Raw genomic sequence first — 57,671 nt, forward strand, 5'->3', positions numbered from 1 at the left:
GAAGTCGCCGAGCGGCGTGCCATCGGCCGGAAGCGCGGTGTCGCCCGGTATCGGGAGGGTGTTGTACCAAAAGTCGAGCGCCGCGAATGCCATGCCGCCGCAGCGGCCGTAGGTAGTGATGTCGATGCCAAGCTCGGGAATCTTGACAACATGGTTGACGAAGCTGTTGACGAATTTGAAGCCGTGTTGCACCGGATGGAATGAAGTCATGCTCATTTTGCTCACCTTGGATATCTGGAATTCTTACAAGCCTATGGAAAATGTTATTGGACCGCTTGATTGTCTACGTCACTTCTCATCTCATCTCCTGTTTCCGCAATTCGCTATTGCTGCCGCATAAACATGCACCGGGCATTCTTTTGCTGTTCTCCCGATGAGCGAATCAGTGGAGTGTAGGCGGGCGGGTGGGCACCGGCTTTGAGTCGCCACAAGCAGTACAGCCTATTCGTTTTGGCAAGAATGCCCGGCGCAAGCGCTACGTTTCGGCATGCAAGGTGGCAAGGGAGGCGCCGCGCGACGGTTCCTCGCTCAGCCCGGAGGCCGGCCCGCCGGGGCGGCGGATGTGGCGCGCTGAAGGATCGATCCGATACCCATTTTGGTATCGCATCCATCAAAAAATTGATTGGATGGCTATGTGACTTTCTCATAAGATAGGGTAATAAAAGGAGTCCCGAATTCCACCCCTAAAAAACAGGAGACAACACATGAACACCACCCGCAGGGCCGTTCTGGCCACCGCATTGCTTGGCGCTTTCACCGCTTTCACCGCTTTTCCCGCTTTGGCCGCCAAACCGCTGACCATCGGCTTTTCCCAGGTCGGCGCCGAAAGCGAATGGCGCACCGCCAACACCATCTCGATCAAGGAGGCCGCCAAGAAGGAAGGCGTCAACCTCAAGTTCGCCGACGCCCAGCAGCGCCAGGAAAACCAGGTCAAGGCGATCCGCTCCTTCATCGCCCAGCGGGTTGACGTGATCGCGTTCTCGCCCGTGGTCGAATCCGGCTGGGAAACCGTGCTGCGCGAAGCCAAAGCCGCCAAGATTCCGGTCATCCTCACCGATCGTGCCGTCAACGTGACCGATACGTCGCTATATGCCGCTTTCATCGGCTCCGACTTCGTCGAAGAAGGCCGCCGCGCCGCCCGCTGGCTGGTCGAACGCGCCGCCAAAACCCCTGATCGCACGTTCAACATCGTCGAACTGCAGGGAACCGTCGGCTCCGCACCCGCCATCGACCGCAAGAACGGCTTTGCCGAAGTTATCGCCGGCAATCCCAAGCTGAAGATCACCCGTTCCCAGACCGGCGACTTTACCCGCGCCAAGGGCAAGGAAGTGATGGAAGCCTTCCTCAAGGCACAGGGCAAGGATATCCATGTGCTCTACGCACACAACGACGACATGGCCATCGGCGCCATCCAGGCCATCGAAGAAGCCGGACTGAAACCGGGCGTCGATATCCTGGTGATCTCGATTGACGGCGTCAAAGGCGCGTTCCAGGCCATGATCGCCGGCAAGATGAACGTCACGGTCGAGTGCAGCCCGCTGCTCGGGCCGCAGCTGATGTCGATCGCACGCGATGTCGTCGCCGGCAAGCCGGTGCCGAAGCGCATCACGACGGTCGAGGGCGTGTTCCCGGCTGAAGTGGCTGCCAAGGAACTGCCGAACCGCAAATACTAGGCCTTGCCATGATCAAGGCACCGAACGCCGCCGCTCCGGTGCTGGGGCTGCACGGCATCAGCAAGCAATTTCCCGGCGTGAAGGCGCTCAGCGATGTGGGCCTGGCACTGTACGCCGGGGAAGTCCACACCTTGATGGGCCAGAACGGCGCCGGCAAGTCCACCTTGATCAAGGTGCTGACCGGCGTGTACGCGCCCGACAGCGGCAGCATCGTCATGGAAGGGCGGGAAATCCGCCCCGGCTCGACCCAGGATGCGCAGCGCCTGGGCATCAGCACGGTGTATCAGGAAGTGAACCTGTGCCCGAACCTGTCGGTGGCCGAGAATATTTTCATCGGCCGCTATCCGCGCAAGTTCGGCATGGTCGACTGGCGCGGCATGCGCGCGCAGGCAAGCAAGCTGCTGGAACAGCTGGAAGTGCGCATCGACGTGCGCGCCCAGTTGTCCAGCTTTCCGCTGGCGATCCAGCAGATGGTGGCGATTTCGCGCGCGCTCAATATTTCGGCACGCGTGCTCATTCTGGACGAGCCGACCTCCAGCCTCGACGAGGCCGAAGTCCAGCTGCTGTTCCGCGTGCTGCGCAAACTGCGCGACCAGGGCATGGCGATCCTGTTCGTGACCCATTTCCTGGACCAGACCTACGCGATTTCGGACCGCATCACCGTCATGCGCAACGGCGAGCGCGAGGGCGAGTATGCCTGCGCCGAGCTGTCGCGCCTGGCGCTGGTGAACAAGATGGTCGGTGCGCCCGATGCCAGCGAGCATCCGGCCGACCTGGTGCATCCGGGCGCCGCGAGGGAAGCGCCAGCCGTCCTGCTGCAAGCGCGTGGCCTGGGACGCAAGGGCGCGCTGGCGCCGCTCGACCTCGACATCCGCGCCGGCGACATGCTGGGCCTGTGCGGACTGCTCGGATCGGGCCGCACCGAGCTGGCGCGCCTGCTGTTCGGGGCCGACAAGGCCGACAGCGGCACCTTGCGCATCGGCGAACGCAGCCACCCCTTCGGTTCGCCGCGCGACGCCATCGAGGCCGGTATAGGATTTTGCTCCGAAGACCGCAAGCACGAAGGCGCCATCCTCGAACTGTCGGTGCGCGAGAACATGATCCTGGCCTTGCAGGCACGCGCCGGCATGTTGCGCGCGATCCCCTTGCGCCAGCAGCAGGCGCTGGCGCAGGACTATGTAAAGTGGCTGGGCATCAAGACGGCCGATATCGAGACACCGATTGGTTCGCTGTCGGGCGGCAACCAGCAGAAAGTGCTGCTGGCGCGCTGGCTGGTGACCAAGCCGGCGATGCTGATCCTCGACGAACCAACGCGCGGCATCGACGTGCGCGCCAAACAGGAAATCATGGATTACGTTAGCGGACTTTGTCGTAAAGGGATGGCAATTCTGTTCATCTCCTCCGAACTCCCGGAAGTTCTGCGCTGTAGCGACCGGCTGGTCGTCATGCGCGACCGCAAGGCCTGCGGCGAATACCAGCGCGGCGAACTGGACGACACCTCGGTGCTGCAAGTGATCGCCGGAGAAGCGGCATGATGGCCTCGCCGGCCCGGGCCGCCGTGAAACAAGACGCCACGCCTTTGATGGGGGCGCTGGCGCGCCATCCGCTGTTCCGTCCGCTGGCAGCCCTGGCGGTGCTGCTGCTGATCGACCTGGTCGCCATTCCTGGCTTCTTCCACATTTCCATCAAGGACGGCCACCTGTACGGCAGCCTGATCGACATCATCAACCGCGCCGCCCCGCTGATGCTGGCCGCGCTCGGCATGACCCTGGTGATCGCCACGCGCGGCATCGATATTTCGGTCGGCGCGGTGGTGGCGCTGTCGGGCACGGTGGCGGCCATGCTGATCGGCGGTGGCCCGCAAGCGGAAACACCGCTGGTGTGGGCACTGGCGGCGGCCATGGGCGCCGCGCTTCTGTGCGGGCTGTGGAACGGGGTGCTGGTCTCAGCGCTGGGCTTGCAGCCGATCGTCGCCACCCTGATCCTGATGGTGGCGGGCAGGGGACTGGCGCAGTTGCTCACCGACGGACAGATCGTCACGGTCTACTACGAACCGTTCTTCTTCCTCGGCGGCGGCTACTTTGCCGGCCTGCCGTTTTCGCTCACGGTGGTGGCGCTGGTGTTCGCGGTCATCGCGCTGATGATGCGCAAAACCGCGCTCGGCCTGTTCATCCAGGCGGTCGGCATCAACCCGGTGGCGGCGCGCCTGGCGGGCCTGAAAACCGCCTCGCTGATCATTTTCGTGTACGTGTTCTGCGCCGCCTGCGCCGGCCTCGCCGGGCTGATGATCAGTTCCAACATCAAAAGCGCGGACGCCAACAACGCCGGCCTGCTGCTCGAACTCGACGCCATCCTGGCCGTGACCCTGGGCGGCACCTCGCTCGCCGGCGGCAAATTCAGCCTGGTCGGCAGCGTGATCGGCGCGCTCATCATCCAGACCCTGACCTACACCATCTACTCGCTCGGCGTGCCGCCGGAAGTGAACATGGTGGTCAAGTCGGTGGTCGTGTTCCTCGTCTGCCTGTCGCAATCGGCGGAATTCAAACAATTGTTTTCGCGTGCGAGGACTGCATGAAATCGCCTTACTTTACCCCGCTGGTCACGGTCGTCCTGCTGCTGGCCATGCTCGGCATCGGCGGGGCCGTGTATCCGGGCCTGCTGTCGGTGCAGGTGATCCTGAACTTGTTGATCGATAACGCCTTCCTGCTGGTGCTGGCGATCGGCATGAGTTTTGTGATTTTGTCCGGCGGCATCGACCTGTCGGTCGGCTCGGTGCTGGCGCTGGCCACCATGATCTCGGCCTGGCTGCTGCAGGTGGCGCACTGGCCGCCGCTGGCGGTGATCGCTGTCGTGCTGCTGCTGGGCGCGCTGTTCGGCGGCGGCATGGGCGCCATGATTCATTACTTCAAGCTGCAACCCTTCATCGTCACCCTGGCCGGCATGTTCCTGGCGCGCGGCCTGTGCTACCTGATCAGCATTAACTCGATCACCATCGAAGACCCGCTGTACCTGGCCATGTCGCAAACCCAGCTCGGCTTTCTGGGCGGCTTTGTGTCGCCCAGCGCGCTCATTGCACTGCTGATGCTGGGGCTGGCGATTTTCCTGGCCCACTTCACCGCCTTCGGGCGCGGCGTGTATGCCATCGGCGGCAACGAGCAGTCGGCCCTGATGATGGGCTTGCCGGTGGCGCGCACCAAGGTGCTGGTGTACGCCTTCAGCGGCTTTTGCGCGGCCCTGGCGGGGGTGCTGTTTTCGTTCTACATGCTGTCGGGCTACGGCCTGCATGCGCAGGGCACCGAGCTGGACGCCATTGCGGCGGTGGTGATCGGCGGCACCTTGCTTAGCGGCGGCTATGGCTATGTGGCTGGCGCGCTGTCCGGCGTGCTGGTGCTGGGCACGATCCAGACCCTGATCGCCTTCGACGGCACGCTCAGCTCGTGGTGGACCAGGATTGTCATCGGCGCCTTGCTGTTCATCTTCTGCGTGGTCCAGCGCCTGATGGCCATGGGCGCGGCACGGCGCGCTGCGGCCTGACGCGGCGCGGCCTGACGCGGCGCGGACTGACGCGGCCCGGCCTGACGCGGCCCGGCCTGACGCGGCCCGGCCTGATCTCATTCCAACTACAAGCAACAGGAGACAACAATGATCAAATACGCACTGGGCGCACTCGCGCTCGGCTTCGCCACGGGCATCGCTTGCGCCGCCAACCCCATCATCAGCAATATCTTCACGGCCGACCCGGCCGCGCTGGTCGACAAGGGCCGCGTGTACCTGTATGTCGGCCACGATGAGGCGAAACCGGACGGCAAGGATTACGTGATGAATGAATGGCGCGTGTATTCCTCGTGCGATATGAAAACCTGGAAAGAGCATGGCTCGCCGGTGCAGTTTTCCACCTTCAAATGGGCCGGGCGCGATGCCTGGGCGGCCGACATCACTGAGCGCGGCGGCAAATACTATTTCTATTCCACGGTCGAGCACAAGACGATTCCCGGCAAGGCCATTGGCGTGGCGGTGTCCGACAGCCCGACCGGCCCCTTCTTGGACGCGCGCGGCAGCGCCTTGGTCAGCAACGACATGACCCGTCACATCGATATTTTGTGGGACGACATCGACCCGGGCGTCTTCGTCGATACCGATGGCCAGGCCTGGCTGTACTGGGGCAACACGGTTCTCAAGTACGCCAAACTCAAGGCCAATATGACCGAACTGGACGGCCCGATCATGACGCACGCGATCGATTCGTTCACCGAAGCCCCGTACGTGCACAAGCGCGGCGCCACCTACTACATGTCGTATTCGCGTTACTTCCCCGAAGAGATGGTGTACGCCACCAGCGCCAGCCCGGCCGGCCCGTGGACCTTCAAGGGCGTGATCATGGACAAGAACGAGAAGGTCAAGACCATTCACCAGGCCATCATCGACTTCAACGGCAAGTCCTACGTGTTCTATCACAACGCCAAATTGCCGGGCGGCGGAGAATTCCGCCGTTCGGTGGCGGTCGAGGAATTGCATTACAAGCTCGATGGCAGCATCAAGTTCGTGCCGCAGACGGTCAGCGGGCCGGCCGCCAACCCGTCGCCGGGCTGCCAATGATATCCAGATCGGTATGTTGCAACGCGTACCGATATCAATCAGGGGTATGATTCCATGATGGAGACACTCAACCCCAACTGGTTTTTAAAGGCGCGCCTGAAAACGCGCCAGCTGCTGCTGCTGATCGCGCTCGACGACCACCGCAACATCCACCGCGCCGCCGAGGCGCTGCACATGACCCAGCCGGCGGCGTCGAAACAGATCAAGGATCTGGAAGAGATGCTCGACGTCAAGCTGTTCGAGCGCCTGCCGCGCGGCATGGAGCCGACCATGTTCGGCGAAACCATGGTGCGCCACGCCCGCATGGCGCTGACCAGCCTGGCGCTTGCGCACGACGATATCGTGGCCCTGAAAGCCGGGCTGGCGGGGCAGGTCGAGGTGGGCGTGATCATGACCCCCGCCATGGCGCTGCTGCCGCGCGCGATTGCGCGCATCAAGGAGCAGGCGCCGATGCTGCGGATCGGTGCGCATGTGGAGACGAGCAATATCCTGCTCGACAAGCTGCAGCACGGCATGCTCGACTTCATGATCGGGCGCATTCTCGAAAAGGAGAATTCCGCCGGTCTCATCTACGAAGAGTTGAACGAGGAACCGGCCTGCGCGGTGGTGCGGGTGGGCCATCCATTGCTGGAAGTCGAGCAGCTCGAACTGAAGCACATCGCCGGCCAGCCGTGGATCTTGCCGCCGCACGGCAGCATCTTGCGGCACCGCTTCGACATGATGTTCCGCCGCGCCGGGCTCGACATTCCCGTGAACGTGGTCGATACCACCGCGCTGCTGCTGATCACGGCGCTGCTGCAGCAGACCGATTCGCTGCATGTGATGCCGGTCGACGTGGCCAGGTATTACGCCTCGCTCAATGTGCTGAGCATCCTGCCGATCGAGTTGCCCTGCAAGATGGATGCCTTCGGTATCATTCGCCAGAAAGACCATTTGCTGTCGCCGGGCGCCGAACTGCTGTTGCAGGCGGTCCGCGTGACGGCGCAGGAAATGGTTTGATCCCCCCACTTTTGCGAGCATGTCGATGAGCAATGACACTACCCCCGCGCGTCCGCGCGAGATCACCCTGCGGTTCCTGGCCGAGCCGACCGACGTCAACTTCGGCGGCAAGGTCCACGGCGGCGCCGTGATGAAATGGATCGACCAGGCCGGCTACGCCTGCGCGGTCGGCTGGAGCGGCTATTACTGCGTCACCGTGTATATCGGCGGCATCCGCTTTTATAAACCCATCTTCATCGGCCAGATCGTCGAAGTGAAGGCGATGGTTGTCCATACAGGCAACTCCAGCATGCACATCGCCATCGATGTCTCGGCCACCGAACCGAAGACCGGCGCGCGCAAGCGCACCACGCGCTGCCTGATCGTGTTCGTGGCGGTCGACACTGCCGGCGACAGCGTCAAAGTGCCGTCCTGGATCCCGGTCGGCGAGGACGACAAGCGCTTCGAGCAGTACGCCGTCCACATGGCCGCGTTGCGCAAAGAGCAAGAAGAAGAGCTGCTCGCCACCGAGACATCGTCTTCTGTGTGACAATATCGCCACACTTTGTGGTTTTTCGGTGAAAATTATTCAGTTTCCAAACAGTTATGTTCGCTAACGAACCGAACGAGTGTTGTGGATAAGGAATAGTGGATACCGAGCTAAGCACAAAGGCATTAGCGAAAACGACAGCAGCGATAAACCAACGGGCAGGCCCAGTCTGCCCCAACACATAAACGAGAGAATACAACATGACCCTGACTAAGAAAATCGGTACTCTGAGCGCAATCGGCTTCGCCATGCTGGCAGCACAAGCATCGGCACAAGACCAATTCGTGAATCCAGAGTGGGCGAACAGCGCCACCTACATTGGTGCCGGTATCGGCCAGACGCGCAGCTACACCAAAGCGGCTCCGGTCATCAAAAACCTGAACGCCCAGGGCGGGTTTGTCAATTCGTGGAGTTCCGACGAAAAAGACATGGGTTACAAATTGTTCGTTGGTAAGCAACTGAGCCGCTACTTCGCTGTGGAAGCTGGTTTCTTTGATCTGGGCAACTTCAACGTCCATACCCGTAACAACCTGGGCGGCGTTGTGAACGCTGAACAGAAGTACAAAGGCGTGAACCTGGACCTGATCGCGCAAGTGCCGATGAGCGAGCGTTTCTCGGTCTACGGCCGTGCCGGTATGCACTACACCAAAGCAACGACCCAATTCTCGGGTAACCGCGCTGTTGGCCTGTTCGCTGGCGAATCGAGCGAGAAGAAGCTGAACCCGAAATTCGGCGTTGGCCTGGAATACAAATTCACCGAAGCGCTGGCTCTGCGCGCCGAAGCTGAAAACTATCGCATCGACGACGCACTGCGCAGCAACGGCAACACCAAGATGTACTCGCTGAACCTGGTCTACAAACTGGGTCGTCCGGCAGCATCGGCACCAATGCCGGCACCAGCCCCGGCGCCAATGCCGGAAGCGACGCCAGCACCGGCGCCGGCACCAATGCCAGCACCAGCACCGGCCCCAGTGCCAGTGTCGGAAAAAGTCTCGTTCGCTGCTGAAGCCCTGTTCGACTTCGACAAATCGGTTGTCAAGCCAGAAGGCAAAGCAGCTCTGGACGATCTGCTGAACAAGCTGCAAGGCATGAACACCGAAGTCATGGTCACCGTCGGCCACACCGATTCGGTGGGTTCCGATGCTTACAACCAGAAACTGTCGCTGCGCCGCGCTGAAGCTGTCAAAGCTTACATCGTGTCGAAAGGTGTTGAAACCTCGCGCGTCTACACCGAAGGCAAGGGCGAGACCCAGCCAGTTGCAGAAAACAACTCGGCAGAAGGCCGCGCTAAAAACCGTCGCGTGACGGTTGAAGTGGTCGGTACCCGTACTGCCAAGTAATCCTTCGCTTCACTAAAAAGCCGCCGCGCCCCTTGGGGCCGGCGGCTTTTTTGCATTTTCGGTCGAAAGTGTTGTTGGAGTAATGAAAATTCTCCATTTAAAAATTCTACGTACGGTTCCGCACGGAGTGGAGAGTGGCAACAGGCAATAGTGAAGGACGTTGCCGTTGTCCGGCCACAAGCTCACCCGAAGGAATCATAATGAATATCAGAAAACACGCGAACGTCCTCATGTGCGCCGCAGGATTGCTCGCCGTCTCCTTCCTCGCCGCTTGCGGCGGGGGCGGGGACCAGGGACGCGACCCGATTCTCGGCCAGCCGGCCGCCGCCCTGGTCAGCGTTGCCGTCACACCAGCGAGCGCCACCGTGCTGACCGCCGACACGCGCCAGTTCACCGCCACCGCCACCTATGCCGATGGTTCCTCGCGCGACGTGACGGCCGATGCGGCCTGGCTGTCCGCCTCGCCCGGCATTGCCGGCGTGACCCCGTCCAAAGGCCTGGCCACCGGCATCAGCGCCGGCAGCGCCGCCATCAGCGCCACCTTTTCCAGCAAAACCGGGGCCGCCACCCTGGTCGTGACGACGCCGCTGCCGCCACCGCCGCCCGTGGTCACCTTGACCTCGATCACCGTCACGCCGTCGAGCGCGACCATTGCGCCCGGCGCGACCCAGCAATTTATCGCTGTCGGCAATTACTCGGATAAATCGACCGCCATCATCACCAACTCAGTGACCTGGAGTTCGGGCACGACCGCCAACGGCACCATCCTGCCGTCCGGCATGGCGACCGGCGTCGCGGCCGGTATCACCACCATCAGCGCCAGCAGCGGCGGCCAGAGCGCCGGCGCCGTGCTCACCGTCAGCGTGCCGCCCGTGGTGCCGGTGATCCCGCCGGTTGTCGTACCGCCCGTTGTTCCACCGGTTGTGCCGCCAGTCGTGGTGCCACCTGTAACGCCGCCAGTCGTTCCGCCAGTCGTCGAGCCACCGGTCACGCCGCCAGTCGTTCCCCCAGTCGTTCCGCCAGTCGTTCCGCCAGCGGCCGACATCAGCCTTGGCCGTGCCGCCAGCTTCGCCGTCCTCGCCGGTACCTCGATCACCAATAATTCCGGTGGCACCACCCTGGTGACCGGCGACGTCGGCTCCCCATCGCAAACCACCGCGCCGGTCCAGTCCGCCGGTTACGCCAATTACAGCTCGGGCCAGATCCTGGCCGGCGCCCTGGCCGACTTGCAGGTTGCGGTGACCAGCGCCAATGCGCAAACCTGCACCGTCAATTCCGCCTCGGGCATCGATCTCGGCGGCCTGGTGCTCAAGCCGGGCGTGTACTGCTATGCCGGCGCCATCAGCATCACCGGCACCTTTACCATGGACGGCCCGGGCGTCTACATCTTCCGCACCGCGTCCACGCTCAACAGCACGGCCAACGCCGTGGTGGCGCTGACCGGCGGCGCTTCCGCTGGCAGCGTGTACTGGATTCCGGCCGGACCGACCACCCTGGGCGCGAACGGCGTCTTCAAGGGATCGATCCTGAGCCAGTCGGCCGCCATTACCGTCGGCGACAACACGACCCTGCAAAGCGGCCGTACGCTCAGCGGCGCCGCGGTCACCCTGCGCAATAACCAGATCAGCAAATAAGCCGGCCTTCCATTTTTCCGAAAGAACATCATGACATTAGCAAAACATATCGGCGCCCTGAGCGTCATCGGCTGCGCCCTGCTGGCGAGCCAGGCAGCCCGGGCCGACGAGCCTTTCGTCAATCCGGAGTGGGCCAACAGCGCGTGGTACATCGGCGCCGGCCTCGGCCAGTCGCGCGCCAATATCGACAATGAACGCCTGACGCGCAGCCTGACCGCCAACGGCGCCAGCCTGTCGTCCTTCAAGGTCGACGAGCGCGAGCTGGCCTATAAACTGTACGTCGGCAAGCAGCTGAACCGCTACTTCGCGCTCGAGGCCGGCTTTTTCGACCTCGGCAAGTTCGGCTTCGACGCCACCACCTCGCAAAATGGCCGGCTGGTGGGCGAAGCGGGTTTCCGCGGCGTCAACATGGACCTGGTCGGTCAGCTGCCGCTGTCCGAGCGCTTCTCGGTGCTGGGCCGGGTCGGCATGAATTACGCCAAGGCCAGCACCCATTTCAGCGGCAACCGCCTGTTCGCGGTGACCAATCCCAACCCGAGCGAGCGCAAGCTCAATGCCAAGGCCGGACTGGGACTGGAATACAAATTCAGCGAAGCGCTGGCGCTGCGCGCTGAAGTCGAGCGTTACCGCGTCAACGATGCCGTCGGCAATCGCGGCGATGTCGACCTGGCGTCGGTGAGCCTGGTGTACAAGCTCGGACGTCCCGCGGCGAGCCGCCCGGTACCCGTCACGCCGGTGGCGCCTGCCGCGCCAAGCGTGACGCCGGCGCCGGCCATTGTCCAGCCGGCCCCGGCCGCGCCGGTGCTTGTATCGGAAAAAGTATCGTTCGCCGCCGAAGCGCTGTTCGACTTCGACAAGTCGGTGGTCAAGCCGGCAGGCAAGGCTGCCCTCGACGATCTGCTGGGCAAGCTGCAAGGCATGAACACTGAAGTGATGGTTACCGTCGGCCACACCGACTCGGTCGGTTCGGACGCCTACAACCAGAAGCTGTCGATGCGCCGCGCCGAAGCGGTCAAAGCCTACATCGCGTCGAAAGGCGTCGACAGCGCGCGCATCTACACCGAAGGCAAGGGCGAATCGCAACCGGTGGCCGATAACAACAGCGCCGAAGGGCGCGCCAAAAACCGCCGCGTGACGGTGGAAGTGGTCGGCACCCGCAGCGTCAACAAGTAATCCACCCGCAACAATTGCTTGACCGGGGGCAGAGCCCGGCCTGACCCGCCTTGTCCATTCTTTCCCACGCAGGGCGGGAATGGCCGCAGCGGGACTTTTCCGTTGTAATTAAGTACAATGTTGCCAATCTTTAAGTCGTTATGTTCGCTATCGCACAGAATTGTGCGTTGCGGAAGACAATCATGTTGAATACATCTCGTAACGACGAGAAATTTTCATTCCCCAAGGAAGATTTAATGAACATCCAAAAACATACAAGAACTTTGCTCTGCGCAACCGGCTTGCTGGCTGCGGCGGTGCTCGCCGCGTGCGGCGGCAGCAGCGACAACGGCCGTGATCCGATCCTGGGCCTGCCGGCTGCGGAACTGGTCAGCGTCAGCGTTACCCCGGCCACGGCCACTGTCCTGGTTGGTGCCAGCCAGCAATTCATGGCCACCGCCAGCTATGCCGACGGCACCTCGCGCAACGTGACGGCCCTGTCGACCTGGGCCTCGGCCTCGCCGGCCATCGCCCGCGTCACCCCTGCGGGTGGCCTGGCAACCGGCCTGACCCCGGGCAGCGCAGCCATTACCGCCGCCTTCGGTGCTAAAACCGGCGCCGCCACGCTGCTGGTCAATGCCCAGACCCCAGTCACGCCACCGGTGGTGGTGAGCCTGACCGGCCTGTCGGTGACCCCGGCCAGCGCCACCGTCCGCGTCGGCGCCAGCCAGCAGTACACCGCGATCGCCACCTATTCCGACAGCTCGACCGCAGTCATCACCAACAACGTGAACTGGGTCTCGGGCAGCACCGCGATCGCCACCATCGCCCCATCGGGCAGCGCCACCGGCGTCGCCGCAGGCAATGCCGTGATCACGGCCAGCACCGGCGACAAGAGCGCCACCGCATCGCTGGCCGTCACGCCCGCGCTGATCACCGATCCGCCGCCGCCAGTGGTGGTGGTGCCGCCGGTTGTGGTTCCACCAGTCGTGGTGCCGCCAGTGGTCGTGCCGCCGGTCACCACGCCGTCGGAGCCGACGCCGCCCGTGATTGATTCCCCAAGCGATGGCAGCATCGGCCTGGGCAGCATGCGCGACTTTGCCGTGCTGGCAAGCACCACCATCACCAACAACGCCGGCGGCACGACGCTCGTGACCGGCAACGTTGGCGGTCCTGTGCAAAATGTCGAACCGCCGCAAGCGCCCGGCTACCGCAACATCAAATCGGGTTTCGACCTGAGCCGTCCTTTCGAGGACCTGCAAACCGCCGTTTTCAATGGTAACAACCGTCCTTGCACCGTCCTCTCGGACGTCGGCATCGAACTCGGCGGCCTGGTGCTCGAGCGTGGCGTGTATTGCTACTCGGGCGCCGTCACCCTGAACGGCAAGCTGACCTTGCGTGGCCCGGGCCCGTTCATCATCCGCGCCAAGTCGACCCTGACCACGGCACCGAACTCCATCATTGAACTGACCAATGGCGCCGATCACAACACCGTGTTCTGGATTCCGTTCGGCGAAACCAACCTCGGTGCCAAGAGCGCGTTCCAGGGCACCATCCTCGCCGGCGGCGAAGACATCAAGGTCGGCGATGGCGCGTCGGTGTTGAACGGTCGTTTGTTGAGCGGCAAGGCTGTCGTCCTGCTCAACAACAAGATCACCAAATAATAAAAAACTCGAGAGAATACAATGACATTCACTAAAAAAGCGGGCCTCATGGGCGCCATCGGCTGCGCCCTGGTGGCCGGGCAGGCGACGGCGGCGGACGACGTCTTCATCAATCCGGAATGGGCCAACAGCGCTTGGTACGTGGGCGGCAATGTCGGCCAGTCGCGCGCCAAGATCGACGATGTGCGCCTGATCCGCAGCCTGACCGCGAATGGCGCGTCCATGACCAACTTCACGGCCGATGAGAAAGATGTCGGCTACAAGTTGTACGTCGGTAAGCAGCTGAACCAGTACTTCGCGGTAGAAGCAGGCTTGTTCGATCTGGGCAAGTTCGGCTTCAAGTCGACCACCAACCAGAACGGTACGCTCAACGGCGAAGCCGGTTTCCGTGGCGCCAACCTGGACCTGGTAGCGCAAGTGCCGCTCTCGCAGCGTTTCTCGGTATTCGGCCGCGCTGGCATGAACTATGCCAAAGCGACCACGCGTTTTAACGGCAACCGCCTGTTCGCGGTGACCAATCCGAGCCCGAGCGAGCGCAAGCTCAACGCCAAGGCTGGTTTCGGCCTGGAATACAAGTTCAGCGAAGCGCTGGCCTTGCGCGGCGAAGTCGAGCGCTACCGCGTCAACGACGCCGTCGGCAACCGTGGCGAGGTCGACCTGTTCTCGGTCGGCCTGGTCTACAAGATTGGCCGTCCGGCCGCCAAGCCGGTCGCCGCGCCGGTCGAGCCGCCGCCGCCAGCGGTCGTGCCGACCGTCGCGCCAGCCGCCGCCCAGCCGCCGGTCGAGCCAGCCAAGCCGGTGCCAACGTCGGAAAAGACCACCTTCTCGGCTGAAGCCGTGTTCGCTTTCGACAGCGCCGTGCTGCGTCCAGCGGGCAAGGCATCGCTCGACGAGCTGCTGAGCAAGCTGCAAGGCATGGATACCGACGTCATGATCACGGTCGGCCACACCGACTCGATCGGCAGCGCCGCGTACAACGAGAAACTGTCGCTGCGCCGGGCCGCGTCGGTGAAGGCGTACCTGGTATCGAAAGGCATCGATGCATCGCGCGTCTACACCGAAGGCAAGGGCGAAACCCAGCCGGTTGCCGACAACAAAACCGCTGAAGGCCGCGCCAAGAACCGCCGCGTCACGGTGGAAGTGGTCGGCATGCGCCGCTAAGCCGATCCGGCTCGCAGTGCAAAAAAACCGCCCGGCCTCGCGCCCGGCGGTTTTTTTACATCCGCCCCGCGCCCACCACCACCGGTGTCAGGTCTGACAATCGGACACGTGCTCAGCACTAGCACATCACCCCCCATCGGTGTCAGGTCTGACAATCGGACACGTGCTCAGCAATAGCGCGCAGCCTGGTGTTGAGGTCGTGTCCGAATGTCAGACCTGACACCGGCGGGGGAGTTTTGGTGTGGGAACGTACGGTGGCGACAAGCGGACTGGGGTCTAATGGCGGCTGATCATTGATTGGCAGCTCCTCCATGCGCAAGAAAAACGACGACGCTCCCGCCATCGCACCGCTGGCCCGGCCCGGCTTCGTCCAGGTGCGCGGCGCGCGCGAGCATAACCTGAAGAACGTCGATGTCGATATTCCGCGCGATGCGCTGGTGGTGTTTACCGGCGTATCCGGCTCCGGCAAGTCATCGCTCGCTTTCGGTACCTTGTACGCCGAGGCCCAGCGGCGCTACCTCGAATCGGTCTCGCCGTATGCGCGCCGCCTGTTTCACCAGATGCCGGTGCCCGAGGTCGACGATATCGACGGCCTGCCGCCGGCCGTCGCCCTGCAGCAGCAGCGCGGCTCGCCCACCACCCGCTCGTCGGTCGGCAGCGTCAGCACCTTGTCCAATTCGCTGCGCATGCTGTATTCGCGCGCCGGCGATTATCCGGCGCGCCAGCCGCTCTTGTACGCCGAATCGTTTTCACCCAATACGCCGGAGGGCGCGTGCACGGAGTGCCATGGCCTGGGCCGCGTGTACCAGGTCACCGAACAGTCGATGGTGCCCGACGATAGCCTGACCATCCGCGAACGCGCCGTCGCCGCCTGGCCCACCGCCTGGCACGGCCAGAACCTGCGCGATATCCTCGTCACCCTCGGCTACGATGTGGATACGCCCTGGCGCGACCTGCCCAAGAAGGTGCGCAACTGGATCCTGTTCACCGACGAGACGCCGACGGTGCCGGTCTACGCCGGCTTCACGCCCGACCAAGTGCGCGCCGCGCTCAAGCGCAAGGAGACGCCCAGTTACCAGGGCACCTTTACCGGTGCGCGCCGCTACGTGCTGCAAACCTTCGCCACCACCGAAAGCGCGTCGATGAAAAAGCGCGTGGCTCGCTACATGGTCAGCGCCGAATGCCCGCTGTGCCGCGGCAAGCGCCTGCGCCAGGAGTCGCTCTCGGTCACCTTCGGCGGCATGGACATCGCCGACATCTCGCGCCTGCCGCTCGAACGCCTGTCGGCGCTGCTGCGTCCTTTCGCCGACGGCAGCGCCAAGCGCAACGCCAAGGCGGCAGCCGCGCATCCCGAAAAAATCATCGTCACGCGCCGCATCGCCGAAGATCTGATCGCGCGCCTCGACGTGCTGCTGGCGCTGGGCCTGGGCTACCTGTCGCTCGAGCGCAGCACGCCGACCCTGTCGCCGGGCGAGTTGCAGCGCCTGCGCCTGGCCACCCAGGTGCGCTCCAACCTGTTCGGCGTGGTGTATGTGCTCGACGAACCGTCGGCCGGCCTGCATCCGGCCGATACCGAAGCCTTGTTGACGGCGCTGGCCCAGCTCAAGGCGGCCGGCAATTCGCTGTTCGTGGTCGAACACGCGCTCGATGTGATCCGCCACGCCGACTGGATTGTCGATGTCGGCCCCGCAGCGGGGGAGCAGGGCGGCCAGCTCCTGTACAGCGGCCCGCCCGAGGGACTGCGCGATGTCGCGGCGTCGCACACGCGCCGCTACCTGTTCGCGGCCGATCCGCCGCCAGCCCGCACGCCGCGCGAACCTGCGGCCTGGCTGCGCCTGGAAGGCGTCACCCGGAATAACCTCGACCAGCTCGATATCGACCTGCCGCTCGGCGTCATGGCCAGCGTGACCGGCGTATCGGGCTCCGGCAAATCGAGCCTGGTCAGCCAGGTGCTGGTGGACCTGGTCGGCGCGGCGCTGGGCCAGCCGCAGGTGGCGCAGGCGGACGAAGGCGACGAGCCCGAACACGAAGAAGTCATCCCCACCGAAGGACGCATCGCGTCCGGCATGGAGCGCATCTTGCGCCTGGTGCGGGTCGACCAGAAGCCGATCGGACGCACGCCGCGCTCGAACCTGGCCACCTACACCGGCCTGTTCGACCATGTGCGCAAGCTCTTCGCCGCCACCAGGACGGCGCGCGCGCGGCATTATGACGCGGGCCGCTTTTCGTTCAACGTGGCCAAGGGCCGCTGCGGGCATTGCGAAGGCGAGGGCCAGGTGATGGTCGAACTGCTGTTCCTGCCCAGCGTGTACGCGCCATGCCCGACCTGCAACGGCGCGCGCTATAACGCGAAGACGTTGGAAGTGACCTGGAACGACAAGAACATCGCCGAGGTGCTGGGGATGACGGTCGATGCGGCCGCCGGTTTTTTTGCCGACGAAGCGCCGGTGGCGCGCTCGCTGGAGGTGCTGCGCGATGTCGGCCTGGGCTACCTGCGCCTCGGCCAGCCGGCCACCGAGCTCTCTGGCGGCGAAGCGCAGCGCATCAAGCTGGCCACGGAGCTGCAGCGCGCCGCGCGCGGCAATATGCTGTACATACTCGACGAACCGACCACCGGCCTGCATCCGTCGGATGTGGACAAGCTGCTGGTGCAGCTCGAACGCCTGGTCGATGCCGGTAACAGCGTGATCGCGGTCGAACACAATATGCGGGTGGTCGCGGCGAGCGACTGGGTGATCGATATCGGACCGGGCGCCGGCGACGCGGGCGGCAAGGTCGTCTATTCCGGGCCGCCGGCCATGCTGGCGCGTGAAAAACGCAGCCGCACGGCACCTTACCTCGGCAAGTTCCTGCAAGGAGGCTGACCGGTGCGTTTGTGGACGGGATGCGGGAAAAGCGGCAACGACGATGCGCTCGCGCGAGCGGCGCGACAAGAACGGCTACGCGGCGAACGCGTAGCCCCGGGCGTGCTCGCCAAGGCGGCGGCGGGGGTAGGGTACCGGCGACGCGTCAGCGCGCAAAACGCAAAACATCCGCTGCTTAATGGAAGAACAGCGCGGCGGCGTATTCGTTCAGCACATCGGTGGAGCACAACAGATACGTGGCGGCGCTAGCCAGGCCTACGTGCAGGGCAGCCCAAGTCAGTGGAAAAAAGCGCATCATGATGTCCTCCGGTCGTGCGTTAGGTAAATTGCTTCTGGTATGTGATCATCTTAACCAAGGTTCTCAGTAGTAACTATCGGCAAAACGTCCGACGACATGTAGGACGTTGGCTCGCCATCTCGGCTGTTGTCTTCCTCCTACGAAAAATGTAGGCGGCGTCCTATGGTGCACCGTTTGTGTGCGTCTTAAAGTTGTGTCATGACTACTCACAACCGACAACTGCTCAACAACGGCGCCCGCGCCGCCCGCCGCCATACCATCAAGAAACTGCTGCGCTCGATTTTCGGGGTGGAGAGTTTGCGGGATGGCCAGCAACAGGTGATCGACAGCGTCCTCGACGGCAAGGATACGCTGGCAATCATGCCGACCGGCAGCGGCAAATCGCTGTGCTACCAGATTCCGGCGCGCATCCTCGAAGGGACTACGATCGTGGTCTCGCCGCTGATCTCGCTGATGAAAGACCAGCTCGAAAAACTCGATGCGCTCGGCGTGCGCGCCGTGCAGGTCAACAGCAGCCTGACGCGCGAGGAGGAAGAGGCGGCAATGGACGGCATCCGCAGCGGCTTTCACGAGATCGTGTTCTGCACGCCGGAGCGCTTGTCGACGCCATCGTTCCTCGACACGCTCAAGGAAATCAAGATCGCCCTGGTGGTGATCGACGAAGCGCACTGCATCTCGCAGTGGGGCCACGATTTCCGTCCCGCCTACCTCGAAATGGCGGCCGCCATCGACGCCCTGAAACGCCCGCCGGTGCTGGCCCTCACGGCCACCGCAACCGAGGACGTCATGTCCGACATCGCGCGCCAGCTTGGGCGTGCGCGCATGAACGTCGTCAATACCGGCATCTATCGTCCAAACCTGCATTACCGCGTGGCGCAGGTCACCAACAACAGCGAGCGCCATGCGCGCGCGCTGGAATACGTGCAGGCGTCGACGGGTGTGGGCATCGTCTACGCGGCCACCGTCAAGGCGGCCGAAGAGATGCTCGACATCCTGGTGGGCGCCGGCGAAAGCGCCACGCTCTATCACGGCAAGCTGCCCGCAGCTGTTCGCAAGCGCAACCAGGATGACTTCATGTCCGGCGACAAGCGCGTCATGGTCGCCACCAACGCCTTCGGCATGGGCATCGACAAGCCGGACACGCGCTTCGTGCTGCACCTGCAGCTGCCGGCCAACCTCGAAGCCTACTACCAGGAGTCGGGCCGCGCCGGGCGCGATGGGCTCGACGCCGAATGCACCTTGCTGTACTTCCAGGACGACAAACGCCTGCAGCAGTTCTTCCTCGTGAAGCACTACCCGACCGCCAACGACCTGAAAGCGATTTATGACGCGGTATGCGCCATGGCCGAGGAAGAGGAGGTGGTGTTCGACCGCCTCGACGACCAGTTGCAAGATCTCGCCTCGGGCAAACTGAAAATCTGCCTCAAGCTGCTCAAGGACGGCAAGCTGCTGCGCCAGAACCGCAAGCTCGAATACGTGGTAACGCCAAAAGAAGCCAGCGTCGACCTGTTCGAAGCGCTCTCCGCCATCTACGCACGCAAGCAGGAGCGCGACCGCGAATCGCTGGAACAGATGGTATCGTACGCAGTGAGCGGCTTTTGCCGCTGGAAGGTGCTGCTCGATTACTTCAAGGATGAAGTCGAGGGCTTCGACAAGTGCTGCCGCTGCGATAACTGCAAGAACCCCCCGGCGGTGGCCGAGATCGAGATCCGCGACGACGAATTCGAACGCGACCCCGAACCGTCACCGGCGGCCCCGCGCTTCGAGCCCGGCGCCCAGGTGCGCGTGCCCAAGTTCGACCTCGGCACCGTGGTGTCGATGGCGGGAGACCAGGTCACCATCGTCTTCCCCGAACACGGCGAAAAGACCTTCCTGGTCGATTACGTTGACGCTGTCTGACAAGGAGAAGACACACATGTCGGACATGGTAGTGGTACGCAAGGAGGGGCTGTTCTGCGTCCCCGGACAGTTCTACATCGACCCGTGGCGGCCGGTGGACCGCGCTGTGATCACCCACGCGCACGGCGACCACGCGCGCGTCGGCCACGGCCACTATCTGTCGGCGGCGGGCGGCGTGAACGTGCTGCGTTCGCGCCTGGGCGACATTCACATCGACGGCCTCGAATACGGCGAGCGCATCGTGCATAACGGCGTGACGGTCTCGCTGCACCCGGCCGGCCACGTGCTCGGCTCGGCCCAGGTGCGCATGGAGCATCGCGGCGAAGTGTGGGTGGCGTCGGGCGACTACAAGGTCGAACCGGACCGCACCTGCGTGCCGTTCGAGCCGGTGCGCTGCGACACCTTCATCACCGAATCGACGTTCGGCCTGCCGATCTACCGCTGGCAGCCGGAGCAGGAAATTTTCGACGACATCAATGCCTGGTGGCGCAAGAACGCCGACGAAGGCCGCGCCAGCGTGGTCTTCGCCTACTCCTTCGGCAAGGCGCAGCGCATCCTGTCGGGCCTCGATCCGTCGATCGGCACCATCATCTGCCACGGCGCGGCCGAGCCGATCAACCGCGTCTACCGCGAAGGCGGAGTGGCGCTGCCGCCCACCGTGCTGGTGACCGATGTCGAGAAGGCGGCCATCAAGCGCGCGATCGTGATCGCACCGCCGTCGGCCGGCAATTCGACCTGGATGAAGCGCTTCGGCGACTACAGCGACTCATTCGCCAGCGGCTGGATGCAGCTGCGCGGCGCGCGCCGCCGACGCGGCGTGGACCGTGGCTTCGTGCTGTCCGATCACGCCGACTGGCCGGGTCTGATGACCGCGATCCGCGCCACCGAGGCGCCGCGCGTGATCGTCACGCACGGCTCGATTCCCATCATGGTGCGCTGGCTGCGCCAGGTCGGCCTGGACGCTTCCGGTTTCGACACCGAATACGGCGACGAGGACGAAGCCGTGGAAGCTGCCGCTGCCGCTGCCGCTGCCGCTGCCGCTGCGCCGGCGCCCGAAGGGACGCCCGAGGGGACGCCCGAGGTGACGGATGCGTGAGTTTGCCCGCCTGTACACCGAGCTCGACGAAACCACCGCCACCAACCGCAAGCTCGAAGCGCTGCAAGCCTATTTCGGCAGTGCCGCGCCCGACAACGCCGCCTGGGCGGTCTACTTCCTGGCCGGCGGCAAGCCGCGCCAGGCGGTGCCGACCAAGCTGCTGCGCCAGTACGCGATCGACTACGCGCAGCTCGACGAATGGCTGTTCGACGAGTCCTACAACGCCGTCGGCGACCTGGCCGAAACCATCGCCCACATCCTGCCGCCGCCCGAACAGCAAAGCGACATCGGCCTGGCCGAGTGGATGCGGGAGCGCATCGGCCCCTTGCGCGGCGCCGATCCGGCCGCCATCCGCACCGCCTTGTTCGGGTTCTGGAACGAGCTCGATTGGCGCGAGCGCTTCTTGCTGACCAAATTGATCGGCGGCGGCTTTCGGGTCGGCGTGTCGAAACTGCTGGTCACGCGCGCGCTGTCGTCGCTGTCGGCGGTCGACAGCAAACTCATTGCCCAGCGCCTGATGGGCTGGACCGATGGCAGCGTGCGGCCCACCGCCGCCGGCTTCCTGCAATTGATCGCGGCCCAGTCGGACGAAGAGCACAAGCTGCGCGGCGGCCATCCGTACCCGTTCTTCCTGGCGCACCAGTTGCAGGGCGAGCCGGAAGGGCTGGGCGAGGTGGGCGACTGGCAGGTCGAATGGAAGTACGACGGCATCCGCGCGCAGCTGGTGCGGCGCGGCGCGCAAAACTATCTGTGGTCGCGCGGCGAAGACCTGATCACCGAGCGCTTTCCCGAACTGGCGGCGCTGCATCTGCCCGAAGGCACCGTGGTCGATGGCGAAGTGCTGATCTGGACCGAGGAAGGCACGCCGGCCGCGTTTGCGGACCTGCAAAAGCGCATCGGCCGCAAGACCTTGTCAAGCAAGCTTCTGGCCGAGCTGCCGGCGGTGCTGGTGGCCTACGACCTGCTCGAACAAGATGGCGTCGACCTGCGCGCGGTGCCGCAGCACGAGCGCCGCGCACGGCTGGAAGTGCTGGTGCGCGACACCGATCAGCCCCAGCTCAAATTGTCGCCATTGATCCATGCGGCCAGCTGGCACGAACTGGCCACCGTGCGCACCGAATCGCGCGCGCGCGGCGTCGAGGGCATGATGGTCAAGGCGCGCGACGCCCAGTACGGCGTGGGCCGCACCAAGAACGTGGGCACGTGGTGGAAGTGGAAGGTCGACCCGTACACCATCGACGCGGTGCTGATCTACGCGCAGGCGGGCCACGGCCGGCGCGCCTCGCTCTACACCGATTACACCTTCGCGGTGTGGGACGGCGAGGGCGAGGAGCGCAAGCTGGTGCCCTTCGCCAAGGCGTATTCGGGCCTGACCGACGCCGAGATCGCGGTGGTCGATAGCGCGATCCGCAAGACCACCATCGAAAAATTCGGACCGGTGCGCTCGGTGAAACCGACCATGGTGTTCGAGATCGGCTTCGAAGGCATTGCGCTGTCGACCCGCCACAAGGCCGGCATCGCGGTGCGCTTTCCGCGCATCCTGCGCAAGCGCGACGACAAGACCATCGACGATGCCGACACGCTCGATACCCTGAAAGGCCTCCTGGCCGCCGCCGGCTCATGAGTCAGAACCAATGAGCAAGAGCCAGATGGCACAGGCCATCGACGACTGGTTCGCCGGGCGCAAATGGAAGGTGTTCCCGTTCCAGCGCGCGGTGTGGCGCGCCGCGCTGGCCGGCGAATCGGGCCTGCTGCACGCGAACACCGGCGCCGGCAAGACCTACGCGGTGTGGCTGGCGGCGCTGCTGCGCGGTGCGCTGGCCGGCAAGCGCCGTGCGTCCGGCCTGCGCGTGCTGTGGATTACGCCGATGCGCGCGCTGGCCGCCGATACCCAGCGCGCGCTGGAAGAGTCGAGCGCCGTGCTGGCGCCCGGCTGGACGGTCGGCGCGCGCACCGGCGACACTGGCTCGGCCGAGCGCGCGCGCCAGTCGCGCGCCATGCCGTCGGCGCTGATCACCACGCCCGAGAGCCTGTCGCTGCTGCTTAGCCACGCGGCCGCGCAGACCCAGTTCGCGAGCCTGGACATGATCATCATCGACGAATGGCATGAACTCATGGGCAGCAAGCGCGGGGTGCAGGTGCAGCTGGCGCTGGCGCGCCTGCGCCACTGGAACCCGCAACTGGTGGTGTGGGGCCTGTCGGCCACGATGGGCAACCTGGCGCAGGCGCAGGATGTGCTGCTGGGAGAAGGGAAGGGCACCCTGGTCGAGGGCGACCTGAAAAAGGAGATCCGGGTCGATACCCTGATTCCGGCCAACGTGTCGCGTTTTCCTTGGGGCGGGCATCTGGGCATCGCCATGCTGCAGCCGGTGATTCAGGAAATCGAGGACTACAACGCGACCCTGGTGTTTACCAACACCCGCTCGCAGTCGGAGCTGTGGTACCAGAACATTCTGGAAGCGCGTCCCGACTGGGCCGGCGTGATCGCGCTGCATCATGGCTCGCTGGCGCGCGAAGTACGCGAGTGGGTCGAAAACGGCCTGAAAAAGGGCGATCTGAAAACGGTGATCTGTACCGCCAGCCTGGACCTGGGCGTGGACTTTTTGCCGGTCGAACGGGTGCTGCAGATCGGCAGCGCCAAGGGCATCGCGCGGCTGCTGCAACGCGCCGGGCGCAGCGGCCACGCGCCGGGAAGGGTCTCGCGCGTGACCCTGGTGCCGACCAACAGCATGGAATTGCTGGAGGCGGCCGGCGCCAAACAGGCGGTCGCCTCGCGCCGCATCGAAGGGCGGCTGGTGCCCAACAAACCGTTCGACGTGCTGGTGCAGCACCTGGTGACGGTGGCGCTGGGCGGCGGCTTTCGCTCCGAGCAACTGTATGAAGAAGTGCGCAGCGCCTGGTCGTACCGCGCGCTCACGCCGGAAGAATGGCAATGGGCGCTCGATTTTGTCGCGCGCGGGGGACAAAGCCTGACCGCCTATCCGGAATACCAGCGCGTGGTCGCCGACGACGAGGGCGTGTACCGCGTGCCGAGCGTGGCGCTGGGGCGGCGCCATCGCATGGGCATCGGCACCATCGTCTCCGATTCGACCATGCAGGTGAAGTACATGAGCGGAGGGCGCATCGGCAGCGTGGAGGAATCGTTCATCTCGCGTTTGAAAGCCGGCGACCATTTCCTGTTCGGCGGGCGCATCCTGGAATTCATCCGCGTGCACGAGATGACCGCGTTCGTCAAGCGCGCCACCGGTGCGCGCGGGGCGGTCACGCGCTGGCAGGGCGCCAAGATGCCGATGTCGTCCGAACTGGCGCACGCCGCGCTGGAAGAATTGCGCCACGCCGCGCGCGGCGAGTTTCGTGGCCCGGAAATGGCGGCGATCCGGCCCTTGCTGGAGATCCAGCAGCGCTGGTCCGCGCTGCCGACCATCGATACGCTGGTGGTGGAAGCGATGACCAGCCGCGAGGGCTATCACCTGTTCATGTATCCGTTCGCGGGCCGCTCGGTGCACACGGGACTGGCTTCGCTGTTCGCCTACCGCATCGCGCGCGTGCAGCCGATGACGTTTTCGATCGCGGTCAACGATTATGGTTTCGAACTGCTGGCGGCCGAACCGGTGGACTGGGCGCGCGCCTTCCGGGCCGCATCCGCGAACGCGACCGGTGCCGAGGTGCCGCTGTTGTCGACCGAACTGCTGCTCGAAGACGTGCTGGCCAGCCTGAACGCGACCCAATTGTCGCAGCAGCGCTTCCGCGAAGTGGCGCGCATCGCCGGGCTGGTGTTCCAGGGCTATCCGGGCCAGCCGAAAAGCACGCGCCAGATCCAGGCCTCGTCGTCGCTGTTTTTCGAGGTGTTCCGCAAACACGACGCCGGCAACCTGCTGCTCACGCAGGCGCAGCGCGAGGTGATGGAGCAGGAGCTCGAACTGACGCGCCTGCGCGACACCCTGGCCGATCTGCATGCGCGCGGCGTGGCCTATCATGAAATCAAGCGCGCCACGCCGTTCGGCTTTGCGCTGATGGTCGAGCGCTTCCGCGAAAAACTCAGTACCGAAAAACTGTCCGACCGCGTGGCGCGCATGCTGCGCGAACTGGAGAAAGCAGCCGTTCCATGACGTATCGCGAAATGCGGCTGGCCGACGAAACGGTCCTGCTGCTGCCTGAAAAGGCCTTGTACTGGCCTGCGCGCCAGATGCTGGTCATCGCCGACATCCACTTCGGCAAAGCCGCGTCGTTCCGCGCCCAGGGTGTGCCGGTGCCGCGCGGGACCACCACCGAAAACCTGGACGCGCTCGACGCCCTGACGGCCGCGCATCCGACCCGCGAGATCGTCTTCCTGGGCGACTTTTTGCACGCGCGCGCCGCCCACGCCTCGGCCACGCTGGCCAGCATGCTGGCCTGGCGCGCGCGCCACCCAAGCCTGATATTGACCCTGGTGCGCGGCAACCACGACAAGCACGCCGGCGACCCGGCCGCATCGCTGGCGATCGGCATGGTCGACGAGCCGCACACGGTGGGGCCGTTCGCGTTCTGCCACCATCCCGACATCGCGGCGCCGGGCTACGTGCTGGCGGGGCATGTGCATCCGGTGTACCGGCTCTCGACCCGCCTCGATTCGCTGCGCCTGCCGTGCTTTCTGATCGGACCCACGCGCATGGTGCTGCCGTCGTTCGGGGCGTTTACCGGCGGTTTTGCGGTCACCCCAAGCGCGGGGGAGCATGTGTGCGTGAGCTCGGGAGAGGCGGTGCATTGCGTACGCTAGCGCACCGACGCCCCCAGGCGGTCAGCGTAACTTGACGTGACTGCCGGAAATATCCGGCCCCGCTGTCCAATCCCCGAGGAGAACAATATCAAAACCAAGACCATCATCGGCGCTGCGCTCGTGGCCACCATGCCGCTCTTTTCCCTGACCCTGGCCCTGCCTGCCCACGCTCAGCAATATAACAACAACGCCGCCGCCTACAACCCGGTGATCCGCGGCTTCGACGTGGAAGAAGTACGCAACCTGAAACCGGGCGTGGAACTGAACTTCAACCTGTACGGCACGCCGGGCGGCCGCGCCACGCTGAGCATCGCCGGCGCCAACCGCAACCTGAACCTGACGGAAACCGAACCGGGCCAGTACGAAGGCACCTACACCCTCGGCAGCCGCGACAACATTACCGGCCGCAGCGCCGTGACCGCCAATCTGCGCGTCGGCAACCAGGTCACCAGCGGCGTGCTCAGCGAATCGCTGCTGCGCGACGTCGGCCGCCATCCGCGCGACAACCAGGGCCGCGAACGCGCCGCCGATGTGCCGCGCATTTCGCGCTTCGATGTCCAGGCCAATGACGACCTGACGCCGGGCAACGAGCTGGTGTTTTCGGTGTACGGCACGCCGGGCGCCAAGGTCGACATGGCCATTGCCGGCACGCGCGGCGTGTTTTTCCTGCCGGAAGTCAATCCTGGCGAATACACGGGCGGCTACACGATCCGCCGCGCCGACCGGATCGCGCCGAACAGCGCCGTGACAGCCAATATGCGCGTGGGCAACCGCGTCTCGACCGCGACCTTGAATAAGCCGCTGCGCCTGGCGTCCGCCACGCCGGCACCGCGCGACGTGCGTTATTGCACCAATTGCGCTACCGTTGACGCGATCAACGTGGTCGAAGTCAATGGTGACGGCAACTATCTCGGCACCATCGGCGGTGGCGTGGTTGGCGCCGTGTTGGGCAGCCAGGTCGGCAAGGGCAGCGGCCGCACCGCTGCGCAGATCGCCGGCGCCTTGGGCGGTGCCTACGTGGGCCGCAATATCGAGCGCAATGCCAAGAAAACCCAGCATTACGAAGTGGTGATCCGCTTTGCCAACGGTGGCACCCAGACCGTGACGTACGAAAACGATCCGGGCCTGCGCGTGGGCGAAAAGGTCAAGATCAACGATGGCGTGCTGTCGCGCGACCAGTAAGCTGGTTTATCTAAGTAAAAACGGCGCCCCGAGGGGCGCCGTTTTTGCGTGCCGACAAAGTTCAGACAGTGGTCGTGGCCAGCGCTTTGGCGTCGGCCGCTTGCCCGGCTTCGGCCTTGGCTTTGGCGGCGGCGCTGTTCTGCTTGGCGCGCGAGCGCGATGGCGGCAGGCGGCGCAGGGTTTTCAGGGCATCGGCGTCCTTGATGCCGATGGTGCGCTGGTCGACCGTGATCAGCCCGATTTCGTTAAACGCCGACAGGGTGCGGCTGACGGTTTCCAGGGTCAAGCCCAGGTAGCTGCCGATTTCGTGGCGCGTCATGCGCAGGTTGAACAGCTTGCTCGAATAGCCCATGGCGGCAAAACGGTCGGCCAGCGACACCAGGAAGCGCGCCACGCGGGCTTCGGCGCTGAGCGCGCCGAGCATGCCGATCATGGCTTGTTCGCGCACCAGTTCGCGGCTCATCACGCCGTACATGACGTTTTCGAGTTCCAGGTGCACGCGGCCGAGCGCGGTCAGCTTCTTGAACGGCAGCAGGATCAGGTCGCAGTCGGACAGGGCCACCGCTTCCGAGGCGTAATGGCGGGTGTGGATGCCGTCGACGCCGAGCATGTCGCCCTTCATGGGGAAGCTGAGGACTTGTTCGTTGCCGAATTCGTCGATGAGCACGGTTTTGAGAAAGCCGGAGTTGACGATGTAGAGGGTGTCGAAGGCCTGGCCGATGGTGTGGACGCGCTGGCCGGTCTTGAATTGCACATGCTGGAACAGCAGTTCTTCACTGTTGATCGAGACCGCCGCGCTGATGTGCAGCAGGTCGCAGACTTCCTTGAGGTTGGACCAGAGGCGGCCCTGACGCTGCCGGCCAGCTTCCATCGGGGAGGAATGCATGGTCGAGGTGGTGGTGTTGCGGGTGTCTTGCGGGGGCGTGGTCAGCATGCTCATCTCCAGGGGTAGGAAAATTCGAAGTTTCAGGCTGCGGGTATCAGGCTTGAACAACGATCTGACGGACCTGCGACCGGAGCTTCAAAAGTGATGTACAGCACGGCTGGCTAGCTTGCGTAAGAACAATTTGTGAACCGCAGGAAAGCCGAATCGCTGGATTTAAGTATGCCAACACGAGTCCGGCATTGATATCAGCGAACGCTGAATCTGGGAGTAGGATTGGGCGCGCTCTTGTAGGACTATTCCTAGTCGAGGCGCCGTCCTACAGAGTGAAAACTGGGGTATGGCGAGGTGGTGCGGCGACTGCTACTGATGGGTACAGAATCCATCTACTTGAGGTTTCTCGGCACGAAACCGGCGCGCCGCTGTCTAAAACTTTTCGGGCTTGTCGGTTTGATCTCAGGTCTTGAACGGCGACAGCAGGCGATGGGCCACGGCGTACTGCACCATTTCCGACAGCGAGGTCATGCCCATCTTTTGCATGATCCGGGTTTTGTGGGTGCTGACCGTCTTCACGCTCAGGTGCAGGCTGTTGGCGATCTCGGTAATCGACTTGCCGCCCACCAGCAGCGAAAACACTTCGAATTCGCGGTCCGACAATTGCTTGTGCAACAGTTGCTCGTTGGGCGTCATGATGTTCAGCGCCAGCTGCTCGGCCACTTCGGTGCTGATGTACGGCCGCCCCGACGCCACCTTGCGGATCGCCCCCACCAGCTGGGTACCGGCGCTTTCTTTGGTCAGGTAGCCCTGGGCGCCGGCGCGGATGGCGCGCACGGCGTACTGCTCTTCCTCGTGCATGGTGAGGATCAGGATAGCCAGCTTGGGCGCTTCGCTGCGGATCTGGCGGATCAGGTCGACGCCGCTGCGTCCCGGCATCGACAAGTCCAGCAGCAACAGGTCGAAGCCGCCCTGGCGCACGTGCGACAGCACTTCGAAGCCGTTGATGGCTTCCCCGACGATATCGATGTCGAGGGCGCCGTCGAGGATGCGCTTGAGGCCCTCGCGCATGATCGTGTGGTCGTCGGCTACAACAATGCGTATCATAAAATTGCAATCAAATAAGTAGGCAAACAAACATGAACGGCGCAGGCGCCGCTGAAAAACGACGCGATAGCCAAGCGGACGCGAGCCGCACCGGCGCGAACGCCCCGCAGTCCATCCAAGGGTACGGCAAAATTGTCAGTTGCGCCATATTCAGAACTGCTAGGTGCCAGCTAGGTTCCCGGCTCCTTGATCAGCCGGTGCACCAGGACCGGCTTGCTGGTATGCGACAGCACCTTGTTCGTCACACTGCCCAGCAGCAACTGGCCCCAGCCGCTGCGTCCGTGCGAGCCCATGAAGATCAGGTCGCACTGGCGCTGCTCGGCCACCTCGACGATTTTCAGGGCGGCGGCGTCGGCGAACTCGGTCAGGCACTCGCAACGCACCCCCGCAGCTTGCGCGGCCTGCAGGATCGAGGCGAGGTGTTCGTGGCCGATGCGCTTCATCTGCGCCACGTATTCCTCTTCGGTGGGGTAGGAGGGCGGGATGATTTCCACGTACACCGGGTATTGATAGTCGGGCGACACATACAGGGCCAGCACGTCGGCGCCCATTTGCCGCGCAAATTTCACGCCGGCACAGGCTGTGTGCTTCGATACCGCCGAGCCATCCGTCGTAATCAGAATTTTCCGATACATGATGAGTTCTCCCACGCAGCAGGTCGTATTCTGTATTGTAGTGCGTGATTTCACGATTGATAGAACGCAAACCTTTGATCTTGATCAAACAGCAGGTCGAACCGGCGCCGGACCGGGCCACTGTTTTTTACCTTTTGGTTATTGCCACACCCGCCTGCGCCACGCCCTGCTTACGAAATACAACACTCCTCAGTATCAATTGCACATCAAAGTCACGTTTTAATTATCGATGGCACAAGTTTCGCGTGCCATTTTGCCGCGACCCATGCACAGTGATTTACCAAGGGCACTTCACACTGCTAAACTCGCGTAAACCGGCGATGTTGCCGCGCATCATGCTTTGCCCCAAACTTGCATGCCAGGACCAGACACCAGCAACTTGATTGCGAACACCTTACAAACATGGAGAAGCAGGGACTATGACCGACGCCGCTGATGATTTCGACGCATTATTCGAGGAAGTGTCCGCGCAGCGCAGCAGCGAACCGGCGCCCGCAGTTGCGCCGGCGCCCGCCGCCGCTGCCGAAGACGACATGGATGCACTGTTCGACCAGGTCGCTTCGACCCGTCCATCCGAGCCGGCGCCAGTTGTCGCGGCCGCGCCGCTGGTCGCCGCCGTGGCCGCCGCCGCACCGGCTGCGGACGGCGCCGCCGTCGAAACCGACGAGCACGGCAAACCCATGTTCGAGCGCCTCGGCGGCATTGTGCGTCTGCTGCACGACTCGCTGCGCGAACTGGGCTACGACAAGGCCCTGTCGGAAGCATCGACCCAGATCGTGGACGCCCAGGACCGCCTGGAATACGTCGCCAGCCTGACCGAGCAGGCCGCCAACAAGGTCCTCAACACGCTCGACGAAGGCATGCCGGCGCAGGACGTGCTGTCCAAGCAAGCCAAGGCGATGGACACGCGCTGGGCCGACCTGTTCGCTGGCAAGCTCAGCATCGACGAATTCAAGACCCTGGCCGGCGACTCGCGCGCCTTCGCCCAGACCGTGACCGACGCCACCGAAGCCGAAAAAGCGCGCCTGCTCGACATCATGATGGCCCAGGACTTCCAGGACATCACCGGCCAGCTGATCAAGAAAGTCGTGATCATCACCAAGACCGTGGAACACGAACTGGCCGAGCTGCTGCGCGACAACGCGCCGCCGGCGGTCCGCGAAAAACTGCTGCACAAGCCAGCGCTGATGTCGGGTCCGTCGGTTCCGTCCGTCGCACTCGATCAAGACAATGTTGACGACCTACTTGCCGATCTGGGATTCTAATGGACGATATGCTCAAGGATTTCGTCGTCGAGGCGATGGATCTTGCAGTCAACGTAGAAGAACACCTGCTCGCCCTCGAGCGCGATCCGAACAATAAGGAAACGCTCAACGCGGTGTTTCGCTCGTTCCACACGATCAAGGGCGGGGCCGGTTTCATGGGCTTGCCGGCCCTGGTGGCGGCCTGCCACCTGACCGAGAACCTGTTCGACGCGCTGCGCACCGGCGCCGCCCCGGTTACGCCGATCGCGATCGAAGCGGCGCTGCAAGCATCCGGTTTTGTGGCCGACCAGCTGACCGACCTGTCGAACGGCGCCCGTCCCGAACAACTGGCCTCGATGCCCGACTCGCTCGAACGCATCCTGGTCAACGCCATCGAAGGCAATGCGCCGGCGCCAGCGGCCGCGCCGCCAGCACCCGTGGCTGCACCGGCTCCGGTGGCCGCACCTGCCACTGCCGCGCCGGCCGCCGCCGTCTCGACCAGCGGTCCGGGCGCCGATGGACTCGACTGGGAAGCGATGTACGTCTCGGTGATCCCGGCCGGTACCTACACACCGGCCGAAAAGCCTGCCGCCGCCGCTCCCGCCGCCGCCGAACATGCTAGCGCCCCGGTAGCCGCCGCGCCGGCACCGGTGGCCGCAGCCGCCAAGCCGGCCGCCGCCGACGCCGGCGCCGACCGCCGCGAAGAAAAGGTGCAGGAATTCCGCGCCGCCTCCGCCCCGGCCAAGGAAGACAGCATCCGGGTCGACGCCGTCAAGCTCGACGCGCTGCTCGAAGTGGCCGGAGAATCGGTGCAGGCAGCCAACCAGGCCGCCGTGCTGCTCGAACGCCTGCTGCAATTCAAATTCGAAGGCCCGGCCGCCACCCTGATGGCGACCCTGACCGAAACCCTGGAACGCGCCTCGCGCTATTCGGCCGAACTGCAGCGCGCCACCCTGGCCACGCGCATGCAGCCGGTGGGGCGCCTGTTCCAGAAATTCCCGCGCCTGGTGCGCGAGCTGGCCAAGGACTTGGGCAAGGACGTCGAACTGACCATCGAAGGCGCCGAGACGGAAGTCGACCGCGTCGTGGTCGACAGCCTGTACGACCCGCTGGTGCACATGCTGCGCAACGCGCTCGATCACGGCGTGGAGTCGCCCGAAGACCGTCTCGCCGCCGGCAAGCCGGCCAAGGCCTTCATTTCGCTCAAGGCCTGGCAGGAAGCGAACAGCGTCATGATCGTGCTGCAGGACGACGGCAAGGGCATGGACCCGCACGCGCTGCGCCGCAAGGCCGTGCAAAAGGGTTTGATCGGCGAAAGCGGCGCCCCGACCGACGAAGAAGCCTACCAGCTGGTGTTCCTGCCGGGCTTCTCGACCAAGGAAGTGGCGTCCTCGGTGTCCGGCCGCGGGGTCGGCATGGACGTGGTCAAGACCGCGGTGGAAAAGAACCGTGGCGCGATCCACATCGATTCCTCGCTCGGCCACGGCACCAAGTTCGCGATCCGCCTGCCGATTGAACTGTCGATCGTGCCGACCATGCTGGTATCGACCTCCGGCGCCGCGCTGGCGCTGCCGATGGCCGTGGTCCAGCGCGTGGTTGAACTGCCCGACAATTTCATGAACGTCGGCGGCGCGCCGGTGCTCAAGGACCAGGGACGCCCGCTGCCGGTGCGCTCGCTGGCCAGCGCGCTCGGTTACGAAGCCTGTTCCGAAAAAGTCGGCATCGTCGTCGCCGCGCCCCAGCCTTACATCCTCGCGGTGGAAGCGGTGGACGGCACCGCCGACCTGGTGATCAAGCCGATGACGGCCATCAGCGTGGACGGCATCACCGGCACCGCGCGTTCGGCCGAGGGCGAACTGGTGCTGGTGGTGGGCCTGTCCTTCCTCATGGACGGCTGCCGCGGCACCCTCAAGGTCGCCGCCTGATCCTGCCTGATCCCGCCTGACCGCCGCCCCGGATGCGCTCCGGGGCGGCGCGTATTTCCTCCCCCTTTTCTTCCCAAATTTACAACAGTCAAGTTGTGTTGCCGGTCAATACATGGCACGATGACGTCCGCTGTTCTTGCAGTGTGAAAACTTTTATTGAGATTTGATAATAATGACTTCGGAAACTTTCGAGCAGGTGCTCACCGCTGCGCAGGCGCAGGGATCGATTAATCCAGCGTGGAAAAAATTCGTGAATACGAAGTTTTTCGTTCCTGTGGCCCAGCCTGGCACCGGCGAGACTGGCGGCGTCAAGCTGCGCACCCGTGACAGCCAGGGCGACGGCACCCGGTCGATCGTGATCTCGGAAGTGCGCGAGCGGGCCGAAGACGGGCAGGGCAGCTTGCTGGCCGCGCTCTCGGGCGCCGATGTGGTGCGCCTGCTGCAGGCCGACGCCGCCATCGTCGTGGCCCTCAGCGAGCGCAGTTTCGACATCGCCGCCGACCGCGTCGCCTGGCTCAGGAAAAGTATCGAATCGTCGCTGGCCAGGGCCGCTGCCGCGAAGGCTGGTGTTGCCGCAGCCGCAGCAGCACCCGCAGCCGCACCCGCAGCGGTAAGCGCGCCTGCCGTTGCCGCCGCCGTTCCAGCGGCCTCGCCGGTCTTCCTCGGCAAGCCCGAAGCGGTCCAGCCAACGCCGCCAAAGCCCCGTAATAATGGTCCGCTCGATGTGGCCGCGCTCAAGCCGCGCCATGTCACCATCCCCAAGATCGGCCTGAAATTCTACGTACCTGGCGCATGGCGCGATTCGGTCATGTCGAACGGCATGCGCTTCCACGACGACGAAGGCGGCACCGTGCTCGAAGCGATCGGCTACCTGCGTCCCGACGTGTCGCTGAACAAATGGATCGAGCAGCGCGTGGCCATCATCAAGCACGAAATGCGTTACCTGAAGCAGGACGGCGAAGCCTATGCCCTCAACGGCGCCGAGTGGGGCGACCGGGTCACCGGCCGCGCCATCGAATTTACCGGCACCATTCCCGGCCACGCCGGCGAAAGCCGCTACCTGGTTGCCTTCATCCGGGTCGATGGCATCGTGGCCGCGCTCACGCTGCGCGCGCCGGCCGAGGCCTTCGAGGACAACCGCGCGCTGTACAAATGGTTCCTGGCGCGCGTCGAAATCGACGAGATGGCCGCGCCCGAGCCCTACCGCGCCCCCGCTTCGGGCGGGCGCACACGTGAAGACGACCCCGCGGAGCGCGACGCGCCTGCCGTATTCGGCTTCTCGATGGAAGGGCGCATCGGGCGCTTGCGCGCGATGGCGTATTCCCTGCTGATCTTCCTGCCTATGGTGGCGCTGGCGATCGTGATACCCCTGCTGGGGATAAAAGACGGCAACGGTGTAATGGCCGTGATCGGCATCTCTGTCATCGTCTCGGCGATTTTTTGCGTGCGGCTGATGGTGCTGCGCATGCACGATGTGAACCTGAGCGGCAAATGGATTATCGGCTTCATGCTTGCGGTCGCCGTCTGCGGCGCCGCCGGCGGCAAGGAGTTCGCCACCTTCGGGTCGGTCATTTTCTGGCTCGGCATGATCATCATTTACTGCTTCATTCCCGGCACCGATGGCGACAACGACTTCGGCGACGCTCCCGGCCCCAACTCCACCCTGGTCAAGGTCGGCGCCGGCGTGTTCATCGTCTTCCAGCTGTTCTCGCTTGGCGCGCAGGGCAAAATGCGCAGCGCGGGCGGCTACGACGCGATGCGCGCCGAACGCACCAGCTGGACCTCGGCCGACGGCGCCATGACGATTGCTTTCCCGGCCAAGCCGAACGAGGTACCGGTTCCGGCCGGGGTGAGCGAGCGTCTCGGCAGCGGCGGCGTGCAGCAGCTCGGCGCCACCCTGAAAGGAACGGTCTACTCGGTGCAGGTGATCGACCTGGGCCAGACGCCGCCCGACGCCGAAGCGCTCCTGCAGCGCATGCAGGACACGGTGGTCGGCGCGGATGGCGAGCTGGTGTCGGGCGCGACCCAGCGGCGCCTCGGCAGCTATGCGGCGCGCGAGGTCAAGGTACGCGCCCGCGGCGGCAAGATGCGCTGGGCGAAGATGACGACGGCCGGCACCAGGATGTACATGGCGATGGCCGAGTCGCCGGATGCGAAGTCGGAGCAAGCCGCCGAAGCCTTCCTGAATTCCTTTATCCTGAACCGCTGAGCGAGCGCGTTCGCCTACGCGTGCAATGATCGCCGGCGCAACATCCAGGCCCGCATTCCGGGTAAGATGACGCGCCGGTCCGGCTCGGCTGCGGCCGCGCTGGACAGAACATTGGATAAGGGTCGTGGATGATGGCGTCGGAAAATTTCGAGCAGGTGCTGGCCGCTGCGCAGGCGGGTGAATCGCTGCATCCGGCGTGGAAGAAGCTGGTCAGGACGCAGTTCTTTGTGGCCGTGCTGGCCCCGGCCGATGGCGACGCCGGCTACACCCTTCACCTGCCGCAAGGTGCGCGCGCGATCCTGATGTCGGAAGTGCGCGAGCGGCTCGCCGACGCGGAGGGCAGCCTGCTGGTGGCGCTCCCGGGTGCCGACGTGGTGCGCATGGTGCCACACGGCGTCGGCTTGGCCGTCACCCTGAGCGAACAGGTCTTCGAGATCGCCGCCAGCCGGGTCGCATGGATCGGGAAGAGCATCGAGGCCACCCTGCTCAAGGCAGCCCAGGCGCGCGCGGCCGCCACGCCGCCTGCCGCTCCCGATCCTGCCAGCGCCTCCGACCCCACCCCCGCCGCCGCCGCCCCGTACGCCCCGGCCGCTCCGCAAAAGACAGCCCCCGCCGCCGGGCGCTTGCCCGTGCTCGAACCCATGCCCGCAGGCGCCTACGAAGACCTGGTCTTCGTCGATGAAGATCCGCCTCCGCCGACAGTGCCACTGCTCGATCGCATCGGCCGCAAGCGCGCGCTCGCTTACGGCCTGCCGCTGCTTGCCGCCGCCGGCCTGGCAGGCCAGGCGCTGATGCGCGCCATGGCCGAACGTCCGCGCTCGGCGCAGGCGTTCGGGGGCAGCGGCGATGGTGCGACCCGGGATGCCGGCCCGGCCGGCGCTGCGCGCAAGGGCGGCGCGCCGCTCGCCAGCCAGGTCTGGACCTCGCCCGACGGCGCCCTGACGATCGAATTTCCGGGCAAGCCGGACGAAGATGCGGTGCGCGCCAATATGCTCGAACGAATGGGCGCGGTGCGCATGCGCCAGTTCAGTGCATCGGCCCACAGCGAAAGCTACCGGCTCCAGGTGCTCGACCTGGGCACGGCGCCCGACGATCCCGAGGCGGCCATGCTCAAATTGCAGGCAACCCTGCTCGGCCACAACGACGTGTTGACCGTGCCGCCGATGGAGTTGATCTTCAAGGGCTATCCCGGACGCGACATCAAGGCCGGGCAGCGCCTGATCAGGATGGTCGTGGTGGGCTCCACCGCGTACATCGCAACGGCCGACGCCGACGCCGCCCCGGCATCGATGGCGCGCGCCGGCGCCTTCATCGGATCGCTGGCGCTGACCCAGTGACAATCGCATCGTTCGTCGATGCGATGCATGAAGTGAAAAAACGAGACAGAACATTGGATTGAGGGTTGTGGATGACGGGGTCGGAAAATTTTGAGCAGGTGCTCGCGGCTGCGCAGGCGGGTGGTTCACTGCATCCGGCGTGGAAGAAGCTCGTTAATACCAGGTTCTTCGTCGCGGTGCTCGCGCCGGCTGGCGGCAACGCGGGCCATACCCTGCGCGCTCCCGGCGGCGTCCTGTCGATTCCAATTTCGGAAGTGCGCGAGCGGGTGGACGGCGGCGCTGGTGGCTTGCTGGTTGCGCTGTCGGGTGCCGAGGTGGTGCGCCTGGTGCCGGGCGGCTGCGCCATCGCGGTGGTCTTGAGCGAGCGTACTTTCGAGATCGACGGCGAGCGCGTCGCGTGGCTCAGGAAAAGTATCGATGCCGCCCTGGTCAAAGCGGCCCAGGCGCGCGAAGCCGCCGTGCCGGCCCCTGTTCCCGTTTCCGTTCCAGCCACCGCTCCCGCGCCACCGCGTTCCCCGGTCGTGCTGGGAAAAACAGAGCGCGCCGCAGCGCAGCGCCGCGCGCGCGCAGCGGCGCGCGATGCGACGCGTGAAGCGGAAAGCATGCACGTCCACGCGGAATCGGCGGAATCGATGCACATGGCCCCCGAACCGTCACTGTTCGCTTTGTCGATGCAGGGCCGCGCAGGCCGCATGCGCGCTATCGCCTACAGCCTGCCGTTGTTAGTCTTGCTGGGCATCCTGTCGGTGATCGGCCTGCGCTTTGCATCGCAATTCCAGTGGGCCGCGCTCACGCCGGTCGTTGCGGCCGCTGTCATGGTACTGTACTGGATGATCCGCTTGATGGTGCTGCGCCTGCACGACGTGAGCCTGAGCGGCGTCTGGCTGGGTGGCGTCGTCCTGCTCGTCGTTATCGGCGGATTCGTGGGTGGCGAGCCCCTTGCGGCGTTGGTGTCGACCATATTCTGGCTCGGCACGATCATCGTCTGCGCCCTCATTCCAGGCACCGACGGCGCGAACGATTACGGCCCCGCGCCGGGTCCTAATTCCATCCTGGTCAAGGTGGGCGGCTGGCTGTTCATCCTGGCGTATCTGGGATCCCTGGGAACAAGATCAATGCTGCGCGACGAGGCCGGGCGTGCCGATTCCACGCCGCCGTCCGCGGGCGCCGATGCCGGGACCTGGCAACCGGCGCCCGCCGGCAGCGCAGGCAAAGCCGGCCCGGCCGGCCCGGCCTGGACCTCGCCCGACGGCGCCATGACGATCGCGTTTCCCGTCAAGCCGTACGAAGATGCGGTGCGCGCCAACGTGCTGCAACGTATGGGTGCGGTGCGCATGCGCCAGTTCAGTGCATTCGCACACAGCGAAAACTACCGGGTCCAGGTGCTCGACCTCGACGCGGCGCCCACCGATCCCGAAACGGTCATGCTCCAGGCGCAAGCAAGCCTGCTCGCACATAGCGACGTGATGACGGTGCCGCCAACGGAGTCGAGTGTCGATGGCCATCCCGGCCGCGACATCAAGGCCGGGCAGCGCCTGATCCGGATGGTGGTGGTGGGCGCCACGGTATATATCGTTACCGTGGATGCCGACCCCGCTCCGGCATCGATGGCGCGTGCCGGCGCCTTCATCGAATCAATGGTGCTGAACCGGTAACAATCGGTTCGTTTGCCGATGCGATACATTAAGTGAATAAACTTCAGTAAAGGCGTATCGAAAGCTGCAAAAGTATCAAAATGGTGCAAGGCTTACTGCGGTGCACAAATATGGCATAATCAAATGCGGTACTTGATTCATGCAGTCGCCCACTACCCACCATCATGATAAAAACGCTCTACGACAAACTCTGGGAATCGCACATCGTGCGCTCCGACGACGACGGTACGACGGTGCTGTACATCGACCGTCACCTGCTGCATGAAGTGACCAGCCCGCAGGCCTTCGACGGCTTGCGCGCCGCAAACCGCAAGCTATGGCGCAACTCGGCCAACCTGGCGGTGGCCGACCACAACGTGCCGACCACCGACCGCAAGGACGGCATTGCCGACCCCACCTCGCGCCTGCAGGTCGAAACGCTCGACGCCAACTCGAAGAGTTACGGCCTGACGTACTTCAACATGAACGACAAGCGCCAGGGCATCGTGCACGTGATCGGCCCGGAGCAGGGCGCAACCCTGCCCGGCATGACGGTGGTCTGCGGCGACTCGCACACCTCGACCCACGGCGCCTTCGGCTGCCTGGCGCACGGCATCGGCACCTCCGAAGTCGAGCACGTGCTGGCGACCCAAACGCTGCTGGCCAAGAAATCGAAGTCGATGCTGGTGCAGGTCGACGGCGTGCTGCCGCTCGGGGTGACCGCCAAGGACATCGTGCTGGCCGTGATCGGCAAGATCGGCACCGCCGGCGGCACCGGCTACGCCATCGAATTCGGCGGCTCCGCGATCCGCGCGCTGTCGATGGAAGGGCGCATGACGGTCTGTAACATGGCGATCGAAGCGGGCGCGCGCGCCGGCATGATCGGCGTCGACGACACCACCATCAACTACGTCAAGGGCCGTCCGTACGCGCCCAGCGGCCCCCATTGGGCGCGCGCGGTCGATTACTGGCGCACCCTGCACACCGACCAGGGCGCCCAGTTCGACCTGGTCGTGCTGCTCAATGCCGCCGACATCACGCCGCAGGTCACCTGGGGCACCTCGCCCGAAATGGTCACCTCGATCGACGGCCGCGTGCCCGATCCCGACCTGGAAAAAGACGCCGTACGGCGCGACGCCATGGAAAAGGCGCTGGTCTACATGAACCTCAAGCCGAACACGCCGATCGCCGACATCCGCATCGACAAGGTGTTCATCGGTTCGTGCACCAATTCGCGCATCGAAGACCTGCGCGCCGCCGCCGCCGTGGTGCGCGGCAAGCACCGCGCCTCGAACGTGCGCCTGGCGCTGGTGGTGCCCGGTTCGGGACTGGTAAAAGACCAGGCCGAACGCGAAGGGCTGGACAAGATTTTCAAGGACGCGGGCTTCGAATGGCGCGAGCCGGGATGCTCGATGTGCCTTGCCATGAATGCCGACCGGCTCGAGCCGGGCGAGCGCTGCGCCTCGACCTCGAACCGCAATTTCGAAGGTCGCCAGGGGCAGGGCGGGCGTACCCACCTGGTATCGCCCGCCATGGCGGCGGCGGCCGGCATCACCGGCCATTTCGTCGACGTGCGCGCACTGCGCTAACATCCATCGTCTGTGAGTTTGTAATGAAAAAGCTGTTTGCCCTGTTTGCCATCGCCCTGCTGCTCACCGGTTGCAATACCGTCTCGGGCTTTGGCAAGGACATTCAAAAAGTCGGCCAGAAGATAGACGGCGCCGGCAAAAAATAACAGGCGGATCGCTGTGGTCCGCCGCGCAGTCCCGCTTCGGCGGGGCTGCGCCCACACTGCTAAAGACCATGGATAAATTTACGATATACGAAGGCCTGGTGGCCCCGCTCGACCGCGCCAACGTCGACACGGACGCGATCATTCCCAAGCAGTTTCTCAAGTCGATCCTGCGCACCGGCTTCGGTCCCAATCTGTTCGACGAATGGCGCTATCTCGATCACGGCGAGCCGGGCAAGGACAACAGCGGCCGTCCGCTCAATCCCGACTTCGTCCTCAACGAGCCGCGCTACCAGGGCGCCTCGATTCTGCTGACCCGCAAGAACTTCGGCTGCGGCTCCTCGCGCGAACACGCGCCGTGGGCGCTCGACCAGTACGGTTTTCGCGCCATCATCGCGCCCAGTTTCGCCGACATCTTCTTCAACAATTGCTACAAGAGCGGCCTGCTGCCGATCGTCCTGACCGAAGCGCAGGTCGAGCACCTGTTCAATGAAGTCAAGGCCTTCCCGGGCTTCCGCCTGGTGGTGGACCTGGAACAGCAGCGCATCTCCACCGCCAACGGCGCGGTCGGCTACGAGTTCCAGATCGACCCGTTCCGCAAATACTGCCTGTTGAATGGCCTGGACGATATCGGCCTGACCCTGCGCCACGCGGACGAGATCCGCGCCTTCGAAGAACGCCACCTGGCGGCCCAGCCCTGGCTGGCCAACGTCATCTGAACATAAGAAAAAGAGATCACATGAAGATTGCAATCCTGCCCGGCGACGGCATCGGCCCTGAAATCATGGCGCAAGCGGTCAAGGTACTGAACGTCCTTGGCGAACAGTTCGAGATGGAGAGCGCCGACGTCGGCGGCGCCGGTTACGCCGCGCACGGCCACCCGCTGCCGCCGGCCACGCTGGCGCTGGCCAAGAGCGCCGACGCGGTGCTGTTCGGCGCCGTCGGCGACTTCAAATACGACACCCTGGAGCGCGCCCTGCGCCCCGAGCAGGCCATTCTGGGCTTGCGCCGCGAGCTGGCGCTGTTCGCCAACCTGCGCCCGGCGATCCTGTACCCCGAACTGGCCGGCGCCTCCACCCTCAAGCCCGAAGTGGTCTCGGGCCTGGACATCCTGATCATCCGCGAACTGACGGGCGACATCTACTTCGGCAAGCCGCGCGGCGTGCGCGAATGCCCGGACGGCCCGTTCAAGGGCGAGCGCGAAGGCTTCGACACGATGCGCTACGCCGAAACCGAAATTCGCCGCATCGCGCACGTTGCCTTCCAGGCCGCGCAAAAGCGCAGCAAGCGAGTCACCAGCGTGGACAAGGCCAACGTGCTCGAGACGTTCCAGTTCTGGCGCGACATCGTCACCGACGTGCACAAGGAATATCCCGACATCGAGCTCGATCACATGTACGTCGATAACGCCGCCATGCAGCTGGTGCGGGCGCCGAAAAAATTCGACGTGATGGTCACCGGGAACATGTTCGGCGATATTCTGTCGGATTGCGCGGCCATGCTCACCGGCTCGATCGGCATGCTGCCATCGGCCTCGCTCGACGCCAATAACAAGGGCTTGTACGAGCCGTCGCACGGCTCGGCGCCCGATATCGCCGGCAAGGGCATCGCCAATCCGCTGGCGACGATTCTGTCGGCCGCGATGATGCTGCGCTTCTCGCTCGGTAAAACCGAGCAGGCCGAGCGTATCGAGAACGCGGTCAAAAAGGTGCTGGCGCAGGGCTTGCGCACGGCGGATATTTTTGAAGCCGGTACCACCAAGGTCGGTACCGAGGAAATGGGCAATGCAGTGGTCAAGGCGCTTGGATGATCGGTTTTTAACAAGCGGTCTTTAACAATAACGAGGAAAGAAGATGAAATTAGTTGGCTTGGTAGGTTGGCGCGGTATGGTTGGTTCGGTCCTGATGCAGCGCATGCAGGACGAGGGCGATTTCGCCCACATCGAACCGGTGTTCTTCACAACGTCGAACGCGGGCGGCAAAGCGCCTGCGATGGCGAAGAACGAGACTACCCTGAAAGACGCAACCGACATTTCCGAGCTGTCGAAATGCGAAATCATCATTTCCTGCCAGGGCGGCGACTACACCAGCGAGGTGTTCCCGAAGCTGCGCGCGGCCGGCTGGAACGGCTACTGGATCGACGCCGCCTCGACCCTGCGCATGAACGACGACGCCGTCATCGTGCTCGATCCGGTCAACCTCGATGTGATCAAGAACGCCATGACAAAGGGCGTAAAGAACTACATCGGTGGCAATTGCACGGTGTCGTGCATGCTGATGGGTCTCGGCGGCCTGTTCCAGCACAAGCTGGTCGACTGGATGAGCTCCATGACCTACCAGGCGGCATCCGGCGGCGGTGCCCAGCACATGCGCGAGCTGCTGACCCAGTTCGGCACCATCAACCAATCGGTCAAGGCGCTGCTGGACAACCCGGCTGCCGCCATCCTCGAAATCGACCGCACCGTGCTGGCCACCCAGCATGGCATGTCGGCTGACGAAACCAAACAGTTCGGCGTGCCGCTGGCCGGCAACCTGATTCCGTGGATCGACAAGGACCTGGGCAACGGCCAGTCCAAAGAAGAGTGGAAGGCCGGCGCCGAAACCAACAAGATCCTCGGCCTGGGCGAGGCCTTCGGCAGCAAGGAGATCCCGGTCGACGGCTTGTGCGTGCGCGTGGGCGCGATGCGCTGCCACTCGCAGGCGCTGACCATCAAGCTGAAAAAGGATGTGCCGCTCGACGAAATCAACGACATCATCGCCGCCAACAACCAGTGGGTGAAGGTGGTGCCGAACACGCGCGAAGCGTCGATGCGCGACCTGTCGCCGGCGGCGGTCACGGGCAGCCTGACCATCCCGGTCGGCCGCCTGCGCAAGATGTCGATGGGCGGCGAGTACCTGTCGGCCTTTACGGTCGGCGACCAGCTGCTGTGGGGCGCGGCCGAACCGTTGCGCCGCATGCTGCGCATTATCCTCGATAAGTAATTCGGCCCGGTAAACACGTGTAGAATTGCGGGTTGTGCATGACTTCTGTGCATGACACGGCAGTGGTGGCCAGCGCAGGGATGCGTTTTTGGCCACTGTTTCCCGGGTTTTCCATATCCTTCTTGATAATTCAGTTGTTATCTCTTGCAAGGTAGTTGACAAAGCGGCATGAATGGGGTTCTGAGTGAGCTGTTACAGAAAGCGCGAAATTGCGTATTTAGTGAGCAGCTTCCCGACATAGTTGCTCCAAAAACTTGCATGCTCTAGAGCATGATGATATGTTGAGACCTCCGGGAAACCAGCCTTCTCCCCCGTCAACTCAAGATGCCGCCAACTATGCATTTAAACACTCGCTCCAAGCTCACTTCGTTCGCGTTGAAAACCCTCACAGGCGCGGTCGCCAGTGCTGTGTTTCTGTCCACCTCGGCATACGCGGCGGGTCTCGGTAAACTGACCGTCCTGTCCGCGCTCGGCCAGCCCCTGAACGCAGAGATCGAACTGACCTCGGTTGCCAATGACGAAGCGAGCGGTCTGGTCGCCAAGCTGGCCCCGGTAGAAGCCTTCCGTCAAGCCAATATCGATTTCAATCCCGCCCTGCTGTCGCTGCGTTTCAGCGTCGAGCAGCGCGGTGGACGCCAGTTCATCAAGGTCACTTCGTCGCAGCCGGTCAATGAACCGTTCGTCGACATGCTGCTCGAATTGAACTGGGGTTCGTCGGGCCGCCTGGTCCGCGAATACACCTTCCTGCTCGACCCTGTCGAAATGCGCTCGACCCAGACCGCGCAAGTATCCGCGCCGGTCGACGTGCTCTCGCAGGGTAGCCGCACCAGCGGCGCCAAGCCGAACTCCAGGGCCGACAAGGCTGCCGCCAAAGCCGCCGCCGCTGCAGCCGCAGCCGCCGCCAGGGCGGACGCCAAGGCCGAGCAAAAAGCCGAACAAAAAACCGAGACCGCGGCCGAGCCGAAATCGCAGGAGCCGCAGCGTGCCGGCGGCGCCGGCAAGAACGCGGGCGACAGCGACTACGCCGTCAAGCGCGGCGACACGTTGGGCAAGATCGCGGCGCAGGTCAAGCCGGCCGACATTTCGCTCGACATGATGCTGGTCGCGCTGTACCGCGCCAATCCGGACGCGTTTGCAGGCAATAACATGAACCGCCTGAAATCGGGCCAGATCCTGTCGGTGCCGGATGCCGCCGCGATCAAGGGTTCCGATGGCGAAGCGCGTGGCGTCGTGGTGGCCCATGCCGCCGACTTCAACGCGTACCGCAACAAGCTCGCTGGCCAGGTTGCCGGCGCGGCACCGGACAAGGCGCCTGAAAAGACCCAGAGCGCCGCCGGCAAGATCACCGCCAAGGTGGCCGAGCGTCCAACCGCCGCCAACGAATCGAAAGACCAGCTCAAGCTGTCGAAACCGACCGGCCAGGCCGACGCCGCCGCCGGCAAGACCGGCGTGCTCACGCCGGAAGACAAGATCGCCAAAGAACGCGCCATGGCCGAAGCGACCAAGCGCGTCAAGGAACTGGAAAAGAACGTCGGCGATCTCGAAAAGATCGTGACCGTCAAGAGCAAGACCGGCGCTGCCGTCACCACCCCTGCCACCCCGGCTGTGCCGGCTGTGCCGCCGAAGGCATCGATCACCGAAGCGGTCAGCACCAAGCCGCCGGTGACGCCGCCAGCGGCCGTCACGCCGCCGCCAGCGGTGCCGGTGCCAGCGGTCACGCCGCCTGCCGCCGCCCCTGCGGACGCCACCCCGGCGGTAACGCCGCCAGCGGCGACCGAAACGCCTGCCGTGGTCGCACCGCCTGCGCCGGTGGCCAAGCCGGTCGTCAAGCCGGCGCCGCCGCCAGCCGAGCCAAGCTTCTTCGACATGCTGATGGAGAACATCGTCCTCGTGGGTGCCGCCATCGTCGCCCTGCTCGCCGGCCTGTTCGGCCTGTCGAAATGGCGCGAGCGCAAGCAGGTCGAACGCAATCCGTCGGAGCCATCGATCCTCGGCGCGCCGACCGACCAGGCGCATTCCCTGTTCGCCGAAACCGGCGGCCAGAGCGTCGACACCAACAACAGCGTGTTCAACTCCAGCTTCGCCCCATCGGCCAGCCAGCTCGACACCAATGAAGTCGATCCGGTCGCCGAAGCCGACGTCTACATCGCCTATGGCCGCGACGCCCAGGCTGAAGAGATCCTGAAGGAAGCGCTGCGCACCCATCCGGACCGCTACCCGGTCCGTCTGAAACTGCTCGAAATCTACGCTGCCCGCAAGGACCAGCGCGCGTTCGAAAGCCAGGCCAGCGAACTGTATGGCATGACCAAGGGCCAGGGCGACGAGTGGGCACAAGCTGCCGCACTGGGCCTGTCGATCGATGCGATGAATCCGCTGTACGCCAGCGCCGGCACCAGCAACGCGGCCGCCGATGCGCCCCAGCCAGTGGTCCTGGCCGACCAGTTCGACGCCTCGGCGATCGACAACGGTCCGCACAGCGCACTGATGGACCTCGACCTCGACCTGGGCAAGGACAACACCGTGGCCCCGGCGCCGGTCGTGGCGGCAGCGCCAGCCAAGGCGGAAGAAGAGCACACGCTCGACTTCGACCTGGGCGGCCTGAGCTTCGAGCCAGTCACCAACACTGCGCCAGCCGCCACGCCGGCAGCCGAAGTCATGGACGAGCATCACCTGTCCTTCGACACGCCGGCGGTCACCCCGGCCCGCGTCGACCTGGCCAAGGACAGCACGCCGGAGATGGACTTCGACATGGACTTCAATGCTCCGTCGACGAGCGCACCGGCGGCCGGCACGGTCAGCCTGGACAAGCCGGCGGCCGATGAATTCGACCTCGATGGCATGAACTTCGACCTGCCGCAATCGAACGCGCCTGACGCTGCGCCAAGCCTGGCCAATGGCGATCCTTTTGCAGCCGACAGGGCCGCCCGGGCCGAGGCCGCGCCGGACTTCGACATGCACTCGCTCGACCTCGACCTGCCGGCCCATGCCAGCGCCGAAGCGACCGCGCTGCCTGACTTCGACGACATCGGCAGCGCCGGCGATGCCCAAGCGGGCGAACTGACCGCGGTCCAGATGGAGATGGAAACCAAGCTTGACCTGGCCATCGCCTATCAGGAAATCGGCGACAAGGAAGGTGCGCGCGAACTGCTCGACGAAGTCATCAAAGGCGGCAGCGCTGCCCAGGTGGCCAAGGCGAACGACATGCGCATCAAGCTGGCTTGATCGCTGTCTTGACCAACGCACGGCTGTTACTGGATCTCGTGTCCCGAGTCAGAAATTCGTTGAATAAATACGGCGATCATCGCGCCGATACGGCGTCACAAATGCTCGCCAGGCGTTTGCCTGTCTGCGCTTTGTTCCTTGTCTCGGCGCGATGTCGCCCTATTTAATCATCAACGAATTTCCACCTCAGGACACTAGATTGAAGCGAATAGCACTGGGAGTCCAGTACGACGGTACCGCCTTCAACGGCTACCAGAAGCAGCCAGACCGCAACACGGTGCAGGACCGGCTCGAAATCGCGCTCGAAAAATTCGCGCGCGTCGAGCTCGGTACCACCTGCGCCGGCCGTACCGATACCGGCGTTCACGCGCTCGAACAGGTGGTCCACTTCGACACCGATCTCGCGCGCGGCATGCAGTCCTGGGTGCGCGGCGTGAACGCCTTTTTGCCCGACGCGATCGCCGTGCGCTGGGCCACCGAAGTGCCCGAGCATCCGGGGCAGGAATTCCACGCCCGCTTCGCCGCCTTTGCGCGCACCTATCACTACGTCCTGTATAACAATCCGATTCGCTCGCCGCTGCTGGTGGGCCGCGCCGGCTGGGTGTTTCGCCCGCTCGACGTGGACCTGATGCGCGCCGCCGCGCAATGCCTGGTCGGCACGCACGACTTTTCCGCCTTCCGTTCCTCGCAATGCCAGGCCAAGTCGCCGGTCAAGCAGATGCACGCGGTGCAGATCGAGCGCCATGGTGAAGTCATCGTGTTCACCCTGCGCGCCAGCGCCTTCCTGCATCACATGGTGCGCAACCTGATCGGCTCCCTGATCTACGTCGGCCAGGGCCGCCACACGCCGGCATGGATGAAGGATGTACTCGAAGGGCGCGACCGCAACGATGCCGCGCCCACCTTCATGCCCGACGGCCTGTACCTGGCCAAGATCGATTACGATCCCAAATGGGGCTTGCCGCACGAGGCGGCCCGTCCACTGCCCTGGTTCTGAGGCCGCTTATGCAAACCTTGCAACGCACACGCATCAAGATTTGCGGGCTGACCCGCCCCCAAGACGTCCAGGCGGCAGTCGCCGCCGGCGCGGACGCACTCGGCTTCGTGTTCTATGCAAAAAGCCCGCGCTACGTCACGGCGGCGCAGGCAGGCGCGTTGATGTCCGCCGTGCCGCCGTTCGTCTCCACGGTGGCGCTGTTCGTCAACGCCGGCATCGAGGAGGTGAGGGCGGTGGCCGCCGTGGTGCCGTTTGCACAATTGCAGTTCCATGGGGACGAAACGGTGGAACAGTGCGCGGCGATTGCCGCCGCCGTGGGGCGCCCGTTCATGCGCGTGTTCCGCGTGCGTCCCGAGACGACCGGCGCCGACCTGCTGGCCGAAGAAGCGCTGTGCCGCGCCGCCAGCCCGCTGTTTTCCAGCCTGCTGCTCGATACCTTTGTCGAGGCATACGGCGGCGCCGGCAAGGTCTTCGACTGGGCCGTCATTCCGCCCGAACTGGCGCCGCGCGTGGTCTTGAGCGGCGGCCTGACGGTCGACACCGTGGCCGGCGCGGTGCGCCAGGTGCGCCCGTACGCGGTCGATATCAGCAGCGGCGTGGAGCAGGCCAAGGGCATCAAGGATGCCGCCAAAATCGACGCCTTTGTCGCGGCAGTGCACACTGCCGGAACCGGCGCACGATGACGGACGCCGATCCCGAATTCGGCTACATTTTTTGCGCGGCTCTGTCGCGTGCGCACCTCTACATCGGCGGCGTCGCGCTGGAGCTGGAAGACGCCGACCATCCTCACGCGATCCTGTTTGAACGTGACAATGGGGCCTGGTCGCGCTGGTCGATGGAGCACCGCCTGGCCGGCATCGCTGCGTTTACCGACGCCGGCATCGGCAAGCTGCTGTGCGTGGGCGAAACCGGCGATGTCGAAGTTGCCGATGCCGAGGGCGCCGATGAAGAACGCATCGGCGACGATGCTGGCGGTCCAAACACCCTGCGCCCGCTGCGCTGTGTGCGCATCGTCGGGCACCATGCTTACGCGGCTGGCGCCCAGCGCCAGGTCTACCGGCGCCGGCTCGATGCGGCGGGCTGGCAGGCCGTCGATCAGGGCTGCGCCATTGCGCGCGGCGGCGCCGATGTCGGCAGCTTCCACGCAATCGACGGACGCGACGAACACCTGCTGCTCGCCGTCGGGATGGGCGGCGCCATCTGGCGTTGCGCTGGCGGCGTATGGGAAGCGCTGGACAGCCCGTCCGGCGCCATGCTCGAATGCGTGCTGTTCATGGGTGGAGAACGCTTTCTCGCTGCCGGTGCGGGCGGGGTGCTGCTGTCGATCGACGGCAGCACCGTGCGCCAGCTTGCCCACGAGGCGACGGAAGAAGCTTTTGTCGGCGGCGCAGTCGCTTTCGGCGCCGCTTACCTGTGCACCGATCAGGGCAGCCTGTTCCGGTTCGAGGGCGATACCCTGACCCGCATCGATACCGGTGCGGCGCCCGTGGCAGGCGGGGGCGCGCTGGCGTACGCCGACTCCCTGCTGGTGTTTGTGAGCGATACCCGCGTGCAGTGCTTCGACGGCAGCTCCTGGACCGAACACGATCCGGCGGCGTAACTGGCCGCGCCCCGCTGAGTGACTTTCACCACAAGCAGCGCCGATTTGCTAGAATACCTCCAACAATACCGCACCACCATTTGTTCGTTCCCGGCGCTTTCTGCCGGAGTGCGCAAAATCCACGGTGGTGCACGAAAGACTGCGATGGTTTCTCATACCAAAAGAACGCGCGCCTCGGGTCGTTTTGTGTGGTGGCTCGGGCGTACTAAACGCGATTGACGCGGGGCTTGTCACGCCCCATGCACGCGGGGCTTGTCCACGCCCCCTGATGCACCAGCCATGACCGCCGCTATCGCGCCGCGGTCTGTCAGCAGATATCACCTTTACAAGCGAGTACATCCATGAAAGACGCACCTGCGCGCGCTCCGGCCGCCCCGATTTTCCAGACATCCGACTACCAGCTGCCCGATGCGCGCGGCCACTTCGGCCCCTACGGCGGCGCTTTTGTCGCCGAAACGCTGACCCACGCGCTGGCCGAGCTGAAAGAAGCGTACGCCAAATACAGCCACGATCCCGAGTTCCTCGACGAATTCCGCTATGAGCTCAAGCACTTCGTCGGCCGTCCGTCGCCGATCTACCACGCCAAGCGCTGGTCCGAACAGCAGGGCGGGGCGCAGATTTTCTTCAAGCGCGAAGACCTGAACCACACCGGCGCGCACAAGATCAACAACGTGATCGGCCAGGCATTGCTGGCCAAGCGCATGGGCAAGCCGCGCATCATCGCCGAAACCGGCGCCGGCCAGCATGGCGTGGCCACGGCCACCATCTGCGCCCGCTTCGGGCTCGAATGCGTGGTCTACATGGGTAGCGAAGACGTCAAGCGCCAGGCCCAGAACGTGTACCGCATGAAGCTCCTCGGCGCGACCGTGGTGCCGGTGGAATCGGGCTCGAAGACGCTCAAGGACGCGCTCAACGAAGCGATGCGCGACTGGGTCACCAACATCGAAAACACTTTCTACATCATCGGCACGGTGGCCGGCCCGCACCCGTACCCGATGATGGTGCGCGACTTCCAGTCGGTGATCGGCGAGGAATGCCTGGTGCAGATGCCTGAACTGGCCGGACGCCAGCCCGACTACGTGCTGGCCTGTATCGGCGGCGGTTCGAACGCGATGGGGATTTTTTATCCCTACATCGACGAGAAGAACGTCAAGCTGATCGGCGTCGAAGCGGCCGGCGAGGGACTCGGTTCGGGCAAGCATTCGGCCTCGCTCACGGCCGGCATTCCGGGCGTCCTGCATGGCAACCGCACCTACCTGCTGCAGGACGAAAACGGCCAGATCATCGAGACGCACTCGGTGTCGGCGGGCCTCGATTATCCGGGCGTGGGACCGGAACACGCGTGGTTGAAGGACCTCGGGCGCGCGCAGTACGTGTCGGTGACCGACAACGAAGCGCTGCAGGCGTTCCACGACTGCTGCCATATCGAAGGCATCATCCCGGCGCTGGAGTCGTCGCACGCGCTGGCGTATGCGGCCAAGCTGGCGGCGACCTTGCCCAAGGAGCAGCTGATCCTGGTGAACCTGTCGGGCCGCGGCGACAAGGACATGCACACGGTGGCGGAGCGGATGGGGCTCGATTTCAGCTAAGTTGCAAGTGACTTGCTTGCTGCAAATCCGACCTTTTCGACCACACTACAAGAAAGCATCGCCATGTCCAGAATCGCACCAACCTTTGCCGCTTTGGCGGCCAGCAAAAAAACCGCGCTCGTCACCTTTATCACGGCCGGCGACCCGGGTCCTGAAATGACCGTGCCGCTGATGCACGCCCTGGTTGCGGGGGGCGCCGACATCCTCGAACTGGGGGTGCCGTTTTCCGATCCGATGGCCGAAGGGCCGGTGATCCAGCGCGCCTGCGAGCGCGCGCTCAAGTTCAACGTCGGCCTCGGCGACGTGTTCGGCTTCGTGCGCGAGTTCCGCAAGACCAACCAGAGCACGCCCGTGGTGCTGATGGGGTATGCCAATCCGATCGAGCGCATCGGGTCGGACGCGTTTATCGCCAAGGCCAAAGAGGCCGGTGCCGACGGCGCCATCGTGGTCGATTATCCGCCCGAGGAGTGCGAGGAGTTTGCCAGCGCGATGCGCGCCAGCGACCTCGATCTGATCTTCCTGCTGGCGCCGACGTCGACGCCGGAACGCATCGCGCAGGTGGCCAGGTTCGGCAGCGGCTTTAGTTATTATGTGTCGCTCAAGGGCGTCACGGGTGCCGGCAATATCGATGTGGCCGATGTGGCGCGCCGCCTGGCGCCGATTCGCGAGCACGTCAAGCTGCCGATCGGGGTGGGCTTCGGAATTCGCGATGGCGAGACCGCCAGGGCGGTGGCGCAGGTGGCCGACGCGGTGGTGATCGGCAGCCGCATTATTCAGGAGATCGAAGCCACGCCGAAAGAGCAGGCCGTGGAGGCCGTGCAGCGTTTCGTCGCGGGCATCCGCGGCGCGCTCGATCGCTGACGTCGGCCCGAAGCGCGCTGCCTGCTTTTTAGCGGCCTGGCAGCCGCTTCAGGCCGGCCAGGGCCCGGTGTCAGCGGCGGCGGCGCGCCGTTGCCGCCAGTACCCCAAGGCCGGCCAGCAGCATCCCGTAGGTAGCCGGTTCCGGCACCGGCGAGGTGGCCAGGGTCTGGGCCGAGGCGATCGCGGTGAAGGTCATCATGTTGGTGATCGAGGCGGTCGAACGGTTGTTGAGCACATAGTCCGCACGGGTGGCCTGGAACAGACTGGTGGTGCTCTCGTCAGGCATGTAGGTAGCGGCGAAGAACCCTTCCGGACGCGGGTAGCTGGTCGACTCGGGAACGTTCTCGAAAATGAGGAACTGCACGTCGGCATACGAGCCGCCGTCGATCAGGCCCGGGGCGCGCGTCGCGGTTGCATACAGGTCGGCCGTGATGCGCACCGCGGTGTTAGGGGACAGGATGAAATGAACATGGCCCGACGTGGCGAGACTGGTGGCCTCGGCATCGCCACCCGCGCTGCTGGCCTGCGCTTGCATCGCCAAGCCGTCGAACAAGTGGCCGGTCACGCTTGCCGAGGCGTTCAGCGCCGTGCCGGCGGAGGGTGCATACGATGCGCTGCGCTGGTACGGTTCAGACATTGTCTCGTTGTGCCGCTGCGTGTTGTTGTAGCCGCTGCGCTGGTCGGCCAGCTTTAACTCCGTGTACGGATCTTCAAAATAATAGCCGCCAGTGACGTTGAAATTGAGCGAAGGCGTGATGCCGTCGTTCAGATCGAGATCGATCAGCTCGAAACCGATATTGCTGACCGTGCCACGTGCGGTCGTAGCGGCGTACGAGGGCGCAGCTGCGGCCAGACTGAGGACGGCCGACAGGATGGCTGTGCGGTAGGTGTTCATGAACTCTCCGTTAAACAAAATGCAATCTTAATCGAAGGTATAGCACAGCGCACGTGTTCTTTTTGCTTTCGTGTCGATCGTTTCCGCGTCAGACCTGGCACAGCGCCGTGCAGGCAAAAGCGAACAGGCAAGTGCCCGTATGCCGCCTTGGTCGTTGCCTTCTTCCACGCAATCATCTCTTGCTTATGGACTGTACTTTTTGCTTGTAAACCATGCTAATTCGTCCATTGTTTTGTCAAATGCTTTCAAAATAGAGATTGGACACCCGTACATACGGGGCATAGGATGGCCTCCGATAATATGAAAACGTTTTCATCATTAACGCCACCAGAAAAGCGAATCCCATGACCCTCATGCATCGACTCTCGACGATTGCAGCCGCGTGCGCTCTGTGCGCCGCTGCTTGCGCACCGGCCTCGGCCGCATCTGAAACCTACCAATGGAACAGTGTCGCCATGGGCGGCGGCGGTTTCGTGTCGGCGGTTATTCCGAGCAAGACCCAAAAGGGCCTGGCCTACGCCCGCACCGATGTCGGCGGTGCCTACCGCTGGGACAGCACGGCCGCGCGCTGGGTGCCGCTGCTCGACTGGGCGTCGGAAGACGAAACCGGCCTCCTGGGCGTCGAATCGATCGCGCTCGATCCGAAAAACCCCGCCAAGGTCTACATGCTGGCCGGCATCAGCTACTTCAACAATGGCAAGACCATGATCCTGCGTTCTTCGGATTACGGCAAAACCTTCATCAAGACCGACGTGTCAGCCCTGTTCAAGGCGCATGGCAACGGCATGGGCCGCCAGAGCGGCGAACGCCTGCAGCTCGATCCCGGTTCGAGCAACATCCTGTATGCGGGCACGCGCGCCAATGGCCTGTTCAAGAGCACCGACAGCGGCGCCACCTGGGCGCGCCTGTCCAGCCTGAACGTGACCACCACGCCCAACGAAAACGGCATCAACTTCGTCTCGCTCGACCCGTCCAGCGTGGTGGGCGGGGCGGCCCAGCGCATCGTGGTCGGGGTGTCGCGCTTCGGCTATGTGGCGCCGAACCTGTACCGCAGCAACGATGGCGGCCAGACCTTCGCGCCCGTCCCCGGGGCCCCGACCGACCTGATGCCGCAACGCGCCGCGCGCGCCAGCGACGGCAACCTGTACCTCACCTACGCCAACGGCGCCGGTCCGCACGGCCACTGGGCGCAGCCGGAACCGATGGACCGCGGCCAGATCTGGAAGTACAACATCGGCACGGGCGCCTGGACCAATGTGACGCCGGACGGCATCGGCTCGGCGTTCAGCGGCATCAGCGTAGCACCCGACAATCCGAACAACCTGGTCGCCTCGACCGTCAACACCTACCAAGCCCAGGGCAACGCCTGGGGCGACCGCGTCTACACCTCGACCAACGGCGGCGCCAGCTGGACCGATGTGATCGCGCGCGGCTTCGCCAAGGACAGCGCGGGCGTGTCGTGGGTGGGCGACAAGGCGATCCACTGGGCTGGCACGGTCGAGCTCGACCCGTTCGATACCAAGGCGGCGTGGGTATCGTCCGGCAACGGCATCTTCAAGACCGCCAACATCAACGCCACCCCGGCCACCTGGACCTTCAACGTGGCCGGGCTGGAAGAAACCGTGCCGCTCAACCTGGTCAGCATTCCGGGCGGGCCGCTGGTTTCGGCGATTGGCGACTACGATGGCTTCCGCCATACCGACACCAGCCGCTACGCGCCGATCCACACGCCGTCGATCGGCACCACCACCGGCCTCGACGTCGCCGCGCGCAAGATCTCGGTACTGGCGCGTGCCGGCGGCAACGATACGCCGGCCATGTATTACTCGACCGACACGGGTGCCACCTGGAAGAAGAGTGCTGTCATGAACGGCAAGAACGGCCAGGTCGCGCTCTCGTCCGATGGCGCCGTGCTGCTGCACAGCCCCGACAATTCGGCCACCAGCTACCGTTCGACCGACTTTGGTACAAGCTGGACCACCGTCAACGGCCTGAACGTGACCAGCGCGCGTCCGGTGGCGGACGCCGTCAACCCGCGCAAGTTTTATGCGTACGACAACGGCCGCGTGTTCGTCAGTACCGACGGCGGCGTGTCCTTCGCGCCCAAGGCGACCCTGCAATCGGGCGGCTCGAAAGTCATCCGCGCGGTGCCCAACCGCGAAGGCGAGCTGTGGGTGCCCTTGAACGGTGCGGGCCTGGCGCGCTCGACCGATTCGGGCGCGACCTTCAGCAGCATCGGCGGCGTCAGCCATGCCGGCGCGGTCGGCTTCGGCGCGGCCGCTGCGGGCGCGACCTTCCCGACGGTCTATATATGGGGGACGGTGGGCGGCGTGAAGGGCGTGCACCGCTCGGGCGACGCGGGCGCGACCTGGGTGAGGGTCAACGATGACGCCCATCAATATGGCGGCCCGGCCAACGGCCAGTTCGTCATCGGCGACATGAACCGCTACGGCGTGGTGTATATGAGCACGGCCGGACGCGGCATCGCCATGGGCGTGCCTGGCGGCACCACCACGCCGCCGATCGATCCACCGCCACCGGTCGAACCGCCGCCGACGCCAACCCCGACCGGCCAGTGCGTCTACCAGGTGCGCAGCCAGTGGCCGGGCGGATTCAATGGAGCGGTGCAGATCACCAACCGCGGCACGGCCGCCATGAACGGCTGGAGCGTCAGCTGGACCTATTCGGATGGGTCGAAAGTGGCCAGCATGTGGAATGCGGTCTTGAGCGGCAGCAATCCTTACACGGCGACCAATGTCGGCTGGAACGCGCTGATCCAGCCCGGTCAGACTGTCGAGTTCGGCTTCCAGGGCACCAGCGGCAGCGCCGGTAGCCAGGTGCCGGTGCTGACCGGAGCGACCTGCGCCAAGGCAAAAAAGTAAGCGGTCACTCCACGCTACGTGTGCGCGAGGTGAATACTCACTCGCGCCGCAATGCAGCCGGGTCGACGGCGGTCCGGCGCTGCGGCGCTTCGGCTGTCTCTGCCTACAGCCAGCCCTGGCGCCACAGCGTGTCGTCGCGCAGCGTCTTCCAGGCGATGCGCCGCGTTTCCCGGCTGTGCACGGCATCGATATCGACCCATTCCACGGCAGCACCCGGCGCGTCGGGCTCGATCACCCTGGTCACGATGAAGTGCTTCTCCTTGTTGACAGGCGCCAGCGCCGTCCATTTCGAAAGCAGTAATTTTTTAGGATGCAAGGGATTCATGCCCGGAGCATAGCGCATCGCATGAGTTCGCGCCGCACGGGGAACCCGTCGACACCTTGCGCATCGAACAGCAGTACTGGCATTGAAAACAATGCCAAATAGACAATTTTTATTCCGTTGTGTTCGACAAGCAGTGTCTTAACGGCTAAACTACCGACCACTAAGATGCCGCAGAAGGAGAATGTATGAGTTGGTTAGAGAAACTACTGCCCCCACGAATCCAGCGTTCCGACGCTGCCGCGCGCAAGACCATGCCCGAAGGCCTGTGGGTCAAGTGCCCCTCCTGCGAAGCCGTTTTGTACCGTACCGACCTCGAATCGAACCTGCACGTCTGCCCGAAATGCAGCCACCACATGCGCATCCGCGCACGCGAGCGCCTCGATGGCTTGCTCGACGAAGGCGGCCGCTACGAAATCGGCCAGGAAACCCTGCCGGTCGATACGCTCAAGTTCAAAGACAGCAAAAAATACCCCGACCGCCTGAAAGCGGCGATGGAAGCGACCGGCGAGACCGATGCGCTGATCGTCATGGGCGGCGCCATCATGAGCCTGCCGGTGGTCGTGGCCGCCTTCGAATTCGAATTCATGGGCGGCTCCATGGGCTCCGTGGTCGGTGAGCGCTTCGTGCGCGGCGCCCAGATCGCCATCGAGCAAAAAGTGCCGTTCATCTGCATCACCGCCACCGGCGGCGCGCGCATGCAGGAGGGCTTGCTCTCGCTGATGCAAATGGCGAAAACCACCGCCATGCTGACCAAGCTGTCCGAAAAGAAGCTGCCGTTCATCAGCGTGCTGACCGACCCGACCATGGGCGGCGTGTCGGCCTCGTTCGCCTTCATGGGCGATGTGGTCATCGCCGAGCCGAAAGCGCTGATCGGCTTTGCCGGCCCGCGCGTGATCGAGAACACCGTGCGCGAAAAGCTGCCTGAAGGCTTCCAGCGCGCCGAGTTCCTGGTCACCAAGGGCGCTGTCGACATGATCGTCGACCGCCGCAAGATGCGCGAAGAAATCGCGCGCCTGCTGGCGCTGCTGCAAGACCAGGCGGTTGAAGTCCTGGCCTGATCGACTAGTCTGACTGGCTCACGCCAGTCGTTTCATCGCGGTTCATGGCGGACGGGCAGGCTTGCCCGGCTCCCATGAGCCGCCGCCGTTTTTACAGGTTCACTCCATGTCCACACTTCCCACCACCTTGCCCGCCTGGCTGGCCCTGCTCGAATCGCGCCACGCCGAAATCCACATCAACATGGGTCTGGACCGCGTGCGCCAGGTCAAGCAGCGCATGGGCCTCGCGTTCAGCTGCCCGGTGATCATGGTGGCCGGCACCAACGGCAAGGGCTCGACTTGCTCGATGCTGGAAGCCATCCTGCTGCGCGCCGGCTACAAGGTGGGCCTGTACATCAAGCCGCACTTCCTCGACTTCAACGAGCGCGCCCGCATCAACGGCGACATGGCGTCCGACGACGCCCTCATCGCCAGCTTCAACGCGGTCGAAGCGCAGCGCGGCGACCTTGACCTGACCTACTTCGAATTCACCACCCTGGCCATCATGCACCTGCTGGCCGCATCGAACCTCGACGTGGCCATCCTCGAAGTGGGCCTGGGCGGGCGCCTCGACGCGGTCAACGTGATCGACGCCGATGTCTCCATCGTCACCTCGATCGATATCGACCACACCGACTTCCTCGGCACCACGCGCGACGAAATCGGCTTCGAAAAAGCCGGCATTTTCCGCCCCGGCAAAGCGGCCATCTGCAGCGACCCGGTGCCGCCGCAGTCGCTGATCGACCACGCCGCGGCGATCGGCGCCGACCTGTGGCTGCTGGGCCGCGACTTCAATTATTCCGGCGACAAGCAGCAGTGGAACTACGGCGGGCGCGAACAGCGCCGCAATTCGCTGGCTTACCCGAGCCTGCGCGGCGCCAACCAGCTGCTCAACGCCTCGGCCGCGCTGGCCGCGCTCGAAGTGCTGCGCTTCGCACTGCCTGTGGGCGCCCAGGAAGTGCGCACCGGGCTGGTCGTGGTCGAGCTGCCAGGGCGCTTCCAGGTGCTGCCGGGACGCCCGACCGTCATCCTCGACGTGGCCCACAACCCGCACGCGGCGGCGGCGCTGGCCCAAAACCTGGGCAACATGGGATTCCATCCCTACACCTACGCCGTGTTCGGCATCATGCAGGACAAGGACATCGACGGCGTGATCGCTCCGATGGCCCAGTACGTCGACCACTGGTGCGTTGCCAACCTGCCATCACCGCGCGCGGCCGACCCGGAAACACTGGCCGCTACCCTGGCGGCGCTGCCGCCCGGCGACGCCAAACCGGGCGAACGCAGCGTGAATACCTTCGCCGATCCGGCCGCGGCTTTTGCAAATGCAATGAGTCGAGCCGGGGAGAATGATAGAATTGTGGTCTTTGGCTCCTTCTACACCGTCGCAGGTGTGATGGCTGCCCGAAAATCCTCACATCACTGAAGAAAAACGCATGGGCTTGTTCTCGTTCCTCAATAAAAACAAGCAAGAATCCACGGAAGATAGTGGCTATTATTCCAAGTCGGACGACGATAGCGTCGCCGCCCGTGCCCGTTCCAAGCGCGCGTCCAGCGCCAACGAACCCGCGGCGCGCCGCAGCAAGGAAGCGCGCGCCGCCGCCGACCCGGTTTTGCCCGAGAAGAAACGCGCGCGCCGCCGCCTGGTAGGCGCCATTGCGCTGGCGCTGGGCGTGGCGGTCGGCTTGCCGATGGTGCTCGACTCCGAACCGAAGCCGCTGGCCGGCGACATCGATATC

General features: G+C 64.4%; 47 protein-coding genes (2 of these 47 running past the window's edge). 40 read left to right on the forward strand and 7 right to left on the reverse strand.

Translation table 11 applies throughout. The annotated features are described in order from the left end of the window. Positions 1 to 216: the start of a hypothetical protein gene (locus tag F2P45_RS05720; RefSeq protein ID WP_166871342.1), read on the reverse strand. 417 nt of this gene lie to the left of the window's left edge; the window shows 216 of its 633 coding nt (coding positions 1–216); the start codon lies at positions 214 to 216; its stop codon lies beyond the left edge, outside the window. Between the two features lie 488 nt (positions 217 to 704). Between F2P45_RS05720 and F2P45_RS05725 the strand changes: the two genes are divergently transcribed. From F2P45_RS05725 to F2P45_RS05790, 13 genes are all read left to right on the forward strand, one after another. Further along, positions 705 to 1,673: an ABC transporter substrate-binding protein gene (locus F2P45_RS05725; RefSeq protein WP_166871344.1), complete on the forward strand. Its 969-nt coding sequence runs from the start codon at positions 705 to 707 to the stop codon at positions 1,671 to 1,673. Between the two features lie 8 nt (positions 1,674 to 1,681). Beyond that, complete coding sequence (locus tag F2P45_RS05730) at positions 1,682 to 3,208, forward strand: sugar ABC transporter ATP-binding protein (RefSeq protein WP_166871346.1); 1,527 nt, start codon at positions 1,682 to 1,684, stop codon at positions 3,206 to 3,208. A 47-nt stretch (positions 3,209 to 3,255) separates the two neighbouring features. Beyond that, positions 3,256 to 4,248, forward strand: a complete 993-nt coding sequence (locus tag F2P45_RS05735) for an ABC transporter permease (RefSeq protein ID WP_223164686.1) — start codon at positions 3,256 to 3,258, stop codon at positions 4,246 to 4,248. Continuing rightward, positions 4,245 to 5,207, forward strand: a complete 963-nt coding sequence (yjfF, locus tag F2P45_RS05740; protein ID WP_166871350.1) for a galactofuranose ABC transporter, permease protein YjfF — start codon at positions 4,245 to 4,247, stop codon at positions 5,205 to 5,207. Before F2P45_RS05735 ends, yjfF begins: the two co-directional genes overlap by 4 nt. A 108-nt stretch (positions 5,208 to 5,315) precedes the next feature. Continuing rightward, positions 5,316 to 6,269: a glycoside hydrolase family 43 protein gene (locus F2P45_RS05750; RefSeq protein WP_166871352.1), complete on the forward strand. Its 954-nt coding sequence runs from the start codon at positions 5,316 to 5,318 to the stop codon at positions 6,267 to 6,269. A 57-nt stretch (positions 6,270 to 6,326) separates the two neighbouring features. After that, positions 6,327 to 7,268 (forward strand): LysR family transcriptional regulator, encoded by a 942-nt coding sequence (locus F2P45_RS05755; protein WP_166871581.1) that lies wholly within the window; start codon positions 6,327 to 6,329, stop codon positions 7,266 to 7,268. 19 nt (positions 7,269 to 7,287) lie between these two features. Continuing rightward, positions 7,288 to 7,797, forward strand: a complete 510-nt coding sequence (locus F2P45_RS05760; RefSeq protein ID WP_370663210.1) for an acyl-CoA thioesterase — start codon at positions 7,288 to 7,290, stop codon at positions 7,795 to 7,797. 200 nt (positions 7,798 to 7,997) lie between these two features. Beyond that, positions 7,998 to 9,137: an OmpA family protein gene (locus F2P45_RS05765; RefSeq protein ID WP_166871355.1), complete on the forward strand. Its 1,140-nt coding sequence runs from the start codon at positions 7,998 to 8,000 to the stop codon at positions 9,135 to 9,137. A gap of 200 nt (positions 9,138 to 9,337) precedes the next feature. Continuing rightward, positions 9,338 to 10,771, forward strand: coding sequence for an ice-binding family protein (locus tag F2P45_RS05770; protein WP_166871357.1), 1,434 nt, complete (start codon positions 9,338 to 9,340; stop codon positions 10,769 to 10,771). A 30-nt stretch (positions 10,772 to 10,801) separates the two neighbouring features. Further along, positions 10,802 to 11,944, forward strand: a complete 1,143-nt coding sequence (locus F2P45_RS37210; protein WP_166871359.1) for an OmpA family protein — start codon at positions 10,802 to 10,804, stop codon at positions 11,942 to 11,944. 236 nt (positions 11,945 to 12,180) lie between these two features. Continuing rightward, positions 12,181 to 13,587, forward strand: a complete 1,407-nt coding sequence (locus F2P45_RS05780) for an ice-binding family protein (RefSeq protein ID WP_229504932.1) — start codon at positions 12,181 to 12,183, stop codon at positions 13,585 to 13,587. Positions 13,588 to 13,608: 21 nt separating this feature from the next. Continuing rightward, complete coding sequence (locus F2P45_RS05785; RefSeq protein ID WP_166871363.1) at positions 13,609 to 14,748, forward strand: OmpA family protein; 1,140 nt, start codon at positions 13,609 to 13,611, stop codon at positions 14,746 to 14,748. Positions 14,749 to 15,059: 311 nt separating this feature from the next. Continuing rightward, positions 15,060 to 17,612, forward strand: coding sequence for an excinuclease ABC subunit UvrA (locus F2P45_RS05790; protein ID WP_166871365.1), 2,553 nt, complete (start codon positions 15,060 to 15,062; stop codon positions 17,610 to 17,612). A gap of 175 nt (positions 17,613 to 17,787) precedes the next feature. Here F2P45_RS05790 and F2P45_RS36725 read toward each other — a convergent pair whose 3' ends face one another. Next, the gene (locus F2P45_RS36725) at positions 17,788 to 17,910 is read right to left on the reverse strand and encodes a hypothetical protein (RefSeq protein ID WP_267877337.1); all 123 of its coding nucleotides are present in this window, start codon (positions 17,908 to 17,910) and stop codon (positions 17,788 to 17,790) included. A gap of 198 nt (positions 17,911 to 18,108) precedes the next feature. On the opposite strand from F2P45_RS36725, the gene F2P45_RS05795 reads away from it, so the two are divergent. The 6 genes from F2P45_RS05795 (at position 18,109) to F2P45_RS05820 (ending at position 26,843) form a co-directional block, all read left to right on the forward strand. Beyond that, on the forward strand, positions 18,109 to 19,809 hold the full coding sequence (locus F2P45_RS05795) for a RecQ family ATP-dependent DNA helicase (RefSeq protein ID WP_166871367.1): 1,701 nt from the start codon (positions 18,109 to 18,111) through the stop codon (positions 19,807 to 19,809). A 16-nt stretch (positions 19,810 to 19,825) separates the two neighbouring features. Next, the gene (locus F2P45_RS05800) at positions 19,826 to 20,905 is read left to right on the forward strand and encodes a ligase-associated DNA damage response exonuclease (RefSeq protein ID WP_166871369.1); all 1,080 of its coding nucleotides are present in this window, start codon (positions 19,826 to 19,828) and stop codon (positions 20,903 to 20,905) included. Continuing rightward, complete coding sequence (locus F2P45_RS05805; RefSeq protein WP_166871371.1) at positions 20,898 to 22,529, forward strand: ATP-dependent DNA ligase; 1,632 nt, start codon at positions 20,898 to 20,900, stop codon at positions 22,527 to 22,529. The genes F2P45_RS05800 and F2P45_RS05805 overlap by 8 nt, the downstream gene beginning before the upstream one ends. 10 nt (positions 22,530 to 22,539) lie before the next feature. After that, positions 22,540 to 25,014, forward strand: coding sequence for a ligase-associated DNA damage response DEXH box helicase (locus F2P45_RS05810; protein ID WP_166871373.1), 2,475 nt, complete (start codon positions 22,540 to 22,542; stop codon positions 25,012 to 25,014). Further along, complete coding sequence (pdeM, locus tag F2P45_RS05815; protein WP_166871375.1) at positions 25,011 to 25,661, forward strand: ligase-associated DNA damage response endonuclease PdeM; 651 nt, start codon at positions 25,011 to 25,013, stop codon at positions 25,659 to 25,661. Before F2P45_RS05810 ends, pdeM begins: the two co-directional genes overlap by 4 nt. 129 nt (positions 25,662 to 25,790) lie before the next feature. Then, a complete protein-coding gene (locus F2P45_RS05820; RefSeq protein ID WP_166871377.1) occupies positions 25,791 to 26,843 on the forward strand; it encodes an outer membrane lipoprotein in 1,053 nt (350 codons plus the stop codon). Positions 26,844 to 26,904: 61 nt separating this feature from the next. Here F2P45_RS05820 and F2P45_RS05825 read toward each other — a convergent pair whose 3' ends face one another. The 3 genes from F2P45_RS05825 to F2P45_RS05835 all read right to left on the reverse strand — a co-directional run bounded on the left by F2P45_RS05825 (position 26,905) and on the right by F2P45_RS05835 (position 29,462). Next, entirely contained in the window at positions 26,905 to 27,714 is an 810-nt protein-coding gene (locus F2P45_RS05825; protein WP_166871584.1) for a Crp/Fnr family transcriptional regulator, read from the reverse strand. Between the two features lie 468 nt (positions 27,715 to 28,182). Then, positions 28,183 to 28,827 (reverse strand): response regulator, encoded by a 645-nt coding sequence (locus F2P45_RS05830; RefSeq protein ID WP_054263975.1) that lies wholly within the window; start codon positions 28,825 to 28,827, stop codon positions 28,183 to 28,185. Between the two features lie 170 nt (positions 28,828 to 28,997). Next, the gene (locus F2P45_RS05835; protein WP_166871379.1) at positions 28,998 to 29,462 is read right to left on the reverse strand and encodes a universal stress protein; all 465 of its coding nucleotides are present in this window, start codon (positions 29,460 to 29,462) and stop codon (positions 28,998 to 29,000) included. Between F2P45_RS05835 and F2P45_RS05840 the strand changes: the two genes are divergently transcribed. The 17 genes from F2P45_RS05840 (at position 29,461) to trpA (ending at position 50,793) form a co-directional block, all read left to right on the forward strand. Then, positions 29,461 to 29,685, forward strand: a complete 225-nt coding sequence (locus F2P45_RS05840; RefSeq protein WP_223164680.1) for a hypothetical protein — start codon at positions 29,461 to 29,463, stop codon at positions 29,683 to 29,685. The genes F2P45_RS05835 and F2P45_RS05840 overlap by 2 nt on opposite strands. A 196-nt stretch (positions 29,686 to 29,881) precedes the next feature. Beyond that, entirely contained in the window at positions 29,882 to 30,727 is an 846-nt protein-coding gene (locus F2P45_RS05845; RefSeq protein ID WP_166871383.1) for a protein phosphatase CheZ, read from the forward strand. Then, positions 30,727 to 32,631, forward strand: a complete 1,905-nt coding sequence (locus F2P45_RS05850; protein WP_166871385.1) for a chemotaxis protein CheA — start codon at positions 30,727 to 30,729, stop codon at positions 32,629 to 32,631. Before F2P45_RS05845 ends, F2P45_RS05850 begins: the two co-directional genes overlap by 1 nt. A 250-nt stretch (positions 32,632 to 32,881) precedes the next feature. Further along, positions 32,882 to 34,840: a DUF805 domain-containing protein gene (locus F2P45_RS37215; RefSeq protein WP_166871387.1), complete on the forward strand. Its 1,959-nt coding sequence runs from the start codon at positions 32,882 to 32,884 to the stop codon at positions 34,838 to 34,840. 128 nt (positions 34,841 to 34,968) lie between these two features. Then, a complete protein-coding gene (locus F2P45_RS05860) occupies positions 34,969 to 36,177 on the forward strand; it encodes a hypothetical protein (protein WP_166871389.1) in 1,209 nt (402 codons plus the stop codon). Positions 36,178 to 36,248: 71 nt separating this feature from the next. Beyond that, a complete protein-coding gene (locus F2P45_RS05865) occupies positions 36,249 to 37,832 on the forward strand; it encodes a DUF805 domain-containing protein (RefSeq protein WP_166871391.1) in 1,584 nt (527 codons plus the stop codon). 164 nt (positions 37,833 to 37,996) lie between these two features. Beyond that, complete coding sequence (gene leuC / locus F2P45_RS05870) at positions 37,997 to 39,400, forward strand: 3-isopropylmalate dehydratase large subunit (RefSeq protein ID WP_166871393.1); 1,404 nt, start codon at positions 37,997 to 37,999, stop codon at positions 39,398 to 39,400. Between the two features lie 23 nt (positions 39,401 to 39,423). Next, the gene (locus tag F2P45_RS05875; RefSeq protein ID WP_166871395.1) at positions 39,424 to 39,546 is read left to right on the forward strand and encodes an entericidin A/B family lipoprotein; all 123 of its coding nucleotides are present in this window, start codon (positions 39,424 to 39,426) and stop codon (positions 39,544 to 39,546) included. Positions 39,547 to 39,614: 68 nt separating this feature from the next. Continuing rightward, positions 39,615 to 40,262, forward strand: coding sequence for a 3-isopropylmalate dehydratase small subunit (gene leuD, locus F2P45_RS05880; protein ID WP_166871397.1), 648 nt, complete (start codon positions 39,615 to 39,617; stop codon positions 40,260 to 40,262). Between the two features lie 20 nt (positions 40,263 to 40,282). Further along, positions 40,283 to 41,353 carry a 3-isopropylmalate dehydrogenase gene (gene leuB / locus F2P45_RS05885; RefSeq protein WP_166871399.1) on the forward strand — a complete coding sequence of 357 codons (1,071 nt, stop codon included), beginning with the start codon at positions 40,283 to 40,285 and terminating at the stop codon, positions 41,351 to 41,353. Positions 41,354 to 41,396: 43 nt separating this feature from the next. Continuing rightward, positions 41,397 to 42,524: an aspartate-semialdehyde dehydrogenase gene (gene asd, locus F2P45_RS05890; protein ID WP_166871401.1), complete on the forward strand. Its 1,128-nt coding sequence runs from the start codon at positions 41,397 to 41,399 to the stop codon at positions 42,522 to 42,524. 375 nt (positions 42,525 to 42,899) lie between these two features. After that, positions 42,900 to 45,746 carry a motility hub landmark protein FimV gene (locus F2P45_RS05895; protein WP_308613347.1) on the forward strand — a complete coding sequence of 949 codons (2,847 nt, stop codon included), beginning with the start codon at positions 42,900 to 42,902 and terminating at the stop codon, positions 45,744 to 45,746. A 199-nt stretch (positions 45,747 to 45,945) separates the two neighbouring features. Then, a complete protein-coding gene (truA, locus tag F2P45_RS05900; protein WP_166871404.1) occupies positions 45,946 to 46,743 on the forward strand; it encodes a tRNA pseudouridine(38-40) synthase TruA in 798 nt (265 codons plus the stop codon). 17 nt (positions 46,744 to 46,760) lie between these two features. Further along, a complete protein-coding gene (locus F2P45_RS05905) occupies positions 46,761 to 47,426 on the forward strand; it encodes a phosphoribosylanthranilate isomerase (RefSeq protein WP_166871587.1) in 666 nt (221 codons plus the stop codon). Further along, a complete protein-coding gene (locus F2P45_RS05910; protein ID WP_166871406.1) occupies positions 47,423 to 48,343 on the forward strand; it encodes a hypothetical protein in 921 nt (306 codons plus the stop codon). Before F2P45_RS05905 ends, F2P45_RS05910 begins: the two co-directional genes overlap by 4 nt. 341 nt (positions 48,344 to 48,684) lie before the next feature. Beyond that, a complete protein-coding gene (gene trpB, locus F2P45_RS05915) occupies positions 48,685 to 49,932 on the forward strand; it encodes a tryptophan synthase subunit beta (protein ID WP_166871408.1) in 1,248 nt (415 codons plus the stop codon). A 63-nt stretch (positions 49,933 to 49,995) separates the two neighbouring features. Next, a complete protein-coding gene (trpA, locus tag F2P45_RS05920) occupies positions 49,996 to 50,793 on the forward strand; it encodes a tryptophan synthase subunit alpha (protein WP_166871409.1) in 798 nt (265 codons plus the stop codon). 70 nt (positions 50,794 to 50,863) lie between these two features. Here the strand turns inward: trpA and F2P45_RS36025 are convergent, their stop codons facing one another. Beyond that, on the reverse strand, positions 50,864 to 51,688 hold the full coding sequence (locus tag F2P45_RS36025; protein WP_229504934.1) for a PEP-CTERM sorting domain-containing protein: 825 nt from the start codon (positions 51,686 to 51,688) through the stop codon (positions 50,864 to 50,866). 344 nt (positions 51,689 to 52,032) lie between these two features. On the opposite strand from F2P45_RS36025, the gene F2P45_RS05930 reads away from it, so the two are divergent. Further along, entirely contained in the window at positions 52,033 to 54,570 is a 2,538-nt protein-coding gene (locus tag F2P45_RS05930; RefSeq protein WP_166871410.1) for a cellulose binding domain-containing protein, read from the forward strand. Between the two features lie 103 nt (positions 54,571 to 54,673). On the opposite strand, the gene F2P45_RS05935 is transcribed toward F2P45_RS05930, so the two are convergent. Further along, the gene (locus F2P45_RS05935; RefSeq protein ID WP_166871411.1) at positions 54,674 to 54,895 is read right to left on the reverse strand and encodes a TIGR02450 family Trp-rich protein; all 222 of its coding nucleotides are present in this window, start codon (positions 54,893 to 54,895) and stop codon (positions 54,674 to 54,676) included. Between the two features lie 185 nt (positions 54,896 to 55,080). Between F2P45_RS05935 and accD the strand changes: the two genes are divergently transcribed. The 3 genes from accD to F2P45_RS05950 form a co-directional block, all read left to right on the forward strand. Beyond that, entirely contained in the window at positions 55,081 to 55,953 is an 873-nt protein-coding gene (gene accD, locus F2P45_RS05940; RefSeq protein ID WP_166871412.1) for an acetyl-CoA carboxylase, carboxyltransferase subunit beta, read from the forward strand. Between the two features lie 106 nt (positions 55,954 to 56,059). Next, positions 56,060 to 57,358: a bifunctional tetrahydrofolate synthase/dihydrofolate synthase gene (folC, locus tag F2P45_RS05945; protein WP_166871413.1), complete on the forward strand. Its 1,299-nt coding sequence runs from the start codon at positions 56,060 to 56,062 to the stop codon at positions 57,356 to 57,358. 10 nt (positions 57,359 to 57,368) lie between these two features. After that, positions 57,369 to 57,671: the beginning of an SPOR domain-containing protein gene (locus tag F2P45_RS05950; protein WP_166871414.1), read on the forward strand. It continues 720 nt past the right edge of the window; only the first 303 of its 1,023 coding nucleotides appear in the window; its start codon is at positions 57,369 to 57,371; its stop codon lies off the right edge, out of view.

The organism is Massilia mucilaginosa (assembly GCF_011682145.1).
Taxonomy (GTDB): Bacteria; Pseudomonadota; Gammaproteobacteria; order Burkholderiales; family Burkholderiaceae_D; genus Telluria_A; species Telluria_A mucilaginosa.

Coding starts and splice junctions, on each gene's coding strand:
- F2P45_RS05725 (WP_166871344.1), top strand. CDS start 705: ATGAACACCACCCGCAGGGCCGTTCTGGCCACCGCATTGCTTGGCGCT.
- F2P45_RS05730 (WP_166871346.1), top strand. CDS start 1,682: ATGATCAAGGCACCGAACGCCGCCGCTCCGGTGCTGGGGCTGCACGGC.
- F2P45_RS05735 (WP_223164686.1), top strand. CDS start 3,256: ATGGGGGCGCTGGCGCGCCATCCGCTGTTCCGTCCGCTGGCAGCCCTG.
- yjfF (WP_166871350.1), top strand. CDS start 4,245: ATGAAATCGCCTTACTTTACCCCGCTGGTCACGGTCGTCCTGCTGCTG.
- F2P45_RS05750 (WP_166871352.1), top strand. CDS start 5,316: ATGATCAAATACGCACTGGGCGCACTCGCGCTCGGCTTCGCCACGGGC.
- F2P45_RS05755 (WP_166871581.1), top strand. CDS start 6,327: ATGGAGACACTCAACCCCAACTGGTTTTTAAAGGCGCGCCTGAAAACG.
- F2P45_RS05760 (WP_370663210.1), top strand. CDS start 7,288: ATGTCGATGAGCAATGACACTACCCCCGCGCGTCCGCGCGAGATCACC.
- F2P45_RS05765 (WP_166871355.1), top strand. CDS start 7,998: ATGACCCTGACTAAGAAAATCGGTACTCTGAGCGCAATCGGCTTCGCC.
- F2P45_RS05770 (WP_166871357.1), top strand. CDS start 9,338: ATGAATATCAGAAAACACGCGAACGTCCTCATGTGCGCCGCAGGATTG.
- F2P45_RS37210 (WP_166871359.1), top strand. CDS start 10,802: ATGACATTAGCAAAACATATCGGCGCCCTGAGCGTCATCGGCTGCGCC.
- F2P45_RS05780 (WP_229504932.1), top strand. CDS start 12,181: ATGAACATCCAAAAACATACAAGAACTTTGCTCTGCGCAACCGGCTTG.
- F2P45_RS05785 (WP_166871363.1), top strand. CDS start 13,609: ATGACATTCACTAAAAAAGCGGGCCTCATGGGCGCCATCGGCTGCGCC.
- F2P45_RS05790 (WP_166871365.1), top strand. CDS start 15,060: ATGCGCAAGAAAAACGACGACGCTCCCGCCATCGCACCGCTGGCCCGG.
- F2P45_RS36725 (WP_267877337.1), bottom strand. CDS start 17,910: ATGATGCGCTTTTTTCCACTGACTTGGGCTGCCCTGCACGTAGGCCTG.
- F2P45_RS05795 (WP_166871367.1), top strand. CDS start 18,109: ATGACTACTCACAACCGACAACTGCTCAACAACGGCGCCCGCGCCGCC.
- F2P45_RS05800 (WP_166871369.1), top strand. CDS start 19,826: ATGTCGGACATGGTAGTGGTACGCAAGGAGGGGCTGTTCTGCGTCCCC.
- F2P45_RS05805 (WP_166871371.1), top strand. CDS start 20,898: ATGCGTGAGTTTGCCCGCCTGTACACCGAGCTCGACGAAACCACCGCC.
- F2P45_RS05810 (WP_166871373.1), top strand. CDS start 22,540: ATGAGCAAGAGCCAGATGGCACAGGCCATCGACGACTGGTTCGCCGGG.
- pdeM (WP_166871375.1), top strand. CDS start 25,011: ATGACGTATCGCGAAATGCGGCTGGCCGACGAAACGGTCCTGCTGCTG.
- F2P45_RS05820 (WP_166871377.1), top strand. CDS start 25,791: ATGCCGCTCTTTTCCCTGACCCTGGCCCTGCCTGCCCACGCTCAGCAA.
- F2P45_RS05825 (WP_166871584.1), bottom strand. CDS start 27,714: ATGGAAGCTGGCCGGCAGCGTCAGGGCCGCCTCTGGTCCAACCTCAAG.
- F2P45_RS05830 (WP_054263975.1), bottom strand. CDS start 28,827: ATGATACGCATTGTTGTAGCCGACGACCACACGATCATGCGCGAGGGC.
- F2P45_RS05840 (WP_223164680.1), top strand. CDS start 29,461: ATGATGAGTTCTCCCACGCAGCAGGTCGTATTCTGTATTGTAGTGCGT.
- F2P45_RS05835 (WP_166871379.1), bottom strand. CDS start 29,462: ATGTATCGGAAAATTCTGATTACGACGGATGGCTCGGCGGTATCGAAG.
- F2P45_RS05845 (WP_166871383.1), top strand. CDS start 29,882: ATGACCGACGCCGCTGATGATTTCGACGCATTATTCGAGGAAGTGTCC.
- F2P45_RS05850 (WP_166871385.1), top strand. CDS start 30,727: ATGGACGATATGCTCAAGGATTTCGTCGTCGAGGCGATGGATCTTGCA.
- F2P45_RS05860 (WP_166871389.1), top strand. CDS start 34,969: ATGATGGCGTCGGAAAATTTCGAGCAGGTGCTGGCCGCTGCGCAGGCG.
- F2P45_RS05865 (WP_166871391.1), top strand. CDS start 36,249: ATGACGGGGTCGGAAAATTTTGAGCAGGTGCTCGCGGCTGCGCAGGCG.
- leuC (WP_166871393.1), top strand. CDS start 37,997: ATGATAAAAACGCTCTACGACAAACTCTGGGAATCGCACATCGTGCGC.
- F2P45_RS05875 (WP_166871395.1), top strand. CDS start 39,424: ATGAAAAAGCTGTTTGCCCTGTTTGCCATCGCCCTGCTGCTCACCGGT.
- leuD (WP_166871397.1), top strand. CDS start 39,615: ATGGATAAATTTACGATATACGAAGGCCTGGTGGCCCCGCTCGACCGC.
- leuB (WP_166871399.1), top strand. CDS start 40,283: ATGAAGATTGCAATCCTGCCCGGCGACGGCATCGGCCCTGAAATCATG.
- asd (WP_166871401.1), top strand. CDS start 41,397: ATGAAATTAGTTGGCTTGGTAGGTTGGCGCGGTATGGTTGGTTCGGTC.
- F2P45_RS05910 (WP_166871406.1), top strand. CDS start 47,423: ATGACGGACGCCGATCCCGAATTCGGCTACATTTTTTGCGCGGCTCTG.
- trpB (WP_166871408.1), top strand. CDS start 48,685: ATGAAAGACGCACCTGCGCGCGCTCCGGCCGCCCCGATTTTCCAGACA.
- trpA (WP_166871409.1), top strand. CDS start 49,996: ATGTCCAGAATCGCACCAACCTTTGCCGCTTTGGCGGCCAGCAAAAAA.
- F2P45_RS36025 (WP_229504934.1), bottom strand. CDS start 51,688: ATGAACACCTACCGCACAGCCATCCTGTCGGCCGTCCTCAGTCTGGCC.
- F2P45_RS05930 (WP_166871410.1), top strand. CDS start 52,033: ATGACCCTCATGCATCGACTCTCGACGATTGCAGCCGCGTGCGCTCTG.
- F2P45_RS05935 (WP_166871411.1), bottom strand. CDS start 54,895: ATGAATCCCTTGCATCCTAAAAAATTACTGCTTTCGAAATGGACGGCG.
- accD (WP_166871412.1), top strand. CDS start 55,081: ATGAGTTGGTTAGAGAAACTACTGCCCCCACGAATCCAGCGTTCCGAC.
- folC (WP_166871413.1), top strand. CDS start 56,060: ATGTCCACACTTCCCACCACCTTGCCCGCCTGGCTGGCCCTGCTCGAA.